Source organism: Flavobacterium sp. AG291, assembly GCF_003350375.1.
Taxonomy (GTDB): domain Bacteria; phylum Bacteroidota; class Bacteroidia; order Flavobacteriales; family Flavobacteriaceae; genus Flavobacterium; species Flavobacterium suzhouense.
On sequence record NZ_QQAR01000009.1, the window covers coordinates 1 to 57,671 of the forward strand.

Annotated in this window: 35 protein-coding genes and 1 pseudogene; 20 read left to right on the plus strand and 16 right to left on the minus strand. The window is 40.1% G+C overall.

The window, feature by feature from the left end:
* The 5 genes and pseudogenes from DEU42_RS17765 to DEU42_RS10415 form a co-directional block, all read left to right on the plus strand.
* Positions 1 to 1,517, plus strand: a pseudogene (locus tag DEU42_RS17765) (hypothetical protein); the annotation flags it as partial.
* A 60-nt stretch (positions 1,518 to 1,577) separates the two neighbouring features.
* Entirely contained in the window at positions 1,578 to 8,075 is a 6,498-nt protein-coding gene (locus tag DEU42_RS10400; protein ID WP_114758239.1) for a hypothetical protein, read from the plus strand.
* Between the two features lie 21 nt (positions 8,076 to 8,096).
* Positions 8,097 to 9,386, plus strand: coding sequence for a gliding motility-associated C-terminal domain-containing protein (locus DEU42_RS10405; RefSeq protein ID WP_158537876.1), 1,290 nt, complete (start codon positions 8,097 to 8,099; stop codon positions 9,384 to 9,386).
* Positions 9,387 to 9,401: 15 nt separating this feature from the next.
* Positions 9,402 to 10,328, plus strand: a complete 927-nt coding sequence (locus DEU42_RS10410) for a type IX secretion system membrane protein PorP/SprF (RefSeq protein WP_114758241.1) — start codon at positions 9,402 to 9,404, stop codon at positions 10,326 to 10,328.
* Positions 10,329 to 10,332: 4 nt separating this feature from the next.
* Complete coding sequence (locus DEU42_RS10415) at positions 10,333 to 12,405, plus strand: OmpA family protein (RefSeq protein ID WP_114758242.1); 2,073 nt, start codon at positions 10,333 to 10,335, stop codon at positions 12,403 to 12,405.
* 68 nt (positions 12,406 to 12,473) lie between these two features.
* Here the strand turns inward: DEU42_RS10415 and DEU42_RS10420 are convergent, their stop codons facing one another.
* The 6 genes from DEU42_RS10420 to DEU42_RS10445 all read right to left on the minus strand — a co-directional run bounded on the left by DEU42_RS10420 (position 12,474) and on the right by DEU42_RS10445 (position 17,636).
* The gene (locus tag DEU42_RS10420; RefSeq protein ID WP_114758243.1) at positions 12,474 to 13,097 is read right to left on the minus strand and encodes a carbonic anhydrase; all 624 of its coding nucleotides are present in this window, start codon (positions 13,095 to 13,097) and stop codon (positions 12,474 to 12,476) included.
* 111 nt (positions 13,098 to 13,208) lie between these two features.
* On the minus strand, positions 13,209 to 15,344 hold the full coding sequence (gene scpA, locus DEU42_RS10425) for a methylmalonyl-CoA mutase (protein WP_114758244.1): 2,136 nt from the start codon (positions 15,342 to 15,344) through the stop codon (positions 13,209 to 13,211).
* Positions 15,345 to 15,360: 16 nt separating this feature from the next.
* Complete coding sequence (locus DEU42_RS10430; RefSeq protein ID WP_114758245.1) at positions 15,361 to 15,648, minus strand: type II toxin-antitoxin system RelE/ParE family toxin; 288 nt, start codon at positions 15,646 to 15,648, stop codon at positions 15,361 to 15,363.
* A complete protein-coding gene (locus DEU42_RS10435) occupies positions 15,638 to 15,868 on the minus strand; it encodes a hypothetical protein (RefSeq protein ID WP_147278104.1) in 231 nt (76 codons plus the stop codon). The genes DEU42_RS10430 and DEU42_RS10435 overlap by 11 nt, the downstream gene beginning before the upstream one ends.
* A gap of 33 nt (positions 15,869 to 15,901) precedes the next feature.
* Positions 15,902 to 17,275, minus strand: a complete 1,374-nt coding sequence (locus DEU42_RS10440; protein ID WP_114758247.1) for a methylmalonyl-CoA mutase subunit beta — start codon at positions 17,273 to 17,275, stop codon at positions 15,902 to 15,904.
* A 10-nt stretch (positions 17,276 to 17,285) separates the two neighbouring features.
* Positions 17,286 to 17,636 (minus strand): FtsB family cell division protein, encoded by a 351-nt coding sequence (locus tag DEU42_RS10445; RefSeq protein ID WP_114758248.1) that lies wholly within the window; start codon positions 17,634 to 17,636, stop codon positions 17,286 to 17,288.
* A gap of 118 nt (positions 17,637 to 17,754) precedes the next feature.
* Here DEU42_RS10445 and DEU42_RS10450 point away from each other — a divergent pair, with 118 nt between their 5' ends.
* Entirely contained in the window at positions 17,755 to 18,321 is a 567-nt protein-coding gene (locus DEU42_RS10450; protein ID WP_114758249.1) for a hypothetical protein, read from the plus strand.
* Positions 18,322 to 18,325: 4 nt separating this feature from the next.
* Here DEU42_RS10450 and udk read toward each other — a convergent pair whose 3' ends face one another.
* Positions 18,326 to 18,934 (minus strand): uridine kinase, encoded by a 609-nt coding sequence (gene udk / locus DEU42_RS10455; protein ID WP_114758250.1) that lies wholly within the window; start codon positions 18,932 to 18,934, stop codon positions 18,326 to 18,328.
* Positions 18,935 to 19,053: 119 nt separating this feature from the next.
* Here udk and DEU42_RS10460 point away from each other — a divergent pair, with 119 nt between their 5' ends.
* A complete protein-coding gene (locus tag DEU42_RS10460) occupies positions 19,054 to 20,586 on the plus strand; it encodes an alpha-amylase family glycosyl hydrolase (protein WP_114758251.1) in 1,533 nt (510 codons plus the stop codon).
* A 41-nt stretch (positions 20,587 to 20,627) separates the two neighbouring features.
* Here the strand turns inward: DEU42_RS10460 and DEU42_RS10465 are convergent, their stop codons facing one another.
* The 5 genes from DEU42_RS10465 to DEU42_RS10485 form a co-directional block, all read right to left on the minus strand.
* Entirely contained in the window at positions 20,628 to 21,098 is a 471-nt protein-coding gene (locus tag DEU42_RS10465) for a hypothetical protein (RefSeq protein ID WP_114758252.1), read from the minus strand.
* A gap of 225 nt (positions 21,099 to 21,323) precedes the next feature.
* On the minus strand, positions 21,324 to 21,797 hold the full coding sequence (locus DEU42_RS10470) for a hypothetical protein (RefSeq protein ID WP_114758253.1): 474 nt from the start codon (positions 21,795 to 21,797) through the stop codon (positions 21,324 to 21,326).
* 386 nt (positions 21,798 to 22,183) lie between these two features.
* Positions 22,184 to 22,852 (minus strand): response regulator transcription factor, encoded by a 669-nt coding sequence (locus DEU42_RS10475; protein ID WP_114758254.1) that lies wholly within the window; start codon positions 22,850 to 22,852, stop codon positions 22,184 to 22,186.
* A gap of 13 nt (positions 22,853 to 22,865) precedes the next feature.
* A complete protein-coding gene (locus DEU42_RS10480; RefSeq protein WP_114758255.1) occupies positions 22,866 to 23,774 on the minus strand; it encodes a sensor histidine kinase in 909 nt (302 codons plus the stop codon).
* 245 nt (positions 23,775 to 24,019) lie between these two features.
* Positions 24,020 to 25,609: a peptide chain release factor 3 gene (locus DEU42_RS10485; protein ID WP_114758256.1), complete on the minus strand. Its 1,590-nt coding sequence runs from the start codon at positions 25,607 to 25,609 to the stop codon at positions 24,020 to 24,022.
* Between the two features lie 248 nt (positions 25,610 to 25,857).
* Here DEU42_RS10485 and DEU42_RS10490 point away from each other — a divergent pair, with 248 nt between their 5' ends.
* From DEU42_RS10490 to DEU42_RS10550, 13 genes are all read left to right on the plus strand, one after another.
* Positions 25,858 to 27,492 carry a hypothetical protein gene (locus DEU42_RS10490; RefSeq protein WP_114758257.1) on the plus strand — a complete coding sequence of 545 codons (1,635 nt, stop codon included), beginning with the start codon at positions 25,858 to 25,860 and terminating at the stop codon, positions 27,490 to 27,492.
* A 226-nt stretch (positions 27,493 to 27,718) separates the two neighbouring features.
* On the plus strand, positions 27,719 to 30,154 hold the full coding sequence (locus DEU42_RS10495; protein WP_114758258.1) for a hypothetical protein: 2,436 nt from the start codon (positions 27,719 to 27,721) through the stop codon (positions 30,152 to 30,154).
* Positions 30,155 to 30,217: 63 nt separating this feature from the next.
* The gene (locus tag DEU42_RS10500) at positions 30,218 to 38,092 is read left to right on the plus strand and encodes a gliding motility-associated C-terminal domain-containing protein (protein WP_114758259.1); all 7,875 of its coding nucleotides are present in this window, start codon (positions 30,218 to 30,220) and stop codon (positions 38,090 to 38,092) included.
* Positions 38,093 to 38,160: 68 nt separating this feature from the next.
* On the plus strand, positions 38,161 to 39,090 hold the full coding sequence (locus DEU42_RS10505; RefSeq protein ID WP_114758260.1) for a type IX secretion system membrane protein PorP/SprF: 930 nt from the start codon (positions 38,161 to 38,163) through the stop codon (positions 39,088 to 39,090).
* Between the two features lie 12 nt (positions 39,091 to 39,102).
* Entirely contained in the window at positions 39,103 to 41,040 is a 1,938-nt protein-coding gene (locus tag DEU42_RS10510) for an OmpA family protein (protein WP_114758261.1), read from the plus strand.
* A 259-nt stretch (positions 41,041 to 41,299) separates the two neighbouring features.
* Positions 41,300 to 43,276, plus strand: coding sequence for a peptidylprolyl isomerase (locus DEU42_RS10515; protein WP_114758262.1), 1,977 nt, complete (start codon positions 41,300 to 41,302; stop codon positions 43,274 to 43,276).
* The gene (locus DEU42_RS10520; protein ID WP_114758263.1) at positions 43,276 to 44,127 is read left to right on the plus strand and encodes a peptidylprolyl isomerase; all 852 of its coding nucleotides are present in this window, start codon (positions 43,276 to 43,278) and stop codon (positions 44,125 to 44,127) included. Before DEU42_RS10515 ends, DEU42_RS10520 begins: the two co-directional genes overlap by 1 nt.
* The gene (locus DEU42_RS10525) at positions 44,111 to 45,523 is read left to right on the plus strand and encodes a peptidylprolyl isomerase (RefSeq protein WP_114758391.1); all 1,413 of its coding nucleotides are present in this window, start codon (positions 44,111 to 44,113) and stop codon (positions 45,521 to 45,523) included. The genes DEU42_RS10520 and DEU42_RS10525 overlap by 17 nt, the downstream gene beginning before the upstream one ends.
* Before the next feature lie 97 nt (positions 45,524 to 45,620).
* Positions 45,621 to 46,574, plus strand: coding sequence for an AAA family ATPase (locus tag DEU42_RS10530; RefSeq protein WP_114758264.1), 954 nt, complete (start codon positions 45,621 to 45,623; stop codon positions 46,572 to 46,574).
* Between the two features lie 110 nt (positions 46,575 to 46,684).
* The gene (locus DEU42_RS10535; protein WP_114758265.1) at positions 46,685 to 47,065 is read left to right on the plus strand and encodes a hypothetical protein; all 381 of its coding nucleotides are present in this window, start codon (positions 46,685 to 46,687) and stop codon (positions 47,063 to 47,065) included.
* A 120-nt stretch (positions 47,066 to 47,185) separates the two neighbouring features.
* Entirely contained in the window at positions 47,186 to 47,566 is a 381-nt protein-coding gene (locus tag DEU42_RS10540) for a hypothetical protein (protein ID WP_114758266.1), read from the plus strand.
* A 284-nt stretch (positions 47,567 to 47,850) separates the two neighbouring features.
* The gene (locus DEU42_RS10545; RefSeq protein WP_114758267.1) at positions 47,851 to 50,631 is read left to right on the plus strand and encodes a bifunctional aconitate hydratase 2/2-methylisocitrate dehydratase; all 2,781 of its coding nucleotides are present in this window, start codon (positions 47,851 to 47,853) and stop codon (positions 50,629 to 50,631) included.
* 54 nt (positions 50,632 to 50,685) lie between these two features.
* Positions 50,686 to 52,953 carry an aconitate hydratase gene (locus DEU42_RS10550; protein ID WP_114758268.1) on the plus strand — a complete coding sequence of 756 codons (2,268 nt, stop codon included), beginning with the start codon at positions 50,686 to 50,688 and terminating at the stop codon, positions 52,951 to 52,953.
* Between the two features lie 122 nt (positions 52,954 to 53,075).
* Here DEU42_RS10550 and DEU42_RS10555 read toward each other — a convergent pair whose 3' ends face one another.
* The 4 genes from DEU42_RS10555 to DEU42_RS17750 all read right to left on the minus strand — a co-directional run bounded on the left by DEU42_RS10555 (position 53,076) and on the right by DEU42_RS17750 (position 57,182).
* Positions 53,076 to 53,882 (minus strand): DUF6602 domain-containing protein, encoded by an 807-nt coding sequence (locus DEU42_RS10555; RefSeq protein WP_114758269.1) that lies wholly within the window; start codon positions 53,880 to 53,882, stop codon positions 53,076 to 53,078.
* Positions 53,866 to 56,001 carry a ThiF family adenylyltransferase gene (locus DEU42_RS10560; protein WP_114758270.1) on the minus strand — a complete coding sequence of 712 codons (2,136 nt, stop codon included), beginning with the start codon at positions 55,999 to 56,001 and terminating at the stop codon, positions 53,866 to 53,868. The genes DEU42_RS10555 and DEU42_RS10560 overlap by 17 nt, the downstream gene beginning before the upstream one ends.
* A complete protein-coding gene (locus DEU42_RS10565; RefSeq protein WP_114758271.1) occupies positions 55,994 to 56,986 on the minus strand; it encodes a nucleotidyltransferase in 993 nt (330 codons plus the stop codon). Before DEU42_RS10565 ends, DEU42_RS10560 begins: the two co-directional genes overlap by 8 nt.
* Before the next feature lie 73 nt (positions 56,987 to 57,059).
* Positions 57,060 to 57,182, minus strand: a complete 123-nt coding sequence (locus tag DEU42_RS17750; protein ID WP_255418256.1) for a hypothetical protein — start codon at positions 57,180 to 57,182, stop codon at positions 57,060 to 57,062.
* Positions 57,183 to 57,671 lie beyond the last annotated feature (489 nt).

Below are 57,671 nucleotides of genomic sequence, written 5' to 3' on the forward strand. Positions count from 1 at the left end.
GCACAAGGTCCACAAGGAATACAAGGAGAGACAGGAGAACAGGAGCACAAGGTCCACAAGGAATACAAGGAGAGACAGGTGCAACAGGAGCACAGGGTCCACAAGGAATACAAGGAGAGACAGGAGCAACAGGAGCACAAGGTCCACAAGGAATCCAAGGAGAGACAGGAGCAACAGGAGCACAGGGTCCACAAGGAATACAAGGAGAGACAGGAGCAACAGGAGCACAGGGTCCACAAGGAATACAAGGAGAGACAGGAGCAACAGGAGCACAAGGAATCCAAGGAATCCAAGGAGAGACAGGAGCAACAGGAGCACAAGGTCCACAAGGAATACAAGGAGAGACAGGAGCAACAGGCGCACAGGGTCCACAAGGAATCCAAGGAGAGACAGGTGCAACAGGAGCTCAGGGTCCACAAGGAATCCAAGGAGAGACAGGAGCAACAGGAGCACAGGGTCCACAAGGAATCCAAGGAGAGACAGGAGCAACAGGCGCACAGGGTCCACAAGGAATCCAAGGAGAAACTGGTGCAACAGGAGCAACAGGCGCACAAGGTCCACAAGGAATACAAGGAGAGACAGGCGCAACAGGCGCACAGGGTCCACAAGGAATACAAGGTGAGACAGGAGCAACAGGCGCACAAGGTCCACAAGGAGCAACAGGTGCAACCGGCGCTACAGGAGCCCAAGGTATTCAGGGCGCTACAGGAGCTACAGGTGCAACCGGCGCTCAGGGTCCACAAGGTGCGACCGGAGCAGACGGTGTAGGTGGAGTTACCACAGGAAGTTCTACTATTACTGTTAGCGGATCTGGTACAGTTGCAACTCCATACGTATTGAGTGTTACTCCGGGTGCTAATAACTCGGTGATGACTACCAGCGGATCAGGAGCTGTACAGTGGACTAGTAATGATACATTTGTAAGCGAACCATGGAGAATACAGAACAGTACTAATCCTGCAAAAGCTAATACTGATAATATCTATCAGAATGGAAAAGTTGCGATAGGTAACTTCTCAGGAACAACATCAACAAATACACTTGATGTAAATACAGGTACTGTTAGAGTTGGAGAAATTAGAAATACATATACACAAGCAACTACTGATAAAGTTGTTGTAGCAGATACAAATGGTGTTTTAAGATCGGTTAATTCAGCAATGCCAAAAGTGTTCTATATGCCGGCAGTTATTTTTGATACGTCATCAAATGGTACCGGAATTAAACGAAATCTGTATATGGAATATCAGGCACAGTTTACGGGTCAGATATTTATACCAGATAATGCAACAGGTGGTTCACTTGGAGGAGCAAATGCAGGTTTCATCAAAAGTGCAGGTGCAGATGCAACCATACCTATTACGGTTCCTGCAAACGGATTGATGTATTACATTACATATTTTGATCCTACAGTATTTGCAAACCTTAGTATAGATGCTAATGGTATACTGACTTATGATATCATTGGATCAGGAACAGAAGCTTCTTACATGAACATCGTATTTGTGGTAAAATAATTATTATTGGGGCAGGCATAACAACTATCTTTATGCCTGTTTCCAATCAATAAATCAGTTATGATTAAAAAATTACATACATATAGTATTGGTTTACTTCTTAAAGCGATTTTATGTCTTAGTATATTAATTGCTTTAGGTACCACAAATGCTATGGCACAGTTTGCCGTAAGCGAAGATTTTCGTGGAGCAGGTAATCCTGACATTATAATTGGAGACAATGCTTACCTTACATCGGGTAATGGTGACCCTGTAAATGGAGGGTGGTTAAGGCTTACAAGTGCTGCCACTTACCAAAAGGGTTTTGCTTATGTAGACAGATCATTTCCTTCAACACTGGGGGTTCTTGTTGATTTTGAATATAAGACCTGGAGAGATGTAAATGATGGTTATAACGGTGCTGATGGTATTGGTGTATTCCTTTTTAATGGAGATGCTTCAAATACCTTTTCACTAGGTGGTTATGGAGGTTCGTTAGGATATGCACCAAATGGTGTTGGAGGTCTTAATGGCGGATATGTAGGTATTGGTCTTGACGAATACGGTAACTTTTCGAATGCAACCGAAGGTAGAAATGGTGGTCCGGGTGAACGACCTAACGCCATAGTACTTCGTGGGCCTACAACGTCAAATGCTGGTACAACGAATCCATATCTTGCCGGTACTACTATCAGAACAACTGATGGTGGTGCTACGTTTACCTATTCTACGACAGCAACAGGGGTGACAAGCCAAAATGCACTGGATTATAATACAGTAACCTCTACAAGGCCAACTGATTCTCAGTTTTACAGAAGGATCCAGATAAAAATCGAAAGACTTACAACGGGTGGACAATATAAAATCACTGTTAGATGGAAGACGACTCCTACCGGTGCTTTTGTAGATGTAACATCTTATACTACAACAGATGTCCCTCCAGCTTTGTTAAAGCTTGGTTTTGCGGCATCTACCGGTGGTGGTGTAAACTATCATGAGATTCGAAATCTATTGGTTACTACACCAAATAACATGCGCGTTAAAAAGACCGCTAACAAAGACTTTATTCGTACAGTTGCAGGATCGGGTAGTGAAAACCAGATTACTTATACCATAGAGATAACCAATGATACGGCTGAACCGGTATATAATATCGATTTTGTTGACAGGATTACAGATGGTGATGGAAACTTAATACCTAAGTATGTTGCATTTCCTACTGTAAATGGTTTTGAAATAACATCGGTTTCGGCTTCCGGCTTTACATCAGGTACACCTACGGTAGCGCTTTTATCTAATACGATTACAGGTACTTTCGCTATGCCTGCTAACTCTGTTGCAACAATCACAGTAACAGGTACGCTAAGGGGATATACACCAAGTGGTAACCTGGTTATTAATACAGCTACAGCTACTCCTCCTTATGATGATGACTTAAATAATAATACTTCGATAGTTGAAACTCCGGTTTTGGCTGAAGGTATTGATATTGTGCCTACACATACAGTAGACGAAAACTGTGCTGATGGTAGCAATACTTTTACTGTTAATGTTTCTAATATTGGTGTACAAGATGCTGTTATCGGTACAGGAACAGGAGGTAATAATAACAATAATAACAGGAGATTACGTGTTGCGATTACTGTACCGCAACCTACAGGAGGATATAGTATAACCTGGAACAATACCACTGGTTGGGATCTTGTTAATACTAATACTGCCGGAGGAAATACTACATATACTTATCGATCTAACAATGCGGCAACCTTATCTTCCGGATCGGCATATAATTATCCGATAGTCTATACCATTAACAAAACTGGTGCAGCTACTGCATATACTACTACGGCAGCAGTTAGTTATACTAATTATAATGGAGGTAATATTTTGGAACCTACTGACGCAAGGGATAATAATAGTGCAAGCGTTTCAATTGTTTCAATTCCTACGGCTCCAACGGCTAATAATGTTTATTACTGTCTTGGAGAGACTCCTTCACCTTTAACAGCTACGGCTTCTACAGGTAACGTGCTAAAATGGTATTTCTCGGCTACAGGAGGTTTTTCTTCTGATTATGCCCCAACACCACTTACCGATGTATCGGGCGTGCAGAGCTATTGGGTAACGCAAACCAGGGGTACTTGCGAAAGTCCACGTAGACAAATAAATGTTTATACTGCTCCTACACCTACACCAGGTTCCATTGGATCTGATCAGTATTTTTGTTCAGGAGGTGGTGATCCTGCGTTATTAACATCGGTAACAGCCGGAACTATAGGTTCGGCTTCAGGATTAACACTTACTCAGAGTTATCAATGGCAGATCTCGACCAACAACACAACATGGACTAATATTAGCGGAGCTACGAGTGCTACTTATGATCCGCCGGCAATTACTGCTACAAGATATTACAGAAGGGTTACAGTATCTACAAATACTACAAATGGAGGATCTTACCAATGTCAGTCGGCTCCAACCAATGTAGTTACTGTAAAAGTATATGGCAATACACTTACAGGAGGTGTAATTTCAGGTCCTGCAAGAGTTTGTTCGGGCAGTATTGCAACTCTGAATAATGACCTAAATGGAGGTGCTGATACTGTTACCTATCAATGGCAGTCTTCTACTACCGGAAGCCCTTTTAACTGGGTAGATATTCCGGGAGCTACAAGTGCCAGTTATACAACAGGGCCTTTAACTGCTAGAACATGGTTCAGACGTTTGGCTGTTAATCCATGTGTTACCGGAACAACAGGCGATATAAATGTTGAGGTAACTACTATCAACCCGGGTAGCCTTGGTGCAGATAAAACGATTTGTTATAATACTTCTCCGGGAACTTTAGGTTCTGGAACGGGTACATCAAATGGTTCGTCTTCTACAGGTACAGTGTCATATACATGGCAGTCTGCTCCCGGAGCAACAGGAGGAACATTTACTACTATTGCCGGACAGACCGGAGCAACATATGCTCCCGGTAACCTTACAGCTACAACCCGTTACCGTCGTATTAGTACTAATACATCAAATGGTGTAACCTGTGATGGTTATGTAGATATATTAGTTACAGTTCAGTCAACGCCTGCAGCTGCGAGTATTACAGCGCCATCGCCTAATACAATATGTTATGGTAGTTCAGTAACTATTGCTTCAGGTGGAGCAGGGACAGGAGATGGAGTGATTACATATCGTTGGGAATCCAGTGCGATATCTCCTGTATCATATTCAACTATTGCCGGACAAACAGGAGCAACGCTTACAGTTAGCCCGACTGTTTCTACTATGTATCGTCGATACACAGTGTCTACTGTTAATACTGTAGCCTGTGAATCGGTAGCTACAAATACAGTTACAATAAATGTTCAGGGACAAATAAACGCAGGTACTATAGGAAGTGACCAGTCGATATGTAATGGTGCTACACCAAGTACTTTAACCAGCGGATCTGCAGCTACTGTAAGTCCAAGTTTATCAGGGACTACTATAGCTTACAGATGGGAGTATTCTACCGATGGTGGAACTAACTGGACAACTGCACCGGGTACTGGTACAAATGCAACCTATGCTTTCCCGGGTGGTATATCTGCAAGCAGACTTTACCGCAGGGTGGCTGTAGTTACTGCAAATAGCAGGTCATGTGAATCACCTTCAGGAACTATAGCGATTAATGTGGTTACACCAACAGCAGGAAGTATCGCTGCAAACCAGACTATATGTTTTGGTACTCAGCCGTCACAATTTACTTCTGCAACAGGTGGGGCAGGTACAGGACCGGGCGCATTTACTTACCAGTGGCAGTCATCGGATAACGGTACTTCTAACTGGAATGATATTGGAGGTGCTACGTCAGAAACGTACCAGGAGCCTAGTACATTAACGGCTACAAAATATTATAGAAGGTATACCAAATCTAGCACTAACGGAACTACTTGTCAGTCTCCTTATACAAATGTTATTACAGTAACAGTTGCGGGTCAGGTTAATGATCCGGGAACCTTTACAGCAAGTAACCAGTATATATGTTCAGGAGCTAATCCTGCTCAGATTACATCTCAGAATGCGGGTTCAGTGCCTGCACCGGGAACAATAAGTTATGTATGGCAGTCGTCTACCGATAATGGTGTTACCTGGAGTTCTGATATTGCAGGTGCAACAGGCGCAAACTATACGCCACCGGGACCAATGACTCAAAACACGTTGTTCAGAAGGCTTATTGTTGGAACATATAATGGAACACAGTGTCGTTCGGGATGGGGACCTCAGATTGCAATAAATATTAATGCAATTGCAACAGGTGGTCAGATAGGTTCAGATCAGACTGTTTGTAGCGGAACTGCTCCGACTCAAATTAGTAATGTTACCAGCGGTAACAACACAAATGGTGGTTATCAGTGGCAGTCGTCTACAGACAATCTAACGTGGACAGATATATCAGGTGCAAATAATGCAGATTATCAACCCGGAAATATAACACAGACAACATATTACAGAAGGTTAGGAAGATCTAACAATGGTGGTAATGTATGTACGGGTACATCTCCTTCAAATGTTGTTACTATGACAGTTCCTTCGGTACCAACACCCGGAACTATTGGTAGTAACCAAAACGTTTGTGGAAATGCAATTCCTGCTTTACTTACGTCATCATCAGCTGGTACAGGTGGTACAAGTTACCAATGGCAGGAATCGTATGATAATAGCTATTGGGCTAATATTACAGGAGCTACATCGGCTACTTTCCAGCCACCGGCCTTGTCTTCTACACGTTATTACAGAAGGCTTTACATGAATAATGGTTGTGCATCTGCACCAACAAATGTTGTTACTATAACAGTAAATACATATCCTAACCCTGACAGTATTTCTGCTGACCAGACCGTTTGTAGCGGTTCAGTCCCTGCGACAATAACAGGCGGCACCGGTTGGGCAGGTGGCGGTACAGGAAGCTATCGCTGGTATAGTTCAACTGATAATGTTACATGGACATTTACAGGTGTGACAACTCAAAATTATACTTTTTCGGCAGCTTTGGCTTCGACAACATACTATAGAAGAGGATTAACTTCAAGCCCTTGTTACGGAGAAGTATTTACTAATACCGTAACGATTGCAGTGGCACCCGGTCCGGTAGGAGGTACAGCTGGAGCTAACCAAACTATTTGTAATGGTGCAACGCCTGCTGCACTTACAGTAACAGGAAGCAGCGCCGGAACTTACCGTTGGGATGTATCTACAGATAACGTTAACTGGACAAGTACGGGTGTAACAACTGCAGGATATGCTCCCGGAGCATTGACAGCTACACGTTATTACAGACGTGCTACTATATCAGGGTCTTGTACAGGTGAAGCTTATTCTACTACAGTAACTATTACAGTGCAGCCGGTTATTAATGGAGGTACTGCTACTGCAGACCAAAGTATCTGTAATGGAGGAACACCAACAGTTCTTACTGTTACCGGAGCAAGTGCAGGAACATATCGTTGGGAAGTATCAACAGATGGCTCTACATGGAGCTCAACAGGTGTTACAACAGCAAGTTACACCCCGGGATCGTTAACTGCTACACGTTATTACAGAAGAGCAACGATTTCAGGTTCTTGTGAAGGATTTTCAACGATTGTGACAATTACAGTATCGGCGGTGCCTACAGCAGGTGCTATTGCAGCTAACCAAAGTATTTGTAGTGGTGCTACTCCGGCAGCATTAACTTCAACTACAGCGGGTACAGGTACAGGAGCTATCACTTATGCATGGCAGTCTTCTACCGATGGCGGAGTTACATGGAGTGCTGATATTGCAGGTGCTACAGGCGCAACCTATGCACCGGGCGCACTTACGCAAACAACAAGATACCAAAGGTTCACTATAGCTACTAATGGTTCGGCAACGTGTCGTTCGGCAGCAACAACAGCGGTAATCATTACAGTTTCAGCAGTGCCTACAGCGGGTGCTATTGCAGCGAACCAGAATATATGCAGTGGTACTACACCGAATGCCTTAACTTCAACTACAGCGGGTACCGGTACAGGAACTATCACTTATGCATGGCAGTCATCAACTGATGGTGGTGCTACATGGAGTGCTGATATTGCAGGTGCCACAGGCGCAACCTATGCACCGGGCGTACTTACGCAAACAACAAGATACCAAAGGTTCACTATAGCTACTAATGGTTCAGCAATTTGTCGTTCAGTGGCAACAACAGCTGTAGTTATTACAGTATCTGCTGCACCAACGGCAGGTTCGCTTACAGCAAACCAAAACATTTGTATGGACAACGCTCCGGCAGTAATAGGCCCGGGCACTCCAGGTACGGGTTCCGGTACGGTAACATACATATGGGAATCATCACCTAATGGAACAACAGGATGGACAGTGATTGCCGGTGCGACTTCGGCTTCATACCAGCCACCTGTTATACATTCAACAACATATTACAGACGTACAACGGTTGCGACATCTACAGTAAGTGGTAATACGGTTCAGTGTCAATCTGCACCTACAAGTGCAGTAACTGTAGTGACCAGAAACTGTAAGGTTATAACAAACCCTATGATACGTTCGAAAGTTAATTAATGCACCCCAATGCAAAAGAAAATGAAAAGAAGTATAATAATTATCGCGTTTATGTTGTTTTGGGCAGCTTCATTTGCCCAAAATACAGGACAGACCACAAATCAGGGAAAGCTTTATGTAAGCCCTAATACTGTTATGACCATAATGTCGGATTTTGACAATCAGGATCTGGGCGAATATGAAAATAATGGTGAGGTTATTTTTCACGGTAATTTTAATAACGACGGAGTAACAACTTATAATTTAAATAGAGGCGAGGGATATACCCGCTTCGAAGGTTTCTTGCAGCAGAACATAACAGGCAGCATGCCGGCAGAGTTTTACAACGTATTGTTCAATAATCCAAACAATACTGCAACAGAAGCAGCTTTCCGTTTATTTGGGGATATTTCGGTTAGCGGCAATGCAGACTTTTTTAATGGAGTAATCAAGGATGATGTATTTGGGGGAATCATTGTATTTGAGAACAATGCAACACACAGCAATGTGGGTAACGACAGCCACGTAGACGGTTTTGTAGTTAAAAATGGAAGTACAGAATTTACCTATCCTATAGGTGATCAGGATTCTATTAGCAAAGCACGTTACTACAGGTATGCTGCTATTTCTGCTTCTGGAGATCAGGCCAGTAGCTTTAATGGCAAATACTATCTGCAAAATTCTAATGATATACATCCTCACAGTCTTAAAAGAGGTGTGATTGATATCATAGATACCAAAGAGTATTGGAGAATAGACAAAGCAGGTAGCCAAGCCGATATAATGGTTACACTAAGCTGGGACAAAGCAACCACAGATCCGGCAATTTTGGTTCAGCCTTATGAAGAGATACATATTGTGCGCTGGGATGAGCAGGAAAATGTGTGGGTTGATGAAGGAGGAGTTGCAAATGAGGTAAACGCCACTCAGGGCACGGTGACCGGTGTGGTAAATGTTGAAGGATATGGTATTTTTGCATTAGCAAGAGTGAAGTCCGATATTATGCTTCCCGGGGATATCGTAATCTATAATGGTGTGACTCCGGACGGCGATGGTCAGAATGATTATTTTGTAATTGATAACCTGAAAAATTTCCCAAAAAATACGGTTGAGATTTACAACAGATGGGGAGTTAAGGTTTTTGAAACGGCTGCATACGATACAAGAGGTAACGTTTTTAATGGTACTTCTGAAGGAAGAGCCACTGTTACAGGATCGAAAATACTACCAACAGGAACTTACTTTTATATAATTAAATATGTTTATGAGATGCCTGGTATTCCTGCAAGGGAAATTAAAAAAGCAGGTTACCTATATTTAAGTTCAGACTAAAAGAAATACTATATAATGAGAATGCAACAGTTTAAATGTATTATTATACTCCTTGTTGGATTAGTTTGCAGTAATGAAGCTATGGCACAACAGGACCCTCAGTATACTCAATACATGTACAATCCTATTAATATCAATCCGGGTTATGCGGGAAGCCGTGGGACAACCAGTATTTTCCTTCTTCACAGGGCACAATGGGTTGGTCTGGAGGGAGCTCCCGTTACCAATACTGCATCGCTTAATGCACCGGTTGGCCGCAATGTAGGATTGGGTTTAACATTCATTAATGACAAGATTGGTCCTACTGATACTAATTTGTTTTCTGCGGATTTTTCATACACCCTAAAAGTAAATGACTATTATAAATTAGGCTTGGGGATTAAAGGATCGTTACAACTTTTCAATGTTGATTTTACGAAACTTAACATATATGATCCAAGTGATCCAAGATTCCAGACTAATATCAATAATCAGCTTACGCCAAATGTAGGAGCAGGGGCTTTTCTTTATTCTGATGCGACTTATTTTGGATTATCGGTGCCTAATATTCTGGAAACCCAGCACTACGAGCACAACGAGGTGTCGGTGGCTAAAGAAAGATTCCACGTGTATGCTATGGGAGGTCATGTGTTTGACCTTGCTTATAACTGGAAATTTAAACCGGCAGCTTTAGCAAAGGTAGTACAAGGTGCTCCGGTACAATTAGACCTTACTGCTAATGTATTGTATAATGATAAATTTACGGTAGGTGTTGCCTATCGTTGGGATGCGGCAGTAAGTGCACTTGCCGGTTTCCAGGTTAGCGATAAACTGTTTATAGGTTATACATACGATACTGAAACTACAGCTCTGGCTGATTACAATTCCGGTTCGCATGAGATATTCCTTCGTTTTGAACTGTTTAAAAAGTATGAGAAGGTTATGAATCCACGTTTCTTCTAATATCATGAAAAAAATCAACCAAATAGCACTTTTCATTTTCATGTTGTTATTTTCTGCAGCGTCTTTTGCACAGGAAAAAACAACAGGTACTCAGGAGAAAAAGATCAGGGAGACGCCTAAACAGCAAAAAGCCAGAGAGAAAGTAATGAAGGAAGGAATGGCTAAAATGGATAAAGCTGAACTCCTTACAGAAAAATACAACTATGACGAAGCTATAAAAACATACCTGAAAATTGAGGAAAAAGGTTTCAGGACAGCTTCCCTGTATAAAAAACTTGGCGATGCATATTATGCTAACAATGATGCCGGTCAGGCTATTCGTTGGTACAGAGAGCTTTTTAAACTTAAAAAAGAAGTTATCGAGCCCGAATATTATTATCGTTTGGCGCAATCCCTAAAAACGGTTGGAAAGTATGATGATGCCAACAAACTTCTGGATGAGCTCCATACTATTAAATCTGATGACCAGCGAGGAGATTTGTTTGACAAGAACAGGAACTATATAAATTCCATAGAAAGTAATTCGGGAAGGTATAAAGTTAAGATTACAACTGCGAGCAGTACTGTTTCGGATTACGGAGCTGCTTTTTACGGCACTGACAAGATTGTTTTTACTTCTAACAGGGATAGTCTTGGCGTTACTGCCAGAAAAGACAGATGGACAAATAAGGCATTTACCGCCTTATATATTGCTGAAATTGGACCTAAAGGAGATTTGGTGCGTCCTCAAAAGTTTTCAAGCAGAGTACAGACCAAACTGCATGAGTCTACACCTGTATTTACTAAAGATAAACAGGTTATGTATTTTACAAAGAATAATCTGAACGATGGTAAGTTGCAAAAAGATGATAAGGATCGCATTCTTTTAAAAATATACCGCGCTGAAGCGGATGGTGATAAATGGAAGAATATTAAAGAGCTTCCGTTTACGAGCAATAGCTACAACACGGCGCATCCGTGTCTTAGTCCGGACGAAAAGACATTATTCTTCGCTTCCGATATGCCGGGCGGATATGGTATGTCTGATATTTACAGCGTAAGCATTAACGAAGACGGTACGTTTGGTAATCCGGAAAATCTTGGCCCAGGTATTAATACCGAAGCAAGGGAAACATTTCCTTTTGTAACCGAAACGAAAATTTATTTTGCTTCCGATGGTCATCCCGGTCTTGGAGGACTTGATGTTTTTGTTGCGGAACTACAGGCAAACGGAACTTATGTAAAAGCATTAAATGTAGGGGAGCCTATTAATACGCACTTTGACGATTTTGGTTTTATTATAAACGAAGAAAGCAGGATGGGTTATTTTACATCTAACCGAACCAGTGGTATTGGTTATGATGATGTTTACAGCCTTACTGAATATATTGCTCTTGATTTTACCTGCAGGCAATTCATATCGGGTATAGTTTCGGATAAGGAAACTAAAAAAGCTATTGCTGGTGCTAAAGTTACTTTATATGATGCTGATGAAAATCTAATGGAAGAAATGGTAACGGCTGAAGATGGCGTATACTATTTTGGTGTTGATTGTGAAAGGGCTTATACTGTTAAGATACAGGCTCTGGATTATCTTCCTAAGGAGATGCCAACGGAGGTGACAGAGAAAGAAGGTGATGTGGTGCTTCCTGCTGTCATGGAAAAACCGGAGAAAATAGTTGAGCCTGAAGCACCTAATATGTATGAGAATGCTGCTCCGGTAGTGGGGCTTGACCTTGCTAAAAAATTCAGGATTGAACAAATTTATTTTAATACCGGTCGTTACAACATACGTCCTGATGCTGCAAAACAGCTGGATAAAATTGTTGCCTTTATGAAAGAGTATCCGTCTATTAGGATTGATATCAGGTCACATACCGATTCCAGAGGTCCGGAAAAGCAAAACCAATTGCTGTCTGAAAACAGGGCACGTGAGATTATGGCCTATATCATCAGAAAGGGTATCGATTCAAAACGACTTACTGCTAAAGGATATGGTGAGTCCCAACTGGTTAATAAATGTTCCGATTGGGTAAAATGTTCCGAAAAGGAACATCAGGCCAACAGGCGAAGTGAGTTCATTATTACTGAAATGTAAAAACACGAAAGAAGCACACTATAAATTTAAAAACCCTTCCGTTTGATTGCGGAAGGGTTTTTTGCTGATTACTCTATTCTGTAAATATCAGAGATGTTTTTAGTGATGTTTTCAAAGTCAATGGCAAGGTCTATCAGTTTTCCGCTCCTTACATCAAAAATCCAGCCATGTACGGTAAGATTCCTTTCAATAATAGCTCTTTGTACCTCTACCGCTTTAATAACGTTGATACATTGTTCCTGTACGTTAAGTTCAACAAAACGGTCATAACGCACTGCCGGATCTTCAATCGCGTTAAGCTCTTTACGGTGAATCCTGTATACATCGCGAACATTCTTTAACCATGGATTAAGGATGCCAAGATCAGATTGTTCCATAGCAGCTTTTACACCGCCACAGTTATAATGCCCACAAACCACTACGTGATTTACTTTTAGGTGCTGTACTGCATAGTTAATTACTGAAAGCACATTCAGGTCGGTATTAGGTACCATGTTAGCAATGTTACGGTGTACGAATACATCGCCCGGCTGAAGCCCCATAAGCTCTTCCGCAGTAACCCGGCTATCCGAGCAACCTATGTATAATATCTCCGGTGCTTGCCCTGCTGCAAGGTTTTTGAAGTAATCGGGTTTTTCAAGTTGGGCTTTTACCCACTCTCTGTTATTATCAAATACTTTTTTAATATCCATTGTATCTGTTTTATTAGTGTTTCTTTATTCTATTTTGGGAATATAAAGGTAATACAAAACAATAAAGCAAAAAAAAAACTCCGCTAACCACTAAAGTTAACGGAGTTTGTATTACTCCTCAAATCCTTTGATCAATACCTCAAGTATTTTTATTGCGGCATCGCTAATTTTAGTTCCCGGGCCAAAAACGGCTACGGCTCCGCTGTCAAACAGATACTGGTAATCCTGAGCCGGGATAACCCCACCCACAATAACCATAATGTCTTCACGGCCGTATTTCTTAAGCTCTTCAATAACCTGCGGTACAAGCGTTTTATGCCCTGCAGCTAATGAAGATACCCCAAGAATGTGAACGTCGTTCTCAACGGCCTGTTTTGCAGCCTCGGCAGGGGTTTGGAATAGTGGACCAATGTCCACATCAAAACCTACGTCGGCATAACCGGTAGCGACTACTTTAGCGCCACGGTCGTGGCCATCCTGACCCATTTTGGCAATCATTATCCTTGGGCGTCGGCCTTCCAGTTTGGCGAACGCATCCGCAAGCTGTTTTGCTTTTTCAAAGCTTTCATCGTTTTTGATCTCTTTGCTGTACACTCCGCTAAATGATTTAATTTGTGCTTTATACCTTCCAAAAATCGTTTCAAGCGCATCGCTTATCTCACCCAGGGTTGCCCTGTTGCGTGCTGCATCAACCGCAAGTTCAAGCAGGTTGCCTTCACCTGATTTAGCAGACTCAGTTAGCTTTGCAAGGCATTCCTTAACCTTTTGGGTATCGCGTGTGGCTTTTATCTGGTCAAGACGCTCAATCTGCTGACGGCGCACCATTTGGTTGTCTACATCTAATATATGAAGCGGATCTTCTTTCTCAAGGCGGTATTTGTTTACCCCTACGATAATATCCTGACCGCTGTCTATACGTGCCTGTTTGCGTGCTGCGGCTTCTTCGATACGAAGTTTTGGTATACCTGCTTCGATTGCTTTGGTCATACCGCCAAGCTCTTCAACTTCTTCGATAAGTGCCCATGCTTTTTTAGCAATCTCATCAGTCAGGGACTCTACATAGTAGCTTCCTGCCCAAGGGTCAACTGTTTTGGTTATTTTAGTCTCTTCCTGAAGGAAGATCTGTGTATTACGTGCTATACGTGCCGAGAAATCCGTTGGAAGCGCAATCGCCTCATCCAATGCATTGGTATGTAGTGATTGGGTTCCTCCAAAAGCAGCAGCAGCAGCCTCGATAGCCGTACGCGCCACATTATTGAAAGGATCCTGTTCCGTTAAGCTCCATCCGCTGGTCTGGCAGTGGGTACGCAGCGCAAGGGATTTGTCGTCTTTGGGGTCAAACTGTTTCAATAGTTTCGCCCAAAGCATACGCCCTGCACGCATTTTGGCAATCTCCATAAAATGGTTCATCCCAATAGCCCAGAAGAACGAAAGACGTGGAGCGAACTCATCGATCTTCATTCCTGCGGCAAGTCCTGTACGGATGTATTCCAGCCCGTCGGCAAGGGTATAGGCCAGCTCAATATCGGCAGTAGCACCGGCTTCCTGCATGTGGTAGCCAGAGATACTGATAGAGTTGAATTTTGGCATTTTGCGGCTGGTATATTCAAAAATATCAGCGATGATCTTCATTGATGGAGCAGGCGGGTAGATGTACGTATTACGTACCATGAACTCCTTAAGGATGTCGTTCTGAATCGTACCCGAAAGCAACTCAGGCGCAACGCCCTGTTCTTCGGCAGCTACAATATAAAAAGCCATGATAGGCAAAACAGCCCCATTCATGGTCATTGAAACCGACATCTCATTCAAAGGTATCTGATCGAAGAGGACTTTCATGTCCTCAACACTGTCTATGGCAACACCGGCTTTACCCACGTCTCCCACTACGCGTTCGTGGTCACTGTCGTACCCTCTGTGGGTAGCAAGGTCAAAGGCAACCGAAAGTCCTTTTTGTCCCGCAGCAAGGTTACGGCGGTAAAAGGCGTTACTTTCTTCAGCCGTTGAGAAACCTGCATACTGGCGTACCGTCCACGGGCGACGCACGTACATAGTAGCATAGGGGCCACGTAAATTTGGTGCGAAACCGGCACCAAATTCAAGATGCTCCAGATTCTCAATATCCTTTTGAAAATAGTTTTCTTTTACTTCAATACCTTCGGCAGTAAGAAACGAATTTTGTTCCGCATTTACGGATTGGTTATCTGCCTCAGGTTTAAGTTGTATATGTTGTATGTTTTTTCTCATTATCACTAACGGAAATTTATTTTGGGTATTTTTTTGTGCTTTTAGAAGTATGGAAACAGGCTTTAATCAGAATTTCATCATTATGGATTTGGTAGACCAGTATAAAGGGAAATCTTTTTAAAGGGAGTAATCTATAATCCTTGTATGATACTCTAAAATATGGATTCAATTCAAGTGCTGAATAAGCTTTTTCTAACTCTTCGATAAATTTTACAGGAGCATCAATACTTACTTCTAAATAATATTCCAGAGAGTTTTCAATATCTTTTTGAGCTAATTCAGAAACAATAACCTTAAATCCCATACTTGTTTTTCAGCTTTTCAATAGATTCTTTAGATGAGATATAATTTTCGGAAGGTTCATTAACTCTTGAATCGAGTATTGCCTTCATTTCATCGGTTAGATAAGTTTCCTCATTTTTAGGTAAAATGATTACTTCTACTTCATCAGCATTAAAATCATCAGGTAATGTAATGTTTATATTACGTCCATTTACTTTTATGAATTGTCTTATAGCTTCCATAATCATTTGTTTTGAATAAAGATACTTAAATTATTACTCAATATTTGATTTCTCACTCTCCAGCCTTTCCAGTTCCATTTTCTCCGACAGCCTTTTTTCTATGATTGGCGCTACAAGCGTTTTTCTCGGATTGGCTTTTACGAATGGATATAACTCAAGGTCGTGACTCATTTTGTCGTTCTTGTTAGGGTATTTGTTGGTGCCTAATAATACTTCTTTCCCTGAGTCGAAAAGCTCCTGCTCTTTGGCAGCGCTTTCCTGAATCTTACGCTGAATTGTTCCCTCCATCAGTTGAGTTATCAAACCTCCATTAGCTTCGATATCTTTAAACAATGCCAAGGCTTTTTCGGCAAGCTGTTGTGTTAGCTCTTCGATATAATAAGCCCCGTCTGAAGGGTTATTCACTTTATCAAAATAGCTTTCGTGTTTCAGTACCAATAACTGGTTACGAGCTATACGGTCGCCAAACTCATTGTCTTTATGGTAAATGGCGTCATAAGCAAGATTAGCTACGCTGTTTGCGCCACCAAGAATTGCACTCATGCACTCGGTTGTTGTACGAAGCATGTTTACATTATAATCGTAAAGAGTTTTGTTGCGCTTAGTAGGTGTAGTTATGATATGGCAATCAAAATTATGATCATATTCTGCCGCGATCAGGTTGAAAAGCGTTCGCATTGCACGTAATTTTGCAATCTCAAAGAAATAGTTAGTTCCTACTGCTACCTGAAGCACTATAGGTTTATTTATAGTTGCAACGCGGTTAAAGTATTCATTCGCATGTGCCAAAGTATAGGCAATCTGCTGAACGATATTGGCTCCTGCATTTTGGTACAGGCTGCCATCTACGCTAAGGAAATGAATATTGCTGCATGCAATAGCAATGGTATTTAAAGCCTCAATATCGGTTTCAAGGTTGGTATGCCAGTTTCCTTCTTTTGCCAGTTGTCCAACAGGGTCAATCTGAACATAAAACTGTGCATTTCTCTCCTTTGCTATAACGTCAAGACTCTTTACGAAATCGATTGATAGGAAAGGTAAATAAAAATACACGGGGGTATCGTTAGGAACTTTAGAAAGCAATGCCTTTACATCAGTACTTTCGTTCTCAATGGTAAAGCGAAGGCTTTCGGCACCACGTTTTAAAGTAGATATAGCCCTTCCTGCCGATTTTTCAGTATCGTGTACATATATGTTCTGGCAAATGCTGAACTCAGCAGCTTTTCCGGCAACTGCAGGGCCTTGTTTAAACTCATCAATATGGTAAAAAGGTTTTACCTTAATGCCTTCCGGGCTTTCCCAAACAAGGGTTTCATTATAGTCTGCGCCCTTAAGCTCATACTGTATCTGTTGCTTCCATTGTTTGGAAGAAACCGGTTCAAATTCATTAAATAGCTTTTCGCTCATGCGGAATATATTAAAGAGATTTTGTACCCTGTTCTTCTGCCGGGATACTATCTTCAAATTCTATGATATAAACATCTTCATTGTCGCGTTTCATGTAGTACTTCTCACGCGCATATTTTTCAGTCTGGTCAGGATTGTTCAGCTGCCTTATGCTGGTGCTGTCTTTTTTTATCTCCTGAATGTAGTAACGTTTGTTGGCTTCAAGTTCTTCAATCTTTTTGTCGAGGATGCGGTTTTCAAAATAAGAATAGTTGTCCAGAAATGTAAGCCATACCCCTACAAAAATGATAACCAATACATACCTGTTCCCCAGTATTTTAAGGATTGGAAAGCGTTTGGTTAGTTTTTTGAAGAATTTCATGCTGCTAAATTACATCAAAATACGAAAAGACAGATTTTAAATTATAAACTTTTGTCCACATAACTTAATTATTGGAATAACTTTTGTTTCAGTAGCATAAACCTAAACAATCGTCTCTATGAAAAAAATATACCTTCTTTTTTTGCTGTTTCTTTCGGCAACAGTAAGTGCACAAAACGAAAAGTTATCCTCAGCATCGGAGTTTATCGACCGGTCAAGCTTTATCCAGATCAATCTTGACGAGAATGAATCGGCTGTTTTTAAATCGGGATGGAATGAAACCGTACAATTTTATCCTGCGGAAATAATAGATCTTAAACAAAATACAAAAATGTATGGGCTTAATGTTACGGCAGAATATTTAGTAACCCAACAAAATGCAGACAACTTCAGGGTAAAAGAGGATGCATGGATAGGAATTGAAGAAATAGGGGATATGGTTGTTTGGCTGGAAGAATATGTAATTCCTAATTTGAACAATACTACCGGCAAAAAGAAAACAGTAAAGTATATTTTCAATTCGAATGAGCTAACCCTAAAATTCGAGATCTATGATAATAAACAGGTTTTCTCGGTACAACTGAATAATTCCATGTTTCCGGATAAGTATTTTTGGACAGAGGCAAGGGTAAAAGAAATACCTAAAGTACTGGAAACTCTCAGATATCTGCTGACAAAGGCATAGTGTATTATTTTAAGCGCTGGTGGATTACTGCCCTGACCACATCAATAGCTACTGTATTGTATCTGTCGTGCGGAATAATAATATCTGCATGGGCTTTAGTGGGTTCAATAAATTGCTCATGCATAGGTTTCAGGGTGTTTTGATAGCGGTTAAGTACCTCCTCCATATCCCTGCCTCGTTCGGCGATATCGCGTTTCAGGCGACGGATAAGCCTTTCATCAGCATCGGCATAGACAAAGATCTTAATATCAAACATATCTCTTAGCCTGGCATCTGCCAATATAAGGATGCCCTCAACAATCATTACCTTTCGTGGATGGGTAATAATAGTATCGCTTGTCCTATTATGTGTAATAAAAGAATAGACAGGCTGTTCAATCGTTTGTCCTGATTTTAAGGCAGCCAGATGTTCAGCCAGCAGTTCAAAGTCGATAGAGTTAGGGTGGTCAAAGTTAATTTTAGCCCTGTCTTCATATGTAAGCCCTGTTGTTTGCCTGTAATAAGAATCCTGAGAAATAATGCCTACCTCTTCAGAAGGCAGTTCGTTCATTATCTGTTGTACAACGGTGGTTTTACCGCTTCCAGTGCCTCCGGCAATTCCTATTATAAGCATTTGTTTTATATTAATTTAAGCAAAAATACTAATTATTAGTAGGAGTTATTGCTGATTAGCTGTTATCATTACAATAAATCTTTACGTAAATCTCTTATATTTGAAACAAACTTAAATCTATGATACGTTCGTTAGTATTCGCTTTCTTTTCTTTATGCATTACACCTGCATTTGCGCAGCATGAAGTAATGTACCATATAAACACCCGTAGTTTTTTTGATAGTGACGGCGATGGCCAGGGAGACCTTAAAGGTATTGAGGACAAGCTTGGATATCTTCAGCAGTTGGGAGTAACTACCATAACACTATCACCGATATACCAGTCGGATTTTTACCATAATCTCTATGCAGGTAATCTTGAAAAAATTGATGAGATATACGGCGCTTTTAAAGAATACCGTGACCTTATTCAAAATATTCACTTAAGGAAAATGAAGCTGTATCAGGAGGTAGACCTGCAATACATCAGTGCTAAACATTTATGGTTTACAGATTCCTTTAAAAATACCAAATCGGCTTATAGCGGTTACATTTATTATACCGATACTAAAAATGAAAAACCGTATCAGTTGCCTGAAATAACTACTCTAAAAGGAGTAAAAGAACAAGTCGTGGCTGTTAATCTTAAAAATGAAAAGGTGGCGGCTTATTATGCTAAAGCCCTTAAATACTGGACCGATCCGGATGGTGATGGTAGTTTTTATGATGGTGTTGATGGTTTCAGGATTGTTGATATAAAAGATAAACTTGATAATTCAGGGAAAACAAGTAATCAGCTTAAAGCTTTTTATGCACCTTTAATCGCGGGGCTTAAAAAAGTAAATCCTGCGATACAGATACTCGCTGCTGCAGATGGAACCTCTTTCGGGAATGACCTTTATACTAAGGCCGGTTTCGACAGGGTACAATCATCTAAGTTAAGGGATGCTATAGTTTCATTCGATAAGAATAAGATAATGAAGGCTGCCGACAGTACTTTTATGAATCTTCCTGATGGTAAGGTTCCGGTACCTTATATCGAGAACGAAAAGGTGCAAAGGGTTGCCTCAATGCAGGGAATGAATTTAGGGTCATTAAAAGTTGCTGCAGGGCTTAATTTTTTACTTGGAGGTGTTCCATGTATTTATTACGGACAGGAGATAGGAATGATGAGTAAACCGTTAAATACCGGTACAGATGCCGATGGTATTCCGTCAAGGGAGGCTTTCGAATGGTATGCTTCAGGACAGGGCAACGGAATGGCATTATGGTACAGGGATTTTAAACCTTATTTCGAAAACAGTAGCGCCAGGCCTAATGACGGTGTTTCTCAGGAAGAGCAGCAGGGTGATAAAAACTCTTTATGGGCTTACTATAGAGAGCTTATAAGGATGAAAAAAATGCAATCGGCTGTTGCTGAAGGAAAATATGCGCCAATCTCTAACAACAATGATAATGTTGTTTCCTTTACCCGTGTAAACGGAGAAAAAAAGGTGTTGGTAATGATAAATTTATCGGGGAAAGAAGAGTTTACCAGGCTAAGTGATGATGTAACCATCAGACTGGAGAGTATGAAACTGATATTCGGATCTCCTAATTCAACTTTCGGCAGAGGGGTGAGGGCATTGATAATGCAACCTTATGCAGTTCAGGTCTGGACATATAATCTATAATCAAAAGGCAGGATAATTCCTGCCTTTTTTTATTGGTACCGTCAGAGATTGTGAAGCGTAATTGCTGTGAGATAAGATACCCGCCTGTTCCATTCATCTGTGAGATTAAAGGTATAAGAAGGTATTCGCCATATTTTGGTCTCATAAATGCATTTACCGTAGCTTTCAAGCTCTTTTGAGGTAGAGAAGTCTTTTAGTTTTTCAAGTCCGCACATTGATACAATTGCAAAGTCGGGCCTGATATTTAATTTTGAAACCGATTCCATTATTGATGTAATCCTTTTTTTCTGTTCTGTAGGCGAGGCAGAAACAATAAGGATATTTTTTTTCCTTACAGTAACTACAAAATTTCCTTCAGTTATTTTGGCAGATTGTACATTTTCTGCTGCTACAGATCCTGACTCAGAAATATAGATGCGTTTAACGGCATCGGGTTTCAGCCTTGTGCAAACCTCTCTTATGGTAGCGGCTTTGCCGGCACTTTTAGCACCCTTTATTACTATATACTTCATAATTCCGGTTGAATTTGGTTGATAATACAGGTGTGGATTTTGAAGTAAACGGGTTTTAGAAGTTGTTGTTTATTTTACCATAGGCTTTACTGTTTTAGAGATTAATTGGTTGTTGTTTTTATTTGTAATTGTTTGGGATGTAAATGATTGGGTGTTAAAATTACTAAAAATAATTTGAACTGCATATCTTTTAAAAAACTTTAGGCTCCAGCTGGGAGACTAAAGTTATAAGTTGTGCAGCGTTATGGCTGTAATATATGATATACGTTTATTCCATTCTTCGGTAAGATGGAAAGTGTATGATGGTATTCTCCATATTTTGGTTTCATAAATACACTTGCCAAATTTTTCAAGCTCTTTTGATGTAGAGAAATCTTTTAGTTTTTCAAGCCCTCTCATAGCAACAATGGCGAAATCAGGTTTTAGATTTAAATGAAAAACCGATTCCATGATGGAACTTATCTTTTTCTTTTGTTCTGTTGGAGCACCTGATACCATCAGGATATTCTTTTTGCGTACCGTAACTATGTACGTGCCGTCTGAAATTCCTGCTGCCGGGGCAATACTTTCCAGTGATACATGTCCGGATTCTGAAAAATAGACTTTACGGATAGCTTCCGGTTTTAATTTTTTGCATACTGCATTAATGGTTTCGGCTTTGCCTGAACTCCTTGCTCCTTTAATGATAATGTACTTCATAAGTGTGTGGTTTGTTTAATGTTGTGGTTGGGATGTTTAAAGGAATACAGTGGGGGTTACTGTTGTATTTAAAAAATAAATAAGTGAAAAATAAGTTTAATTATTATATGTTTATTTATTTGTTATTTTAGTTATTATTTGTGTGTTTTGTTACGATTTAATGTTAATAATAAGCAAATTTAAAATAAATTTTAACACGTAAAATTATTATGGTGTTAAATAAAATGGTCAAAAGAAGGTATTATGTTTTAAATAACTGTTTAAGGTTTAACGAGAACAATTCTACATATAGCATTAAAATTATAAAGTTTTTCTAACATTTGTTTACGGGAAACCGTAAACAAATGTTAAAAAAAAGTTATAATCGATGAAATGCGTTTTCGTTTCTAAATGATTTTCATGTCTTTAGCAATAGCGACAAGCTGAATACTGTTGTTAGCTTTAAGTACTAACTTTAGTTTATTTATTCTTTTTTCGATGCTGCTCATACTTGCAGAAGGGTATCTTTTCTCTTTAAATAATTTGCTTATGTCGTCCTGTGTATGGCCCTCTGATAAAAATCTTAGAATTAATATATCATAGCTATCCATTTCAAACAGTGATTGCTGTTTAAATGTTTTTTCGAATGCCGGTGAAATGTATGTAAAGCCCTTAATTGTTGAATTGATTGCATCAATAAGCTCTGAGGTGCTTTCACGGCCTTTTATTACATATGCATTAATAAAATGATCAGATAATAGAGACTTTATGATGAAAGGCTTTTCGTCCATAGCGTATACTATTATTTTTAGATGTATGTTTTCTTTTCTAAGTTGCGCTATTAGTTCCTCGCCGGTAACAAGATGTATTTTCTTTTTATGGTCGTCTTTAAAGGATAAATCAGTAATGATTAAATCATAAGGTTTACTCTCTGATATGGCTTTTTTGATTTTTAAATACCCTTCATCACAATATTTGACTGAGTGTATTTCTGAATCAAAATTTTTTTTAAGAACTGTGATAATACCTAGACTAATACTGTCTATGTCTTCTATAATTAAAATTTTTGAGAACATGGGGGATGGGTTATTATTTTGAATAAGGAGGGTAGGTAAGTATGATATGAAATCCTTTTTCGGTATCGGTATTTAAATTTGCTTGTCCGCCAACAGAATGCATTCGGCGCTCAATATTCATTAGGCCGCTTTTATAGAGTGTTTTTTCTTTACTAATTCCGCAACCATTGTCAATGTATGAAATCTCCATTTTTTTTCCAGTGACAGAAAAATCTAAGATTACCAGCGAAGCCCCGCTGTGTTTTTTCATGTTTACCATTAATTCCTGCAACGAGCGGTATAAAGCTATTTTTTTTAAGGTGTTAATCTTATTCCATTTAATGTCTCCCATTCCTTTTATAATAACATTTACCTTATCTCCTGAATAGCCTGTAAGCATGAGTTTTAAGTGTTCAGGAAAATTATATCCGGTCTCAATGTTTGCTGTTTCCCTGGATATATTTTTTGTCATGACATAAACGTTGTCAAGCTTTAGAATTAGTTTTCTTCTGTTTTCATCAGAAATTTTCTTTTCCGAGTCAAGATAATTTACTGTTTCGTAAAGTTCATTGGCTATTTCGTCATGTACTTTTTTTGCTATTCTTGTTTCGGTAATGTAGCTTTCCATGAAACGCTCTCTTTTGTATTTTGCTTTTAAAAGAAAATATATCAGAAGCGAACAACAAACTGTAAAAGTGAGATTTGTAAAAATTAGAAGCTTGTAATTATCAAGTTTCTCTAATAAATTGTCATAAGAAGTTATTGCTTCGGTATTTGAAGAGTCATCGGTTGTTTTTTCTTCGTTTTGGCTGTTGGTGTAGAGTATAGCTCTTTCATGTCGGTCATTTGCAATGCCGATTGAAGTGTTAAAGAGCGCTGCCAATAGAAGCAGCGATATGATTAATTTTTTAGTTGGTTCAAACATACGTTTTTTAAATATCATTCAGTTAAACCAAATAGCATTGGTTTGGGGGCGCAGAAAATACTGCACATACGAAATGATCTTGGCAGGTTCTGTGCATTGCAAATGAGTAAGATAAGCAAGGCTGACTATCCTGTAATGCAGGAAGTTTTAGAATCCGACCAGGTTAAAAAATAAAACGTAGTGTATTCCCAATAAAAATAATTACTTTTTTTGGGTTAACTTTAAGTTAAGCGATTAAAGGTAAATTTATCAGTTGAATTGCATTAGTCAAATTCAGAAGTAAAGAAAAGCTTTACTGTTGGATATTTAGACTGAGTCATCTGGATAGAGAAATCTGAATCTGCCAGGAATACAAGTTGCCCGTATTTATCCTTTGCAAGGAATTTTTGCTTGATCCTTTTAAATTCGGCAAATTCTTCATTTTTAGCATCATCAGGCTTTACCCAGCATGCCTTAAAAGCAGGGAAGTTCTCGTAAGAACATTTTGCTCCATATTCGTGCTCAAGTCTGTATTGTATTACTTCATATTGAAGTGCTCCTACTGTACCAATAACCTTACGGTTATTCATTTCAAGAGTAAATAGCTGAGCTACACCTTCGTCCATAAGCTGGTCGATACCTTTTTCAAGCTGCTTGGCTTTTAGAGGATCAGCGTTATTGATGTAGCGGAAATGCTCAGGCGAGAAGCTTGGTATACCTTTAAAGCTCATAAGTTCGCCTTCGGTAAGGGTGTCGCCAATCTTAAAGTTTCCGGTATCGTGTAAACCTACAATATCACCAGGGTAAGAGATATCTACAATTTCTTTCTTCTCTGCAAAGAATGCATTTGGACTCGAGAACTTCAGGTTCTTGCCAAGGCGTACATGCAGGTATGGTTTGTTTCTCTCAAAAACACCCGAAACAATTTTTACGAATGCTATCCTGTCACGGTGCTTAGGATCCATGTTTGCGTGAATCTTGAATACAAATCCTGCAAACTTAGCTTCATCCGGCTCAACAGTTCTTGTATCAGAATCTTTTGGTCTTGGAGAAGGCGCGATATCTATAAAGCAATCTAATAGCTCACGAACACCAAAGTTATTTAATGCCGAACCAAAAAACACAGGTTGTTGTTTTCCGTTAAGGTAAGCTTCTCTGTCAAAAGCGGGATAGACCTCTTCAATAAGTTCAAGTTCTTCCCTTAGTTTGCCGGCTGGTTTTTCACCAATTATTTTTTCAAGTTCAGGATTGTTGATGTCGCTGAAAGCAATGGTTTCTTCAATATTTTTACGGCTGTCTCCGCTAAACAGGTTAATGTTTTTTTCCCAGATATTGTAGATACCCTGAAAATCATAACCCATACCTATAGGGAAACTTAAAGGAGTTACCGTAAGGCCAAGTTTTTGTTCTACCTCGTCCATAAGGTCAAAAGCATCTTTACCCTCACGGTCAAGTTTGTTGATGAATACCAGCATAGGAATGTTACGCATACGGCATACCTGTACCAGTTTTTCAGTTTGTTCCTCAACCCCTTTTGCAACGTCTATTACTACGATAACACTATCTACAGCAGTAAGTGTCCTGAAAGTATCTTCAGCAAAGTCTTTATGGCCGGGAGTATCCAGGATGTTTATTTTCTTGTCTTTATAATTAAAAGCAAGTACAGAGGTAGCAACAGAGATTCCCCTTTGCCTTTCAATTTCCATAAAGTCACTGGTTGCGCCTTTTTTGATCTTGTTGCTCTTTACGGCACCGGCTTCCTGAATAGCACCTCCAAATAAAAGGAGCTTTTCGGTCAATGTTGTTTTACCGGCATCCGGGTGGGAAATAATACCAAAAGTACGTCTTCTCTCAATCTCTTTATTAAAATTCATGCTCACGGCCTCTGTTTCTTAGAATTATGCAAAAATAGGTTTTTCCTTTTTACGGCTGCAAAGATAGTATGTTCATTTCATAGATAAAAATGTGTTTTTAATCGATGCTTTTCCGAATGTTCTTTCGCGCGCGTGAGGAAGGTTTTAGATTTACTTAAACCAGCTAGTAGTTGTTTAATTAAACTGAAAACCAATTGATTATCGGGGGATATCCAATATCGGGGAATATAGTGCGCTTATGTTGCGTTATGTTTTTTTTGTACACTGCAATAGCAGGATATGCTCAAACAAAGGTGTATGCAACAAGTGTTACATCCAGCGATAACGCAAGTGCGCCATTAACTAATGCCTATGATGGGAACCTTACCACGAAAGTTGATGTAACAGCTAAATCTAATACTCTTGTGTTAGCTGGTTATGAAGGATACATTGAATTACAGTTTTCGTCTCCCTTACCTGCTAATACTACAAGTTATATTAAGATAACCGCCGAAGATAATATACTTCAGTCTTTGGTGGGCGGTAGTCTTGGAAATCTTGTTGCAGGTTTGCTGGGTACAGTATTGGCGGGTAAACATGAATTTGTAGTTGAGGCTAAACTAAATAATGGATCTGCTGTTTTAAGTGGAAATAGCGCAACTTTAGGTCAGTTTGCTACCGAAAGATTACGTATCGTACAAAATTCTGCAGGTGAATATTTTATTAGAATTACACCAGATCAATCATATAATAGAATAAAACTTACCAGCAAAGTAGGTACTGCGCTTTTAAATCTCGGACAGACAAGAGTCTTGTCGGTATATGATGCATATTATATATCCGGATCTGGTTTATGTAGCGAACCAACTTACACTTCCTACTCCGGTACAAGTATAGTTAGTCTTACTGACTCGAACGTTTCCAATCCGGAGTATGTGCTTACTCCAAGCACAACTGATTTTTCGGTAATTAATGTTGGATTGCTTGGCGTTGGGCCCTCTGTCGAACAAACGGTTTATTTTGAAGGTCCTTCAAATGCAAGTGACATTTTTGGTGTTCGGCTAAGCACTTCGGCATCCTTGTTAAGTGCAGGTATAGCTTCAAATGTAAGTATCACTGCCTCTTATCAGGGCACTGCAGTGCAAACCAAGACACTCGCGGAATTGATAACTTTGAATGCTCTCACTATGACAGGCGGCGCTATAACAACATTATATATGAGCCCGGGTTCTGCAGTAGACAGGATAACAGTGAGGCTTTCCTCTTTCGCTGGTGTTGCGCAAAGCCTCAATTTTTATGGAGTTACCAAAACGCTGTCGGTTCCGGGAATTAATGCCTATACTGCCATTTGTTCGGGTAGTACTGTGTCGCTTACGGCTACAGTAACTACCGGTGCCCAAATTCGATGGTATACTGTGGCGTCGGGGGGAACTGCAATAGCAACAACAAATAGCGGGGTGGCTTTTATTACACCTGTGCTTACATCAAATACAACATATTATGCAGAGCAGTTCAATGGTTCCTGTACCGGGATAAGATTTGCTGTTCCTGTTACGGTAGTGGCTAAACCTATTGCCGGGGCTATCGCCGGGGAACAAACAATATGTCTTAATAAACAACCAACTTCTTTAAGTTCTGTTTCTGCGGATGCGGGAAGTACAATTAGTTACCGTTGGGAGTCGTCTCTCGATGATGTAAGCTGGTCAGTTATTTCGGGTGAAACGGGTATAACCTATCAGCCTCCGGTGCTCCTAAAAAGTACTTTTTACAGGAGAATTACCATGAATACCCAAAGCGGAATCAGTTGTGAGTCACTTCCTACATCTTCTGTTAAGGTTACGACAAAAAACTGTATGGTATATGCAAACCCAATGGTGCGTCAACGCATAAAAAACGGGACTTAGACGGCTTTTTCCGGAATTTAAGGCATATTAATTTAATCAAAAAAACTATAAATAAGGTGTTAAATTTACATTAAAAATTAGTAAGAATTTTATTGCGTAATTCATCGATAAAAAATAGTATTTTGTCGATACTTGTGCGAAATTATCAATAATTTAAGGCTATTATGTAGTATGTAGGTAATTTAATTCCATGAACCAATGAATTATTTAATTAATCTTAAAGTTTATGGTATTAAAAACTACTCCCAAAAATCAGGCTCTTTTCTTGCTTTTTGCAGTAGCGATTTTCCTGATCCCTTACAAAGGAATTTCGCAAACAAGAGTCTACGCTTCGTCTGCTACTTCATTTCAGTCAGACAATGTTCCACAGTCGTATGATCAGAACCTGACAACGGCTGCACAGGTTAGGGCCAGTACAGGAATACTTGTAGGTGTTGGCCAGTATTCTGGTTACGTCGAGTTACAGTATCCGGGTCTTGTTCCTGCAAATACAACAAGCTATGTAAAAATTACTACTGATGATAACCTGTTGCCATCATTATTAGGTGGAAATCTTGGAGGCCTACTCGCCGATGTGCTTGGGGCTGTGCTTATCGGTAACCAGGAATTTACTGTCGAGGCCAAGAATAATACCACAGTGGTATTAGATGGAGATAGTAATGTTGCAGGAGATTTTGCAGGTGACAGATTACGAATAGTAATCAATGCAGCCGGCGAATATTTTGTTGCAATTACTCCGGCATCAGCTTATAACCGTATAAGGCTTACTAACAGAGTAGGCTCTTTATTAGGGTTAAACAATGTAAAAACACTTAATGTTTTCGAAGCTTTTTATGATTCGGCACCTGCCAATTGCGGGTCTCCGGCATTTACAAGCTTTTCCGGTTCAGGTATAACCCTTGATGCGCTTCAGCTTGGTTCGGCGGGTGTTCAAAATCCTCAGTTTGCCATAGATGCCAATACCACTAATTTCTCGGTATTGAGTCTAGGTCTTTTGGGCGTTGGTTCTACTATTAGCCAAACCGTTTATTTTGAAGGGCTGTCGGGTGCTACCGATCAGTTCAATGTACGACTGCGTGCTGTAGGAACCCTGCTGGATCTAAATCTGGCTAACAATGTAAATATTATGTCATACAACGGTGGTACTCAGGTTACCAACCAGACACTTTCAAGTTTGTTAACGCTAAACCTTCTTAATATGCAGGGCGGCGTTATTACTACAATACCAATTAATCCCGGTGCTCCTGTAGACAGAATTGTGGTTAGCTTCAATTCGCTTGTTGGCGCATCGGTAGCGCAAAATTTAGAGTTTTATGGTGTAACAAGAACGGTGGCGCCACCAACAATCACACCGCCTGTGGGGGGTAGCTATTTCGCCTGCTCCGGGGGGACAGCTTCGCTTATAGCTACTACCGCGGCGGGTAATGAGCTTCGTTGGTATACTACCGCAACAGGAGGTACCGCAACAACATTAGCGTCGGGAGTTCCTTATGTAACGACTGCTCTTACAGCAACAACTACATTTTATGTAGCGGCTGCCAAAATAGGCTGTCCGGAAGAATCTTCGAGGGTTGCAGTACCGGTTACGGTAACCAGTGTGGCTACACCAACTACTAATAATGCATCACAGCAGTTCTGTAGTTTTGCTTCGCCTACTGTTGCAAACCTTCAGGTAAATGAGCCTGGAGTTACTTTTTATGACGCGGCAGTAAACGGAAATTTACTGGCTTCGAACACACTACTGGCTAACAATGCAATTTACTATGCTACACTTACTGATGCTGTAACAGGATGCCAAAGTACAACACGTCTTGCCATTACGGTAACGCTTACCGCTACCTGTGATGTTACACTAAGCCTAAAAGCTATGCTGCAGGGAGCCCTGTTTAATTCAACAGGTGGCCTTATGCGCGATAACTTGAGAGAAGGTGGGTACATTCCGCTCAACCAGCCTTACAGCAGTGCACTAAACACAAGGTTTACCCATGTAGGAGGTGGCGGATCGGAAGTTACTACTAATGCCGTAATTCAGGCAAATGCCGGAACAGGGAATGCTGTTGTAGACTGGGTTTTTGTAGAGATACGTGATGCTGCGGCACCACAAACGGTTGTAAAAACAGCTGCTGCACTAATTCAGAGAGATGGTGATATTGTTGCTGCTAACGGAGGACCATTGGTATTAAATCTTCCTTCTACTTTCAGGGTGTCTATCAAACACAGAAATCACTTTGGGGCTTTATATAATCAGGTGCTTACGGCTACAAATCAGGCAGTAGCACTTGACTTTACCACACTTACAGATGCTAATCTTTATGCAGCTCCTGGTTTTACAGGCCAGCAGGCTATGGCTACCGTTAGCGGTGTCAGGGCACTTTATGCCGGGAACGCCAACTTTGACAGTCAGGTAAAATATGATGGTTCGGCCAATGACAGGCAGGTAGCTGCATCGCAAGTGCTTTCGTTTCCGGGCAATGCTTCCCAGATACTAAACTATTCTAACGCTACCGGTTATTTCTCGGGAGATGTTAATATGGATGGCAAGGTGTTGTATGACGGTGCAAACAATGACAGACAGCTAATACTGAACATTATTGTAACCTACGCGCTGAATACCAATACTCTGTCTAACTATAACGGAATGTCTGAGCAGGTACAACAATAAAATGCAATCCTAAAAGACTACATTTTATTTACAATCCTATTAAAAACCATATACAATTAGCGTATGAAAAGTTTTATACTTAAGATACTAGTATTGGTGGGGCTCTTTATGCCTGCCCAATACCTCTTTTCGCAGCAAATTGACCTTACCCTGAAATATGTTTCCGCTACAAATACGTACGAAGTATACGCCAGGCCAACCTTTACCCAAAATAACTTCTTTTTTGGGGGTGGTAGCCAGATAACGGTAGTACTTCCGGCAACGGTAACAAATACGGGTATAGGCATAACCTCGGTTAATGGTGGCCCGTGGGTTGATAACTCACAGGTATATGCACCGGCTGCAGATGCAACACACGATTTTCACGGTATAGCTACTAATGGCTCAATGGTAAACTTTACAGCAGCCACTGAGCTGTTGCTTTTCAGATTTACTATTACCGAGGGATGTGTAAACGGAGCAAGAATATTTAATAATGCATCCGATCCTCTTTCGGCAGCTGCCGGGATGAACGGTGCTGATTTCAGGAACTACCTGAGTAATGTATTCGATCTTCAGGATTACTACGGAACCAATTACAGTAATACCGGTACGGTATGTACTATTATAGATGCTGATGGCGATGGGGTAGGTGCAACTACCGATCCGGACGATAACAATCCCTGTGTACCCAACGCAGCCTTCGCAACCTGTGATCAGGACAGCGACGGACTTACCAATGCCCAGGAAGCAACCTTAGGTACTAACCCTACTGTTGCCGATACCGATGGCGATGGTATAAATGATGGTGCTGAGGTTACAGCCGGAAGCAATCCGTTAAGCGCCTGTTCACCTAATGCGAGTTCGCCGTTGTGCGATCAGGACGGTGATGGGTTAACGAATGCTCAGGAAGCTACGGCAGGTACAAATCCTACGGTTGCCGATACTGATGGAGACGGTATAAATGATGGTACTGAGGTTACCAATTCGAGCGATCCGCTAAATCCATGTTCGCCAAATGCAAGTGCAGGCCCATGTGATCAGGATAGCGACGGATTAACCAATACTCAGGAAGCATCGGCGGGTACTAACCCAACAGTTGCTGATACCGATGGCGACGGAATAAATGATGGTACTGAGGTTACCAATGGCAGTGATCCGTTAAACCCATGTTCACCAAATGCAAGTGCGGGTCCATGTGATCAGGATGGAGATGGTTTAACCAATACTCAGGAGACTACCGCAGGTACTAACCCAGCCAACCCTGATACCGATGGTGATGGCATTAATGATGGTACAGAAATTACTAATGGTAGCAATCCGTTAAACCCATGTAGTCCTAATGTAAATGCAGGGCCGTGTGATCAGGATAGTGACGGACTTACCAATGCCCAGGAGGCAAACCTTACTACGAATCCAACCAATCCGGATACCGATGGTGACGGGATTAATGACGGAACTGAAGTAGCTAATGGCAGCAATCCGTTAGATCCTTGTAGTCCTGTGCCAACATTAGGTTGTCCTACAGATGCTGATCAGGATGGAACTCCGGCAGCATCAGATCCGGATGATAATAACCCGTGTGTGCCAAATCCTTCGGCAGGGCCATGTGACCAGGATGGTGATGGTCTTAATAATACCCAGGAGGCTGCAAACGGAACTAATCCAACAGTGGCAGATACCGATGGCGACGGAATAAATGACGGAACCGAAGTTACCAATGGAACTGATCCGCTAAATGCCTGTTCTCCAAATGCAGGTTCGCCTTTATGTGATCAGGATAACGACGGATTAACCAATGCTCAGGAAACTACTGCAGGTACGCATCCAACGAATCCGGATACCGATGGGGATGGTATAAATGATGGTGCTGAGGTTGCTAATGGAAGCGATCCTCTTAGTCCGTGTAGTCCTAATGGTAATTTTCCTACCTGTGATCAGGATAATGACGGATTGACCAATGCTCAGGAAACAGCAAACGGTACAAGCCCTATAAATCCTGATACTGATGGCGACGGAATAAATGATGGTACTGAAGTTACTAACGGAACTGATCCGCTTAGCCCATGTAGCCCTAATGTAAATTATCCAACCTGTGATCAGGATGGCGACGGACTTACTAACCAACAGGAGGCAACTTTGGGAACAAACCCAACGGTTGCCGATACTGACGGCGATGGAATAAATGACGGTGCTGAGGTAACGGCTTCAAGCGATCCGTTAAGCCCTTGTTCGCCAAATGTGAATTTTGCGACCTGTGACCAGGATGGCGACGGACTAAACGCAAGTCAGGAAACAGCCAATGGTACAAACCCAACGGTTGCTGATACTGATGGTGATGGAATAAATGACGGTGCTGAGGTTACTAACGGCAGTGATCCGCTTAGCCCATGTAGCCCGAATCTAAATTTTGCTGCCTGCGATCGCGATGGTGACGGACTGACTAATGCTCAGGAAGCTACATTGTCTACCAATTCTACAAACCCAGATACCGACGGTGACGGAATAAACGATGGTGATGAGGTAACTAACGGATCTGATCCGCTTAACCCTTGTTCTCCAAACCCGGCTTCTCCTAATTGTGATCAGGATAATGACGGACTGGTGAATTCTGTTGAGACCTCTTTAGGTACAAACCCAACAAACCCTGATAGTGATGGTGATGGATTAAATGATGGAGCAGAGGTTACAGGCGGCAGTAATCCACTTAACCCTTGTGATCCTAACCCGGGCAATCCTAATTGTACGGTGACTCCGGAAATTGAGCTTACAGTTCGATTCAATCCTGCTACCTGTACTTATGAGGTATATGCAAGGCCAAACTTTACTACTACCAATTATAACATAGCAGGAGGTAGCCAGGTTTCGGTGCTGCTTCCGGCAACAATAGATAATGTGGCATTAGCAATAACTAGTGTAAACGGAGGCCTGTGGACAGATAGTTCTATGGTTTATGCTCCGGGTGCTCAGCCGGCAAATGATTTCCACGCGATTGCTACTTCGGGTGGTGGGGTAAACTTCCAGGCGGGTCAGGAACTGTTGTTGTTCACGTTTGTTCTGCCTAACAGTCAGTGTTGTGCAGTAGGAATACGATTATTTAACAACGGATCAGACCCTCAGTCTACAGATACAGGAATGGCAAATGGTGACTTTAATAACTACATAGCCAATGTATTTGTATTAACTAATGACTATACAGGTAACTATGCTAATACAGGAACAGTGTGTGACCCATGTCTGATCAATCCGGTAGCAACGCCAACTACATTAGATCCTACGCAGGAGTTCTGTGTGGTAACTGCTCCTACGCTGGCAAGCTTACAGATAAATGAAACCAGCATAGTATGGTATGCTGCTGCTACAGGCGGAACAGCATTACCGTTAACAACTGCATTAGCAAATAATACAACATATTATGCTGCTCAGTTAAGAACAGCTGATAGCTGTGAAAGCCCTGTAAGGCTGGCAATAACCGTAACATTGAATGATACGCTTCCGCCAACAACTACTAATGCTTCACAAAGCTTCTGTTTAATCAATAATCCTACTATTGCAAACATACAGGTAAGCGGAACATCGGTAGTATGGTACTCTGTCCCAACAGGAGGTATAGCCATACCTGGTACAACAGCTCTTGTAAATGGTACAACATATTATGCAGCTCAAACAGGCGCTAATGGTTGTGAAAGTTCGGTAAGGCTTGCGGTAACAGTTACCGTGGGTAATGCACCAACGCCAACAACTTTAGATACTACTCAGGATTTTTGTCGAGCTAATAACCCTACAGTAGCCAATATCCAGGTGAATGAGGGAGGCGTAATATGGTATGACGCTGCAACGGGAGGAAATGTGGTAGCTGCATCAGAATCGCTGGTGTCTGGGCTAACTTATTATGGATCGCTTACAAACGGTACATGTCAAAGTGCAGTGCGTCTAGCGGTAGCTGTAACTGTAGGTGATGCGCCAACGCCAACAACACTTGCTAGTATGCAAAGCTTCTGCTTGATAAATAGCCCTACTGTTGCTAACATTCAGGCAAACGAGCCTGGAGTGGTATGGTACTCTGCCCCAACAGGTGGTGTGATTGTTCCACCGGTAACGGCATTGGTATCGGGTTCTACGTATTATGGCGTGTTAACCGATGGTGTTACAGGCTGTATAAGCTCGATAAGGCTTGCGGTAACTGTAACAGTAGGTAATGCACCAACGCCAACAACATTAGATGCTACTCAGGATTTCTGTCAGATAAACAGTCCGACAGTTAGTAATATACAGGTAAATGAAACAGGTGTAACGTGGTACAATGCAGCTACGGGCGGAGCAGTGGTTCCTTCCAGTACGGCACTGGTGACAGGAACCACCTATTATGCGTCGCTTACCGATGCGGTTTCAGGATGTCAAAGTGCAGTGCGCCTTGCGATAACCGTAACTGTGGGTACGGCTCCAACACCAACAACATTAGATACTACTCAGGATTTCTGTTTGCTTAACAATCCTACGGTAGCTAATATTCAGGTAAATGAAACAGGTGTGATATGGTACAGCACTGCTACAGGAACAACTATAATAGCGGCTAATACCCCATTGGTAAACGGAGCGACTTACTACGGAGCTTTACTTGACGCAGCAAGTGGCTGTACCAGCGGAGTAAGATTAGCAATAACAGTTACTGTAGGCAATGCGCCAACACCAACTACACCGGATGCTACTCAGGATTTCTGTTTGATAAATAATCCTACGGTAGCTAATATTCAGGTAAATGAGACAGGTGTTACATGGTACAATGCCATGACCGGAGGTAATATAGTTTCAAATACTACATTACTTGCATCGGGCACAACCTATTATGCATCATTAACCGATGCTGCTACAGGCTGTATAAGTTCGGTAAGGCTGGCAGTAACCGTAACGGTTAACAACGCAGCTACACCAACAACCACAGATAGTACTCAGGATTTCTGTGTGGTAAATACACCTACAGTAGCTAATATCCAGACTAACGAAACAGGAGTGACATGGTATACAGCCGCTACCGGCGGTAGTGTTGTACCGGCAACCACTCCGTTAGTGTCCGGAACAACTTATTACGGAGCACTTACGAATGCAGCAAATGGTTGCCAAAGCGCAACGCGACTTGCTGTGACCGTAACCGTAACCGATGCGCCAACCCCAACTACTTCAGATATGACTCAGGATTTTTGTGCTGCCGCTGCCCCTACGGTAGCCAATATCCTAACTAATGAGGCAGGAGTAACCTGGTATACGGCAGCAACAGGGGGAACACCACTAGCAGCAACTACAGCACTGGTAAATGGTACAACTTATTATGGTTCCCTTACCAATGCAGCAACCGGATGTATAAGTTCGGTAAGGCTGGCAGTAGCAGTAACAGTGGGTGATGCACCAACGCCAACAACTTTAGATACTACTCAGGAATTCTGTTTACAAAACAATCCTACTGTAGCTAATATTCAGTTGAATGAAGCGGGTATAACATGGTATACGGCTCCAACAGGAGGAACGGCTGTAGCTTCTACTACAGTATTGGTAAGCGGTACTACTTATTATGCCGCGCAAACCGATGCTGCAAGCGGATGTCAGAGTTCGGTAAGACTAGCTGTAACGGTAACAGTACTGGATGCGCCAACACCTACAACGCTTGATGCTACTCAGGATTTCTGTACAGCAGCAATGCCTACGGTAGTAAATCTTCAGGTAAATGAGACGGGAGTGGTTTGGTACTCGGCAGCAACGGCAGGTACTGTAATACCATCGAATACATTGTTAGGAGATGGCATTACATACTACGGAAGCATTACCGTAGGCAACTGCCAGAGCGCAACCCGCCTTGCCGTGACAGTTAGCTTAAATAACGGCGTTACGCCAACAACAAGTGATACTACTCAGGATTTTTGTGGTGCTGATCAGCCTACACTGGCAAGCATAGAGGTAGATCAGAGTGGTGTAGTATATTATACCCTTGCAACAGGAGGTATGGCATTACCGGCTACAACACCACTTGTAAACGGAACAACCTATTATGCCTCTTATACTGATCCTGCAACTGGATGCGAAAGTACAGTGCGTCTTGCTATTCAGGTTAGTGTGGATAACGGAACAACTCCTGCAACCACAAGTACATCGCAGCTATTCTGTGCGGCAGATAGTCCTACAGTTGGCGATATAGCAATGATAGGTTCAGATCCTGTTACATGGTATGATGCTCCAACGGGAGGAGCTGTGGTTCCGGATACGACACCGCTTGTTAACAATGCAGTTTATTATGCAAGTATCATAAATGCCAACGGATGTCCGAGTGCGGTAAGGCTTGCTGTAACAGTAAACATTCAGGATGGTACAACGCCAACAACAGGCGATACTACTCAGGATTTCTGTGCAGTTGATAACCCAACCGTAGCAAATCTTCAGGTAAATGAGCCGGGTGTTACCTGGTATACTACTCCAACTGGAGGAACAGCGGTAGCATCTACTGATGCTTTGGTGTCAGGTGCTACTTACTATGGATCGATTACTTCTCCCGGAGGTTGTGACAGCGCTGTTCGCCTTGCAGTAACTGTAACGGTTAGCAATGGTATTACGCCAACGACCGGCGATACAACTCAGGATTTCTGTGCTGTTGATAGCCCTACAGTAGCAAATATTCAGGTAAATGAGACGGGCGTTGTGTTCTATACCTCCGCAACGGGAGGAAGTGTAGTGACTGCTAATACTCCACTGGTAAGCGGTACTACTTATTATGCATCTTATACCGATCCGGCAACGGGTTGTGAGAGCACGGCTCGCTTAGCTATTACGGTAACAGTAAATACCGGTGTTACACCTACTGCTACAGAGCTGACACAGGAATTCTGTGAAGGTGAAAACGCAACAGTTGCTGACATCCAGGTGAATGAAACAGGTGTTGTATGGTATACATCGGCTACAGGGGGTATACCACTAAGTAATGATACTGTGCTGCAAAGTGGCATATACTATGCTTCGATTACTGTTGGAGGATGTGAAAGTCTTGTGAGGCTTGAAATTACCATAGTGATTCATAGCGGTAGTGATGCTACAATAAATGGTGGCGGCGATACAGCATGTTTTGATCAGCAAGTGACTTATACTACAGAATCCGGTAATACCAATTATGTTTGGGAAGTTATTGGAGGCGAAATAATTGCAGGAGGAACTGCGACAGATAACAGTGTAACAATCCGCTGGAATGAGGTAGGGAGTGCGCTTGTAAGTGTTTCTTACACAGATGTTAATGGTTGTTCGGGAGAGGCTTCTGCTCAACGTGAGATTAACATTACAAGTTGTTCTGATCTTCGAATTGCGAAAACTGTTAACATAGTTGCTCCAAATATTAACGAAAATGTTATTTTTACCATCACGGTGACAAATGACGGTACTGCCCAATTTGCAGATATAATTGTTAGTGAGGTACTTCCGGACGGTTATGAGTATGTAAATGTAGTGGTAAGTGCAGGTAATTATGACGTGGCAACCGGTATATGGACAATACCTGTACTTGATGCAGGAGCATCGGCGGTTATGGATCTTGAGGCTAAAGTGCTGTTTGGAGGAAATTATGAAAACATAGTTTACATATTAGATTCTTCTCCAATAGACAGCAATCTGGCCAACAATGAGGCAAGAGTAACGCTGGAGCCTTCATGTCTGACTGTTTATAACGAGTTTTCGCCTAATAACGACGGCATGAACGATTATTTCAGGATTGATTGTATAGAGTTTTACGCTAACAACAAGCTTGAGATATATAACAGGTACGGATCGCTGGTTTATACCAAAGGTGCTTATGCTAATGATTTTGACGGAACCGCCAATGTGGATGGGGTTGTGAGAAAAGGTGAGCAGCTTCCGGCAGGAACATACTTCTACGTCTTTGAGGTAGATGGTAAGACGAAAACAGGATGGTTATATATTGCGAGATAAAACGAAGATAAATAAGGGGCGGCAGTTATGCTGCTGTCCCTGATTATCAACAAAAAATATATTTTAGTATGAAAATCACTTCAACAATTCTAAATAGATATTTCCTGATATGTATCATCCTTACTGCTATTAGCGCTAAGGCACAGCAGGAACCCCAGTACACACAGTACATGTACAACACACTGACTGTGAATCCGGGCTATACAGGATCTCCTGGTTTTCTTGAAGCCACATTGCAGCATCGTTCGCAATGGGTAGGTATAGACGGAGCTCCAACAACACAGGCATTAACGATACATTCGCCCGTGAATGATAAAGTAGGACTTGGCTTTAGTGCCGTTAATGACGAGATAGGTCCTTCTAAAGAGGTTTACCTTGACGGAAACTTTTCGTATACCATACCGGTAAGTGCTAATTCTAAAATTGCTTTTGGTTTAAAAGCCGGAGCAAAAGTGCTTAATATCGACTGGTCTAAAGGAACATATTATCAGGGAGGAGACCCGCTACTAAATACCAATATTAATAATAAAATAGCACCGTCGGTGGGAGCCGGGGTTTATTATTATGCAGAGAAATGGTATGCAGGATTATCGGTGCCAAACTTTATCCGATCTGATTATTATGATGATGTAAAAGAGGCCGAGGTTTCGGACAGGCTCCATTATTATGTTATTGGAGGTTATGTGTTCGATATTTCGGATAACCTGAAATTCAAGCCTGCATTTATGGCAAAAATTGTGTCAGGAGCCCCAATTACAGCTGATCTTTCAGCTAACTTCCTGTTGCAGGAAAGGCTTACGCTGGGTGCTGCTTACCGTTTTGACGATTCTGTAAGCGGACTGGTAGGCTTCCAGATTTCGAAAGCATTTTTTGTAGGTTACTCTTACGACTATTCTGTAACAGAGCTGAACAAATACAATGATGGTTCTCATGAGATTATCCTGAGATTTCAATCAGTGCCCAAATCAGCCCGAATTAAATCGCCCAGGTTTTTCTAAAACATTTACATCATGAAGAGAAATTTAATTTTATTCAGCCTGTTACTATTTATTACTGTCGGTTTTGCTCAGTCAAAGCCTAAAAAGGCTGACAGGTTATATGCCGAATTTGCTTATGTAGATGCGGCTAAAGAGTATGAGAAATACCTCGAAAAAGAAAAGGAACCCGGTATAGGGACTATTGCAAATGTAGCTAATGCCTATTACTATACCGGTAATACGGCCGATGCTCTTCGTTGGTATGCAAAACTTGATGGTGTTACTGCCGGTGCGATGGATGATGTTACGTTTAATCGATATGTACAATCATTGCGTGCCGAAGGCAAAGCTGCAAAGGCAGATGAACTCCTGAAGAAAAGACTTGAAGCCAAAGGTGATCAGGCGGCGATAAACACTCTTATAAGTCAGAAGAAATACCTGGATAGCCTGAACAAAGCACCGTCTAACTTTAAAGTATCTAATCTGGCGGCTAATAGTGATAAGTCTGATTTTGGTGCTGCTTTTTATGGTAACCAGATAGTGTATTCATCAAGTAAGGATACTAATTTAGGAAATAAGGTATATGCGTGGAATGATCAGCCTTTCCTGGAACTTTATGTCGCCGACAGAAATGCAGCAGATGGCTCTTTCTTTAACGATAAAAAGTTTATTCCGGATCAGCAGTCGCAGTATCATAATGCTACACTTACTTTTTCATCCGACCTGAAGACAATATATTACAGCGCTAATGTGGTAAAGAAAAATGATAAGCTCATTAACGACAAGGCAGGGACAAATAATTTTGAGATCATTAAAGGAACTGTAAACGGAGATAAGCTTACAGATGTTGAGAAGCTTCCGTTTAACAGCAAAGATTATTCAGTTGGCCATCCTTCTTTATCAGCAGATGGGAAACGTTTATATTTTGCATCGGATATGCCGGGAGGTTATGGCGATACGGATATTTATGTTGCGGAGGTATTTGCTAACGGTAAAGTTGGTGAACCTAAAAATCTTGGGCCTAAGATTAATACTTCGGGGAGGGAAATGTTTCCTTTTGTGAATGATTCTATACTGTACTTTTCGTCTGACGGGCATTATGGCATGGGAGGACTGGATGTATTTGAAAGCCGATGGGTAAATGATTCAGATTACTCCGAACCTAAAAATCTTGGAGCACAGGTAAATAGCGTAAAAGATGATTTTTCATTTATCATCGATAAGGGTAATAAATATGGTTATTTTTCATCGAACAGGGCAGGAGGCAAGGGAGATGATGATATTTATTATTTTACAAGACAGGAACCTCCGTGTGAACAGTGGGTATCGGGTAAGGTTACCAATCAGAAGTATAAAATGGCTATAAATCAGGCGGATATCAAAGTGTATGATCAGTACGGCGACGTGATTGCTACGGCCAAAACCGGTGAAGACGGAAGCTATAAGGTTAAGGTGCCTTGCGGAAGCAAGATCAAAGTAGAAGCTTCTAAAGAAAACCATACCAAGGCTGATAAAGAACTTGCTACTTCTAAGAAAAATGGAGAAGAAACCAAAGATGTGAATTTTGAGCTTTCTAACTATGCTGATCTGGTAAGGAAAGAAGATAACGTAGAGAAAGTGGATATTAATCCGATTTACTTTGATTATGATAAATATGCTATTACCGAGCAGGCTTCAATGGAGCTTGACAAAGTGGTGTATGTCATGAAAAACTTCCCTTCAATAGTGATTAAGATCGAATCACATACCGATTCGAGAGGTAAAGATCAGTATAACCTTGTGCTTTCGCAAAACAGGGCTAAAGCAACATATGATTATATTATTACAAGAGGCATTGATCCTTCCCGCATTGAAAGTGTAAAAGGGTATGGTGAAACCAGACTGAGAAATAAATGTTCAAACGGTGTAAAATGTACTGAAGAACAACATAGTTATAACAGAAGGTCTGATTTTATAATTGTGAAGAAGTAAAAAATTTTTGGATTACCAGTTTTTTTTACCGGGGAGGCGTTCTGAAGGGGAACGCCTCCCTACTTTTTATAGATGCTTTGTTTTTTCTCACACTGAAAAAAACAAAACTGTCAATTGTTAGCTGATAACTATCATTAAAAAATCTTGTATAATCTTTCTGAATTGTTACTTTTGTTGGTCGCAAAAAAATAAGGAGGCATAATTTTTTAAGTTTCCCTGCGTTTACTTAACCGATTAAAGCATATAAATTAGTTTTATAATGAAATTCAAAAAGGTTTTTTTAGGTCTTTGCCTATGTATTTCGGCACTGACTTTTGCCCAGGAAGTAAAAAAAGAAGTATTATTTACCATTGATGGCAATCCCTACTACACTGATGAGTTTGTAAGAGTTTACAAGAAAAATCTTGACCTTGTTAAAGATGACTCTCAAAAAGACCTTGACAATTACCTGAAATTATACATTGGTTACAAGCTAAAGGTTAATAAAGCCAATAAACTTGGACTTCAGAATAATAAAAAATATCAGGGAGAACTTAAGTCTTACCGCACCCAGTTGTCTAAAAATTATTTTACAGATACTAAAGTAACTGATGAGCTTGTTGATGAGGCTTATGCGCGTGCTAAAAAGGAAATTAAGGCATCGCACATACTTATAAAAGTAGATGAAAATGCAGTTCCTGCAGATACACTGAAAGCGTACAACAAAGCTCTTGAAGCACGTAAAAGGGCACTTGCAGGTGAAGACTTTGGAAAACTGGCTAAAGAATACTCTCAGGATCCTTCAGCTAAAGAAAATAATGGCGACCTTGGTTATTTTACAGTGTTCAGAATGGTTTATCCGTTCGAAACTGCTGCTTACAATACGCCTAAAGGCGGAATTTCTAAAATAGCGAGGACTCGTTTTGGTTACCACGTTATAAAGGTTAACGATATCAGAGATAACAGAGGTAGTGTTGTTGTATCTCATATCATGATCATGAAGCCTAAAAACGATAACGCAGAAGAAGCAGCAAAAGCTAAATCGACGATTCAGGATATTTATACAAAATTACAGCAGGGAGAAGATTTTGCTGAACTTGCAAAACAATTCTCTCAGGATAAGGCAACTGCTGCTATTGGAGGTAAATTAAACGGTTTCAGTTCAGGTGAGTTGAGCTCTACTGAGTTTGAAGATAATGCTTTTTCATTAAAAAAGCCGGGAGATTTTTCACAGCCGTTTGAAACACAGTTTGGATGGCACATTGTTAAGCTTACAGAGAAAATTGAGCTAAAGCCGCTTGATGAGGCTAAAACTGAACTTGAAACCAGAATCAAGAAAGATGAGCGCTCTAAGCTTATTGCTTCTACGGTAACAGAAAACCTTAAAAAGAAATATACTGTTTCTAAAGATGCTAAAGCCTATGCTAAAGCTGTAAAAGCAATTAATGATAATATCTATACCAGAGTTTGGGAATTACCTGCAAATATTGATACGTATAGTGAGACAGTATTAACTATCAATAAGGATAAAAAATATACTGCAAAAGATTTTCTAACGTATGTTAACGCTCAGCAAAGGGCTGAAAAACTATATGTAAAGCCGGTTTCTCAGCAGGCGAGCCTTTTGTTTGAAAAATTTACTGATGAAAAAGTAAATGCTTATTATGATGATAATCTTGAGAAAGAGTTTCCTGAATTTGGCATGACGATGAACGAATACCGTGACGGTTTGCTTCTGTTTGACCTGATGGAAAAAGAGATATGGGAAAAAGCAAAAAAAGATACTCTTGGGCTTGAAACTTACTACAAAGCGAACATAAACAAATACCAATGGAAGCAAAGAGTAGATGCTGAAGTATATTCATCTACTAAAGAAGATATCACGGCTAAGGCAAGAAAATTCCTGAAAAAAGGTAAAGACGCAAATTATATTAAGGCTGAACTTAACAAAGACGGTAAAGTTGAGATTCTTGAAAAAGTAGGCGTGTTTGAACAGGAAAGCGATGCATTGCCAAAACTACCGGAATGGAAAATTGGTATATCTGATGTCGTTAAGGATGGAAATTATTTTTATGTGGTAAAAACGAATAAAGTTTTACCGGCAGGACCTAAAACACTGGATGAGTGTAAAGGGCGTGTAATAAATGACTATCAGGTTCAGCTTGAAAGCACATGGACTAATGATCTTGAAAAAGAGTTTAAAGTTCAGGTAAATCAGGATGTTTTTGCTGGAATAAAAAAACAACTTAATCAATAATGATTAACAGGGCGATACTGTTATTGCTTGTGCTGGGCATAAGTTCCTGCAGCTTTTTTAAAAAAGAGCAAAAGCCGCATGCAGTAGCGCGCGTAGGAGAGGAATATCTGGATATTTCAGAACTTAATGGACTGGTACCTGCGGGTACTTCCAGGCAGGATAGTATTGCTATAGTGAAAAGCTTTATTAATCGTTGGGCTTCGCAGAAGCTACTTTACAATGCAGCACAGGTAAACCTGAGTAAGGATAAACAAGCCGAGTATGAAAAACTTATACGTCAGTATGAGATTGATTTATACACCGAAGCTTATCTGGAAGAAGTTGTAAAAAGAACGGTAGATACTGTTGTTACCAAAGAGGAGTTAGCAACCTATTACAATGCTAATAAGGAAAATTTTAAGACTACGGGTACGTTAGTACGGCTTAAATATATTAAGCTTGATAAAGAGCATCCTAAGTTTGGTGCAATCAGAAGCAGATTTTTGAGTGGTAATAAAAAAGACCTGAAAGCACTTAATGACATGTCAATTCAGTTTAAGAGTTTCGCTTTTAATGATACCACCTGGGTAGATATGAATCAGGTGTATTCGAAACTGCCTTTTATTACCCCTGATAATCGCGATAAGTATATAAGTGGTGGAATATCATACCAGTATCCTGATTCTACCGACGTATATATTGTAAAAGTGGCAAGGGTGCTGGAGAAGAACCAGGTTTCGCCTTTTGAATATATAAGGCCAACTTTACAACAATTGATAATAAATAACAGGAAACTGGAGTTAATAAAGAAGTTTCAAAAAGAGATAACGGATGACGCGATTAAAAACGATGAATATGAGATTTATAAATAACAGGTTTATGCTGTTTCTTGCCATTGCAGTTTTAGGAATGAATATGGCTGTTGCACAGGAGATAATACCTGATACACCAAAAGATACTGTAAAGCCCCAGCCTAAAACCGGCAGGTCTAAGGTGGATGGTGTAGTGGCAGTAGTGGGTGATTTTGTTGTGCTGGATTCGGATATAGATCTTATGTACCGTGAGCTTCAGGCGCAAAATGTGCCTGTTAAAGATATTCCGCGTTGTGAACTTTTGGGTAAGCTTATGGAAGACAAACTTTATGCGCACCATGCCATTCAGGATAGTATTATTGTGAGCGATGCAGAAGTGAATGAAACCATGAATAAGCAGATTGATTATTTTGTGGAGCATTTGGGTGATGAGCAAAAAATGGTGGCTTACTTTAAAAAGAAGAATATTGAAACTTTCAGAACTGAGCTTTTTGAGATGATAAAGAATCAGAAGCTTACGGAGCAAATGCAGAAAAAGATCATTGATGAGGTTACAATTACTCCGGAAGAAGTAAGACAGTTCTATTCAAGCTTTAAAAAAGAGGATCTGCCAATGTTTGGCGCCGAGATGGAAATTGCCCAGATTGTAATAAAGCCTGAAATATCTCAGGAAGAAAAGCAAAAGGTAATAGACAGGCTTAAACAGATTAAGAAAGATATTCAGGAGGGAGCCAGTTTTTACAGTAAGGCGGTGCTTTACTCAGAAGACAGGGCATCCGGACAAAGCGGTGGTTTCCTGAAAATGAACAGGAAAACTGCTTTTGTAAAAGAATTTAAGGAAGCTGCATTTAGTCTTCAGGAGGGTGAGATTTCAGATCCTGTAGAAACTGAATTTGGTTATCACCTTATTTATATTGAGAAAGTGCGAGGTCAGGAGCTTGAGGTGAGGCACATACTAATGTCGCCAAAAGTTACTCCTGAAGCTTTAAAGAAAGCTAAAGAAAAAGCTGAAGCGATAAGAAATAAGATTATGAGTGGTGAAATCTCTTTTGCGGATGCAGCACGCTCGGAATCAGATGAGAAGGAAACAAAAAACAGCGGAGGATTACTATTGAATCCAAGAACACTGGAGAGTCGTTTTGAGCTTACAAAATTATCTCCGGATATTTATAATGATGTATCAGATCTTAAGGATAAAGAGGTTTCTCAGCCGATATTGACCCAGGGTGACAGAGGTGAGAAAAGCTATAAGCTAATGCAGATTGTATCGCGTTATGATGCGCATCAGGCGGACTACGCTCAGGATTATACAAAAATCAAAGAGCTTGCCCTGAAAGAGAAGCAAATGAAAGCTATCTCTAAATGGAGTAAGGCTAAAATAAAAGATACTTACATAAAAGTAAATGGCGAGTACAGAAAATGTCAGTTTGCCAACGACTGGCTGAAAAATAAATAAGATTTATCGTCGTAAACTTTTAGGTAAAGAGTAAAAATATTTATAAGTTTGAGCCACGCCCTTTAGCGTGGCTTTTTTAAATCCAATACTAATACATATGTCAGACGTAGCAGCCATTCAAAATCTGGTTCAGAAACAAAAAGAATTAAAACAGGAAATTGCAAAAATAATTGTAGGTCAGGACGAGGTTGTGTCGCAAATCGTGCTTAGTATATTTGCAGGTGGCCACGCATTACTTGTGGGTGTTCCGGGGCTTGCTAAAACGCTTATGGTAAACACCATATCTCAGGCACTTGGGCTTGACTTTAAACGTATTCAGTTTACGCCCGATCTGATGCCTAGTGATATATTGGGTAGTGAGATACTGGATGAGAACCGTCAGTTTAAATTTATAAAAGGGCCAATATTTTCGAATATCATCCTTGCAGACGAGATAAACCGTACGCCGCCTAAAACTCAGGCAGCTCTTCTTGAGGCAATGCAGGAAAAAGCGGTTACCATTGCAGGGCATCATCATAAGTTGTCACTGCCATACTTTGTACTGGCAACTCAAAACCCTATAGAGCAGGAGGGAACCTATCCGCTTCCTGAAGCGCAGCTTGACCGTTTTATGTTTGCGATAAAATTAGAGTATCCTACATTTGCTGAAGAATTACAGGTGGTAAGAAGTACTACAACTGATAATACTGTAAAAATAACGCCTTTGTTTACAGCTCAGGAAATTCTCGATTTTCAGCATCTTATCAGAAGGATACCTGTCGCAGATAACGTAATCGAGTATGCTGTGACACTAGTGGGTAAGACAAGGCCGGGAAGTCCGTTGGCGGATGCTTATGTAAATACATATCTTGATTGGGGAGCGGGCCCGCGTGCTTCTCAGAACCTTATTCTTGCTGCCAAGACCCATGCTGCGCTAAATGGTAAGTATTCTCCTGATATTGAAGATGTACAGGCTGTAGCTACCGGTATACTCAGACACCGTATAATTAAAAATTATAAGGCTGATGCAGAAGGAATTACTGAAGAAATGATAATCAAAAAGCTTTTTTAGTAAATATTCTTCATTTTGCGAGAGTGTTAATAAAATGTTTATTTTTTATTTGTTTTTGCAAAGAAACAGTTCTATTATTGTTATATCTTTAAATAACAACAGGAAAAAATATGAGAAAAACATTTGGAACATTCCCCGAGCTATTCTTTATGGGAGTAGGTCTGTTCTGGATAGCTGAAAGTTACTTTACAGTGGGAAGTATAAACTATTTCGCTATACTCGTTACCTGGTTATTGTTTGTGCAGTTCTTTTATAAGAACCGCCTTGCAGGACTTATCTACGGTATTGCTTTTGGTTCATTCTCGGTGTATATGTTGCTGTCGCTTATCGCGGATAATGGTGAGGCTGTTTCTCCGCTTTATGTTACCAACATAAACGCTGTGGATTCAGTTTTGTTTGCTGTAGGCATAATTATGTCTGTAGCGATGGTTTACAAATATGTTACCACTAAAGTAGATTATGACGAAAGTGTGCTTACTGTAACGTATTAAAAATTCTAAAATCACATTAAAAGTTTAAAACCGCCTGTATTTGCATGCGGTTTTTTTTATTTTTGATTCATACTAAAATAGTTGATTATCAGTTTTATAGTTAACCAATCAATCAAAAATATGAAATCAATTCTTCAACGGCTTCCGGAGCTGTTCTTTGTTGGACTCGGTACGTACTGGGTTCTTGAAAATTTTATAGCCAGTAATACTGTTAACTGGATTGCTGTGACTTTTGTTACGATTTTAATCATTCAGCTTTTTGTGCAGCAGCGTATCATTGGTGTGGCTTTGGGTTTAGTGCTCGGGCTTATCAGTGCTTATATGATGTTTGCTGTGCTTTCCGAATTCAGGGAGTTCAGGTTTTATGATCAGGCATTTGAATTACTTAGTGTCGGAATCGGGATATTTGGATCAGGTGTGATATTTGCAACCGTAATGGTTTATAAATTTATAATAGCATTACAAAATGAAATGCGGGGAGAGCAATCTTTAACTGCTTAAAAATCAAAAGTACTTAAGAAGAGCTGGCTGTACGCAAATGTTTGCGTACAGCTTTGTTCGTTTTTTAAGTAGTTTGTTTACGATTTGACAATATAAAATTAAAATGTTGTCAATTTCTTAAAGAAGGGTTGAAATCCTTAAATTTATTGATGTTTTTTCAGTAAAATAGAATCTTTATAAATAATAATTCCCTGAAAGTAAAGAATCAATAAAAATTTTTTAATTCATCCAATATTGAGTAAATTTACAGACTTTTTACAAACGAACATTAATATACTTATTTTATGGCTTTTGATAATATTTATAAAGATTATATCAAAGAAATTGAAGAAAGAAAAGCCTTGGGACTTCACCCAAAACCGATTGACGGAGCTGAATTATTAAGTGAGATTATCACTCAGATAAAAGATACTGATAATCCAAATAGAACAGATTCTGTTAAGTTCTTTATTTATAATACTTTACCGGGAACAACTCCTGCTGCAGGTGTAAAAGCACAGTTTTTAAAAGAAATTATTCTTGGCGAAGCTGTAGTTGAAGAGATTTCGCCTGCATTTGCTTTTGAATTATTGTCGCACATGAAAGGTGGTAAATCAATCGAGGTATTGCTTGATTTGGCCCTTGGTGCTGATGCTGCTATCGCTAAAGATGCTGCTGATGTATTGAAAACTCAGGTTTTCCTTTACGAAGCGGATACAGATCGTTTAAAAGCTGCTTATGAAAGTGGAAATGCGATTGCTAAAGAAATTTTAGAAAGTTACGCTCAGGCTGAGTTTTTTACAAAACTTCCTGAAGTTCCTGAAGAAATTAAAGTGGTTACTTATGTGGCTGCTGAAGGGGATATCTCTACCGATTTACTTTCGCCGGGTAATCAGGCGCACTCGCGTTCTGACCGTGAGCTTCACGGTTTATGTATGATGACGCCGCAGCAACAACAGGAAATAAGAGATTTTCAAACGAAATTCCCTGATGCCAGCGTAATGCTTATTGCTGAAAAAGGTACAATGGGTGTGGGATCATCTCGTATGTCAGGTGTGAACAACGTTGCGCTTTGGACAGGAAGACAGGCAAGTCCGTACATTCCATTTGTGAATATCGCGCCTATCGTGGGTGGTACAAATGGTATTTCTCCGATTTTCCTTACTACTGTTGACGTTACAGGTGGTATAGGAATCGATCTTAAAAACTGGGTTAAAAAGCAAAATGCAGATGGAAGCCTTGTTCGTAACGAAAAAGGTGAGCCTGTTTTAGAGGAAGTTTATTCTGTTGCTACAGGAACAGTTTTAACAATCAATACAAAGAAGAAAAAACTATATAACGGCGATCAGGAACTGATTGATCTTTCTAAATCGTTCACGCCGCAAAAGTTAGAATTCATTAAAGCCGGTGGTTCTTATGCGGTAGTGTTTGGTAAAAAAATACAAACATTCGCTGCACAGACGCTTGGAATTGCTATTCCAACGGTATTTGCTCCGTCAAGAGAAGTTTCTGTTGAAGGACAAGGCCTGACAGCGGTAGAAAAAATATTCAACAAAAATGCTGTTGGTGTAACACCGGGCAAATTGCTATATGCAGGTTCTGACGTTCGTGTTAAAGTAAACATTGTTGGTTCTCAGGATACAACAGGTTTAATGACCGCACAGGAACTTGAGTCTATGGCGGCAACTGTTATTTCGCCAAGCGTTGACGGTGCTTACCAGTCAGGATGTCACACGGCATCGGTTTGGGATAAAAAAGCTCAGGCTAACATCCCGAAACTAATGAAATTCATGAATGATTTCGGTGTTATTACGGCACGTGACCCTAAAGGTGTTTATCATTCAATGACCGACGTTATCCACAAAGTACTTAACGATATTACTGTTGACGAATGGGCAATCATCATTGGTGGTGACTCACACACAAGAATGTCGAAAGGTGTTGCTTTTGGTGCCGATTCAGGTACGGTAGCACTGGCACTGGCAACAGGAGAGGCTTCAATGCCAATTCCGGAGTCTGTAAAAGTTACTTTCAAAGGTGAGATGAAACCTCACATGGATTTCCGTGATGTTGTACATGCTACTCAGGCGCAAATGCTACAGCAGTTTGACGGTGAAAACGTATTCCAGGGTAGAATCATAGAGGTTCACATTGGTACGCTTCTTGCGGATCAGGCATTTACATTTACTGACTGGACTGCGGAAATGAAAGCGAAAGCTTCAATTTGTATTTCACAGGATAATACTCTGATCGAATCATTGGAAATTGCTAAGAGCAGAATCCAGATTATGATCGATAAAGGTATGGATAACCACAACCAGGTACTGCAAGGTCTTATCGACAGAGCAAACAAAAGGATCACAGAGATACAAACAGGCACGAAGCCGGCACTTACTCCGGACAACAATGCAAAATACTACGCTGAAGTTGTAATCGACCTTGACGTAATTGCTGAACCAATGATTGCTGACCCGGATGTAAACAACGACGACGTTTCTAAACGTTATACTCACGATACTATCCGTGCTATTTCATACTACGGAGGCGATAAAAAAGTAGATCTTGGTTTTGTTGGATCGTGTATGGTTCACAAAGGGGATTTAAAAATCGTTTCTCAGATGCTTAGAAACCTTGAAGAGCAGCAGGGTGAAGTGAAGTTTAACGCTCCGCTTGTTGTTGCAGCTCCTACTTATAATATCATTGACGAACTTAAAGCTGAAGGTGACTGGGATTTACTGCAGAAATATTCAGGATTTGAGTTTAGTGACCTATTGCCTAAAAACGAAGCACGTACAACATACGAAAATATGATGTACCTTGAGCGTCCGGGTTGTAACCTTTGTATGGGTAACCAGGAAAAAGCGGCTAAAGGTGATACGGTAATGGCAACTTCTACACGTTTGTTCCAGGGACGCGTTGTGGAAGATACCGAGCGCAAAAAAGGAGAATCGTTATTAGCTTCTACGCCGGTTGTTGTATTGTCAGCAATTTTAGGACGTATTCCGTCAATTGAGGAGTACAAAACAGCGGTAGAAGGTATCGACCTTACGAAATTCTCTCCGGCTCACAAGCAGTTGGTAGGATAATTCAGTCGCTCAGGTTTTCAGGAAAATAAACGTATAATATTAAAATATAGAGATATGGCTTTTGATATTGAAATGATCAAAAAGGTATACGGGACTATGGCAGAGCGTGTAGATAAAGCACGTGAGCTGGTAGGACGTCCTCTTACACTTTCTGAAAAGATTTTATATTCACACCTTTGGGAAGGAAATCCTTCTCAAAAGTTTACAAGGGGTAAAGACTATGTGGATTTTGCTCCGGATAGAGTTGCGTGTCAGGATGCTACGGCACAGATGGCGCTTCTTCAGTTCATGCACGCCGGAAAACCTAAGGTAGCAGTGCCTACAACGGTACACTGTGATCACCTTATCCAGGCTAAAGTTGACGCTAAGACCGACTTAGCCCGTGCTAAAGAACAAAGCAATGAAGTTTTTGACTTCCTTTCTTCTATATCTAACAAATATGGTATTGGTTTCTGGAAGCCGGGAGCCGGTATTATCCACCAGGTAGTTCTTGAGAACTACGCTTTTCCGGGTGGTATGATGATTGGTACTGACTCTCACACGGTAAATGCGGGCGGACTTGGTATGCTTGCTATCGGTGTTGGTGGTGCTGACGCGGTTGACGTAATGAGCGGAATGGCATGGGAACTTAAATTCCCTAAACTGATAGGTGTGAAACTTACAGGTAAACTATCAGGCTGGACAGCTCCAAAAGACGTTATCCTTAAAGTGGCGGGTATCCTTACTGTAAAAGGTGGTACCGGTGCTGTTGTAGAATACTTTGGTGAAGGTGCAACGTCTATGTCGTGTACCGGTAAAGGTACTATCTGTAACATGGGTGCAGAGATCGGCGCTACAACTTCTACATTTGGGTATGACGAGTCTATGGATCGTTACCTGCGTGCAACCAACCGTGCTGATGTAGCTGATGCTGCTAACGAAATTGCTTCTTACCTTACCGGTGATGCAGAGGTTTACGCTAACCCTGAGCAATATTTTGACCAGGTTATCGAGATCAACCTTTCTGAGCTTGAGCCACACCTTAACGGACCTTTCACTCCGGATTTAGCTACGCCTATCTCTAAAATGAAAGAAGAAGCTGCTAAGAACAACTGGCCGCTACAGGTTCAGGTAGGTCTTATCGGTTCGTGTACGAACTCTTCATACGAAGATATTTCGCGTTCAGCTTCACTTGCTAAGCAGGTAGCTGAGAAAAACCTTAAAACAAAAGCACAATTCACGATTACTCCGGGGTCTGAAGTAGTGCGTTATACTATAGAGCGTGACGGTTTTATCGATCTATTCCATAAAATTGGCGGTACGGTATTCGCTAATGCCTGCGGACCATGTATTGGTATGTGGGATCGTGAAGGAGCGGAGAAAGAGGAGCGTAACACTATCGTTCACTCGTTTAACCGTAACTTCTCTAAGCGTGCCGACGGTAACCCTAACACGCTTGCCTTTGTAGGTTCGCCGGAGCTTGTAACAGCTATTGCTATTGCAGGTGACCTTGGCTTTAACCCACTTACGGACAAGCTTATCAACGAGAATGGCGAAGAAGTAATGCTGGATGAGCCTACAGGCCACGAGCTGCCTCCAAAAGGATTTGATGCAGAAGACCCTGGTTACCAGGCGCCGGCTGCTGACGGTTCTAACGTACAGGTTGCTGTTAGCCCTACATCAGAGCGTTTACAGCTTCTTGCTCCGTTCCCGGCATGGGATGGTGAGAACATCATGGGTGCTAAACTGCTTATTAAAGCGTTTGGAAAATGTACGACTGACCACATTTCTATGGCAGGTCCGTGGTTACGTTTCCGTGGTCACCTTGATAACATCTCTAACAACATGCTTATCGGTGCGGTGAATGCGTACAACCAAAAAACAAACTCGGTGAAAAACCAGCTTACAGGTGCGTATGATGCAGTTCCTGCGGTACAACGCGCTTACAAAGCGGCTAATATACCTTCTATCGTTGTGGGTGACCATAACTACGGCGAAGGTTCGTCACGTGAGCACGCGGCAATGGAGCCACGTTTCTTAGGTGTTAAGGCGGTACTTGTAAAATCGTTTGCACGTATCCACGAAACCAACCTTAAGAAACAGGGTATGCTGGCACTTACGTTTGCTAACGAGGCTGACTACGACAAGATTCAGGAGGATGACACCATCAACTTCCCTGACCTTAAAGAGTTCGCACCGGGCAAACCGCTTACGCTTGAGTTTATCCACGCTGATGGCACAAAAGACATCATCATGGCAAACCACTCATACAACGAAGGCCAGATTGGCTGGTTCGTTGCAGGATCTGCGCTAAACCTTATCGCCGCAGACGCAAAAGGGTAAGACTTTATAAAGTTTTATATATAGAAAACTCCTCTGCCGCGGCGGGGGAGTTTTTTTGTTTTTATACCGTTCTGTCATTGCGAGCGTAACGCAGTGAAGCGCGGCAAACTTTGAAGCAATAATCAAGGCTCAGGGTCGATTGTAAAATTGATTGATTGCGAATAAGCATTCAAATCAATAGCTGCAACTGTCCCTATACTTTGTTGTAAATATCTCATTAATTGTAGAAATAGTGTGACTAATGATTTGTCACTCTTGCTAAATGTTGTTGATTCATAATCTCTTTTTTCATAGTATTCAATAATTCTGTCATTAAAATCGTTGATATTTAAATCTTCATCATTTTTATAATCGATGTAAAAACATCCTGTTTCTATTGAACATCCTAAATCAATTGTTTGTAAACCTGTTAATGCCTTTAAGTGTTTTTCAATAGTATCATTTTTTATAGCGCTAACACTGCATAATATACCTCCAAGTATCTTTGTAAGACTTCTTGGTTCATATTTTTTACCTCTATCAATTATATTTGTTGAGGTTCTATGAAGTTTTCTCACACTTTCTATTTTCTCGCCAGCGTACTCTATATATGCTTTTGTTAGCTCGGGCTTAACTTCAAACACTGCATAAACTCCTTCTGCTGGTATATAATGTATGCCGTTTTGGGTAAATACAAACGGAGTATAGTGTTGATCATAAATAACTAAATCTATTTGGTGACTTAAATTACCCTTGCTGTCAATAACTATTGCTTTATCAATACAATATCTATTAGGAAGATATTTTCTTAACCATTCAATCCATGTGTTCTCTAAAGAATCACCTTTAGAGCCTGGGTGCTCTATAAAATCACGATTTGTATTTAATTGAGCAATCATTTGCTTTTGCAAACCATTGAACAAATCTGCTATATTAATTTTGTTGCTCATATTTTAATAATTGTTTTTCAAAATATTTATAAAAATTAGCTTCAAATTTTTTTTTTGATATTGAAGCAATCATAAGTAAGGGCGATGTAATATTAATAGATTCTGTTTCTGAAATTTCTTTCATGGCAGAAATATCTGTCTGACTGGGTAAAGGAGCTCCGTCGGGATGAGAGTGCCATTCGCCAATGTATACAACCTTTCCTTTTGTTGTATCGAATATACTTTTTAGTCTTTGATTTAAAGTTCCTGGATGGCGAACAAAAATTGTACGACCATTTTTGTAATCATCGGGGATTAAAATCTTCTCAATTAAAATAGAGTTATGAAATAATTTTCCAACAAATACTCCACCAAATTCTTTTGGATAATGGTGATTAAGGTGATTTTTGATATCATCTAAAATATCTTTTGAAATGTAAATATTACTATCTGATAATTTTTGTTTAAAAGATATATAGTTGTTTATCTTATGTTCACCAGATTCTTCCGAGTAGCTAATAACAAAATCTCTAAAGTCATCGTATATTTCGAGTTTTCTATTTATATATTTCAGGGCTATATTTATTAAACAATTTATATCGTTAAAACTTGCTTTAAAAGTTGGATATCCGCATCCTGCTCCTTCATATAATAGAGGCAAATCATTTTGGAAAAAACCATAGAGATGATTCGATTTTTCAGTTAAATTCGTCCCCGTAACACAAATTAATTCATTAGCATGATTTGTAATTCCTAAACTAATATATCTTCCTTTAAAATTTATATTATCTAATATATAAGTGACTTCAGGATCTGTTGAACAATCAAAGATAATATCGGCATTTTCATTCAAGTCCTTCTCAAGAAGATCTAAATTAGTGGAATTCAATTTTTTGTCTAAGCTATATAGGTTTACAAACGGAGATATTTCAAGTAATCTATTTTTTAGCGATTCAGGCTTACTCTTTCCAATATCCCTTAACACATAATTAGCTCTGCAAATGTTTCCTGATCCTACAGAATCAAAGTCTTCTAAGAATATAGTTCTAATTCCTCCTCTAACAAGCAGCTCTGCTAAATTACTTCCTAAAGCTCCGCAGCCAATTAATAATATTCTTGCTTTTGTAATATTATCACAAAACTTACCTCTTCCAAAAAATCTAGTATAATCTATATTATTAGTTCTCCCCCATATAATTTTATCATTCTTTAATATTGTCCGATATTTTATTCCTGAAACTCTTTCGGTATAAGAAACCCTTTCTGTTGTTGTCGGAAAAGCTGATTTAGGAATTTTTATTAAATCCCAATGAACTTCATATGATTCCGCATTTGGAATTTTATAGCCGATCATTAAAAATAGTTCATTCTCGAAAAAATAATTTTTATTAAAGTTTTTTATTCCTTTATGTAAATAGTCAATAAAATCATCAGTAAAATAATCGTACAACTCGTCCCATGTTTCAATACCGCGTCTCCTATTATCGTCATATTTCTTTATAGGTTCTTCATTTATAAAATACCATAAACCAGTTTTTGTCCCTTTTGTGTATAAGTTAATTTTAAAACTATTTGACCAGTCGTCATCACTATCATCGAATCCTAACCGATAAGCTGAATATATATTAGGAGAGTCTTTAGTTTCCTTTTCAATTGAATTGATAGCGTATTTAAACAATCCAAATTCATCTTTTTTAAACTTCTTTGGGTTATTTGTGAAATTTAGAATTGTATCGTTGCCTCCCGTATAATGTATTAAGTAAGAATATTGTTCATCTATCTTTTGCAAGATATAATAATCTTTAATCCATAACTTTAATCCAACTATTTCTGCTCGTAGTTTTCTTTCAAAGTTTTCGTCCTTTTGAGGGTGGAAACAAACTGTACCGTTTATGTTTATATGATTGTAACCAATTAAACAAGGATTATAAAAATAAATCGAAATATTATCGGAATTAGGACGCGTAAATGGGTAAGTGGTTGGTATAAGTACAAATATATCTAAATCAGCATTGAGATAATTAACTTTTATCTGACCTACAAAATTATCTTTTTGAATTATAAAAGATTTTTTTATTTCAATGTGAGGGTCGCTGTTGATGATACTTGATATTAGCTCAAGTGCTTCTTGCTTATCCAAACTTACTTGTATTTAATACTGATGCTGCTGAATTTTTATTTTCATCATCCTCATCCTCGTTATCAAATTCTTCATTAATGGGGAAATATAGTTTTATATTGTCTGAATCTGCATCTACTTCATTAATAGTTTTTTTCATATCAGATTTAGTAGTTTTTTTTGCGTTGTCACTCATTGAATTGGCAACATTATTGTTTGAATTTGCAGGATCCCAGAGTGGTTTGTCTTCTATATTGTCAATAATATGATTCATTACCATTTTTGTTTTTTCCCACAAACCTGTTGGTATTGAATCTTCATTTTTATCGAATGCCTCTTTCACATATAGCTCCATCATGAAAGACTTGATTAATCTTCCGCCTTCACGTTTCTTTCTTTCAATTTTCCATACTTTAAGTAATTTTGCTACTTTTCTTTCGTGAGGTCTATTAGCTAATAAATCTACATGCTTTTTAATATTTGTCTTGATACTGGTTTTCTTTAATTCTCTTTCGCGTTTACTTCTATTATGAATATAGAGGCTTAGGTCAGTGTTGCTGTCATTGTAGTCACCATTACTAGGCCTTTCTCTGCCGGGGACAACATCCATATTGAATGTGTTTCCATCTATGTTAAATTCCAAACCAATGGATACCCTTTGTTTTCTTACTCCATTTTCAACAAGATCGTCGTCTTCGTATTCATTTTTAAAATAGTCGAAAACTGCATTATACATATCTTTAAGTTTTTCATAACCTTTCTCATTTGTTGCAGTTTTTTTTCTGAATGGAATACAAGAGTCTATGTCAAATTTGGTGTTTACAGCTGTATTTTTTGCATAAGACCCTGAATCAATACTCTTAGAAGCTTTCTCTTCTTTAAATTTCTCATCAAGACACTTTTTAACATAATTTTTTTTTGCAATGAACTTATCTATGTAAGATAAATTATCAATACTATGAGTTTCAAGAACTTTTTCTAAATGTTTTTGTTTATCAGTCGCCATATTCTTACTATTTTAAGACAACAAGATAAGATATTTTAGAGTTGAAAAATTAAAATAATAGTATCATAACCTATTAATTATCAACATATTTATCAACAGATGTGTTTAGATGAATAACTGCCGTTACCGGGTTGCGCTTGCCATTCGCTTCCAGAGAAAGTATGCAGTAGTAGTGGTCAGTTTTCAGTAGCTTCACTCTTGCTTTAAAGGCTGAGTGAGCGATTTGTGGTTATCCGCTTAAATCTGCGTAATCCACGTTCCAAAGGTTTAGATTGCCGCATTACGCTACGCTCCATTCGCAATGACAGAACGTTTGCAATGACAGAACGTTTGCAATGACAGAACGGGAGATTGCTGCGCTCCGTTACACTCCGCTCGCAATGACGAAATTGAGACTGCAAAATTACCCCATCCCACAACAACTTTACTGAAGCCGGTTTTGCAGTTAAAAAATTTACTGAAGGAGCGGTTGCAGTAAATCCATTCCCGGATAGGCTACATTACGAGAGGGGCAAATGTTAACGAATTGCGGAAAATGCAATGGCGTTAACACTCAAAAAACGTCTGACTTTTTAGTGTCGCGAAAAGTAATATTAAAAATTAGTTTGCTGGTTATTAGTGTTTTAAAGGGTGCTAATATTACGCACGAAAATGGCGTTTTGAGAGCAAAAAGCGTAACATTAAC

Bases quoted from the DNA above. Each gene is read 5' to 3' on its own strand.
- DEU42_RS10480 (WP_114758255.1), bottom strand. From the start codon at position 23,774: ATGATATTTAAAAAACGTATGTTTGAACCAACTAAAAAATTAATCATA.
- DEU42_RS10490 (WP_114758257.1), top strand. From the start codon at position 25,858: ATGTTTTTTTTGTACACTGCAATAGCAGGATATGCTCAAACAAAGGTG.
- DEU42_RS10510 (WP_114758261.1), top strand. From the start codon at position 39,103: ATGAAGAGAAATTTAATTTTATTCAGCCTGTTACTATTTATTACTGTC.
- DEU42_RS10470 (WP_114758253.1), bottom strand. From the start codon at position 21,797: ATGAAGTACATTATCATTAAAGGAGCAAGGAGTTCAGGCAAAGCCGAA.
- DEU42_RS10450 (WP_114758249.1), top strand. From the start codon at position 17,755: ATGAAAAAAATATACCTTCTTTTTTTGCTGTTTCTTTCGGCAACAGTA.
- DEU42_RS10525 (WP_114758391.1), top strand. From the start codon at position 44,111: ATGAGATTTATAAATAACAGGTTTATGCTGTTTCTTGCCATTGCAGTT.
- DEU42_RS10410 (WP_114758241.1), top strand. From the start codon at position 9,402: ATGAGAATGCAACAGTTTAAATGTATTATTATACTCCTTGTTGGATTA.
- DEU42_RS10495 (WP_114758258.1), top strand. From the start codon at position 27,719: ATGGTATTAAAAACTACTCCCAAAAATCAGGCTCTTTTCTTGCTTTTT.
- DEU42_RS10475 (WP_114758254.1), bottom strand. From the start codon at position 22,852: ATGTTCTCAAAAATTTTAATTATAGAAGACATAGACAGTATTAGTCTA.
- DEU42_RS10505 (WP_114758260.1), top strand. From the start codon at position 38,161: ATGAAAATCACTTCAACAATTCTAAATAGATATTTCCTGATATGTATC.
- DEU42_RS10485 (WP_114758256.1), bottom strand. From the start codon at position 25,609: ATGAATTTTAATAAAGAGATTGAGAGAAGACGTACTTTTGGTATTATT.
- DEU42_RS10535 (WP_114758265.1), top strand. From the start codon at position 46,685: ATGAGAAAAACATTTGGAACATTCCCCGAGCTATTCTTTATGGGAGTA.
- DEU42_RS10405 (WP_158537876.1), top strand. From the start codon at position 8,097: ATGAAAAGAAGTATAATAATTATCGCGTTTATGTTGTTTTGGGCAGCT.
- DEU42_RS10415 (WP_114758242.1), top strand. From the start codon at position 10,333: ATGAAAAAAATCAACCAAATAGCACTTTTCATTTTCATGTTGTTATTT.
- DEU42_RS10565 (WP_114758271.1), bottom strand. From the start codon at position 56,986: ATGGCGACTGATAAACAAAAACATTTAGAAAAAGTTCTTGAAACTCAT.
- DEU42_RS10435 (WP_147278104.1), bottom strand. From the start codon at position 15,868: ATGGAAGCTATAAGACAATTCATAAAAGTAAATGGACGTAATATAAAC.
- DEU42_RS10460 (WP_114758251.1), top strand. From the start codon at position 19,054: ATGATACGTTCGTTAGTATTCGCTTTCTTTTCTTTATGCATTACACCT.
- DEU42_RS10440 (WP_114758247.1), bottom strand. From the start codon at position 17,275: ATGAGCGAAAAGCTATTTAATGAATTTGAACCGGTTTCTTCCAAACAA.
- DEU42_RS10500 (WP_114758259.1), top strand. From the start codon at position 30,218: ATGAAAAGTTTTATACTTAAGATACTAGTATTGGTGGGGCTCTTTATG.
- DEU42_RS10445 (WP_114758248.1), bottom strand. From the start codon at position 17,636: ATGAAATTCTTCAAAAAACTAACCAAACGCTTTCCAATCCTTAAAATA.
- udk (WP_114758250.1), bottom strand. From the start codon at position 18,934: ATGCTTATAATAGGAATTGCCGGAGGCACTGGAAGCGGTAAAACCACC.
- DEU42_RS10420 (WP_114758243.1), bottom strand. From the start codon at position 13,097: ATGGATATTAAAAAAGTATTTGATAATAACAGAGAGTGGGTAAAAGCC.
- DEU42_RS10430 (WP_114758245.1), bottom strand. From the start codon at position 15,648: ATGGGATTTAAGGTTATTGTTTCTGAATTAGCTCAAAAAGATATTGAA.
- DEU42_RS10530 (WP_114758264.1), top strand. From the start codon at position 45,621: ATGTCAGACGTAGCAGCCATTCAAAATCTGGTTCAGAAACAAAAAGAA.
- DEU42_RS10515 (WP_114758262.1), top strand. From the start codon at position 41,300: ATGAAATTCAAAAAGGTTTTTTTAGGTCTTTGCCTATGTATTTCGGCA.
- DEU42_RS10540 (WP_114758266.1), top strand. From the start codon at position 47,186: ATGAAATCAATTCTTCAACGGCTTCCGGAGCTGTTCTTTGTTGGACTC.
- DEU42_RS10550 (WP_114758268.1), top strand. From the start codon at position 50,686: ATGGCTTTTGATATTGAAATGATCAAAAAGGTATACGGGACTATGGCA.
- DEU42_RS10555 (WP_114758269.1), bottom strand. From the start codon at position 53,882: ATGAGCAACAAAATTAATATAGCAGATTTGTTCAATGGTTTGCAAAAG.
- DEU42_RS10400 (WP_114758239.1), top strand. From the start codon at position 1,578: ATGATTAAAAAATTACATACATATAGTATTGGTTTACTTCTTAAAGCG.
- DEU42_RS10465 (WP_114758252.1), bottom strand. From the start codon at position 21,098: ATGAAGTATATAGTAATAAAGGGTGCTAAAAGTGCCGGCAAAGCCGCT.
- scpA (WP_114758244.1), bottom strand. From the start codon at position 15,344: ATGAGAAAAAACATACAACATATACAACTTAAACCTGAGGCAGATAAC.
- DEU42_RS10545 (WP_114758267.1), top strand. From the start codon at position 47,851: ATGGCTTTTGATAATATTTATAAAGATTATATCAAAGAAATTGAAGAA.
- DEU42_RS10520 (WP_114758263.1), top strand. From the start codon at position 43,276: ATGATTAACAGGGCGATACTGTTATTGCTTGTGCTGGGCATAAGTTCC.